This is a genomic window from Mesorhizobium sp. M1328 (assembly GCF_040318075.1).
Classification (GTDB): Bacteria; Pseudomonadota; Alphaproteobacteria; order Rhizobiales; family Rhizobiaceae; genus Mesorhizobium.
Genome location: NZ_JAMYLO010000020.1, coordinates 57003 through 113453, shown reverse-complemented (window position 1 = coordinate 113453; position 56451 = coordinate 57003). Strand labels below are relative to the sequence as shown.

General features: G+C 64.0%; 52 protein-coding genes and 1 pseudogene (2 of these 53 running past the window's edge). 29 read left to right on the top strand and 24 right to left on the bottom strand.

Annotated elements, in window-relative coordinates; all coding sequences use genetic code 11:
- Positions 1-378 carry the start of an Mrp/NBP35 family ATP-binding protein gene (locus NKH23_RS27470; RefSeq protein ID WP_352916980.1) on the bottom strand. It extends 807 nt beyond the left edge of the window, so 378 of the gene's 1185 nt are visible here — the first part of the coding sequence; its start codon is at positions 376-378; its stop codon lies beyond the left edge, outside the window.
- A gap of 195 nt (positions 379-573) precedes the next feature.
- Here NKH23_RS27470 and NKH23_RS27465 point away from each other — a divergent pair, with 195 nt between their 5' ends.
- On the top strand, positions 574-951 hold the full coding sequence (locus NKH23_RS27465; protein ID WP_352719323.1) for a VOC family protein: 378 nt from the start codon (positions 574-576) through the stop codon (positions 949-951).
- A gap of 38 nt (positions 952-989) precedes the next feature.
- Here the strand turns inward: NKH23_RS27465 and NKH23_RS27460 are convergent, their stop codons facing one another.
- Together NKH23_RS27460 and NKH23_RS27455 are read right to left on the bottom strand one after the other, a co-directional pair.
- On the bottom strand, positions 990-1994 hold the full coding sequence (locus tag NKH23_RS27460; RefSeq protein WP_352719322.1) for an inorganic phosphate transporter: 1005 nt from the start codon (positions 1992-1994) through the stop codon (positions 990-992).
- Positions 1994-2635, bottom strand: coding sequence for a DUF47 family protein (locus tag NKH23_RS27455; RefSeq protein WP_352719321.1), 642 nt, complete (start codon positions 2633-2635; stop codon positions 1994-1996). The genes NKH23_RS27460 and NKH23_RS27455 overlap by 1 nt, the downstream gene beginning before the upstream one ends.
- Before the next feature lie 189 nt (positions 2636-2824).
- Between NKH23_RS27455 and NKH23_RS27450 the strand changes: the two genes are divergently transcribed.
- The 6 genes from NKH23_RS27450 to NKH23_RS27425 all read left to right on the top strand — a co-directional run bounded on the left by NKH23_RS27450 (position 2825) and on the right by NKH23_RS27425 (position 10124).
- A complete protein-coding gene (locus NKH23_RS27450) occupies positions 2825-3724 on the top strand; it encodes a LysR family transcriptional regulator (RefSeq protein WP_023717897.1) in 900 nt (299 codons plus the stop codon).
- 133 nt (positions 3725-3857) lie between these two features.
- Positions 3858-4337, top strand: coding sequence for a formate dehydrogenase subunit gamma (locus tag NKH23_RS27445; protein ID WP_292656094.1), 480 nt, complete (start codon positions 3858-3860; stop codon positions 4335-4337).
- Complete coding sequence (locus tag NKH23_RS27440) at positions 4334-5890, top strand: formate dehydrogenase beta subunit (RefSeq protein ID WP_352719320.1); 1557 nt, start codon at positions 4334-4336, stop codon at positions 5888-5890. The genes NKH23_RS27445 and NKH23_RS27440 overlap by 4 nt, the downstream gene beginning before the upstream one ends.
- Before the next feature lie 12 nt (positions 5891-5902).
- On the top strand, positions 5903-8815 hold the full coding sequence (gene fdhF, locus NKH23_RS27435) for a formate dehydrogenase subunit alpha (protein ID WP_352719319.1): 2913 nt from the start codon (positions 5903-5905) through the stop codon (positions 8813-8815).
- Between the two features lie 183 nt (positions 8816-8998).
- On the top strand, positions 8999-9826 hold the full coding sequence (gene fdhD, locus NKH23_RS27430) for a formate dehydrogenase accessory sulfurtransferase FdhD (RefSeq protein ID WP_502908434.1): 828 nt from the start codon (positions 8999-9001) through the stop codon (positions 9824-9826).
- Positions 9816-10124, top strand: a complete 309-nt coding sequence (locus NKH23_RS27425; RefSeq protein WP_352467525.1) for a formate dehydrogenase subunit delta — start codon at positions 9816-9818, stop codon at positions 10122-10124. The genes fdhD and NKH23_RS27425 overlap by 11 nt, the downstream gene beginning before the upstream one ends.
- A gap of 357 nt (positions 10125-10481) precedes the next feature.
- Here the strand turns inward: NKH23_RS27425 and NKH23_RS27420 are convergent, their stop codons facing one another.
- Both NKH23_RS27420 and NKH23_RS27415 read right to left on the bottom strand, forming a co-directional pair.
- The gene (locus tag NKH23_RS27420) at positions 10482-10982 is read right to left on the bottom strand and encodes an MmcB family DNA repair protein (protein ID WP_352719334.1); all 501 of its coding nucleotides are present in this window, start codon (positions 10980-10982) and stop codon (positions 10482-10484) included.
- Between the two features lie 742 nt (positions 10983-11724).
- A complete protein-coding gene (locus NKH23_RS27415; protein ID WP_023717905.1) occupies positions 11725-12024 on the bottom strand; it encodes a DUF1330 domain-containing protein in 300 nt (99 codons plus the stop codon).
- A 153-nt stretch (positions 12025-12177) separates the two neighbouring features.
- Between NKH23_RS27415 and NKH23_RS27410 the strand changes: the two genes are divergently transcribed.
- From NKH23_RS27410 to NKH23_RS27400, 3 genes are all read left to right on the top strand, one after another.
- Entirely contained in the window at positions 12178-12504 is a 327-nt protein-coding gene (locus tag NKH23_RS27410) for a GYD domain-containing protein (RefSeq protein ID WP_023717906.1), read from the top strand.
- A 164-nt stretch (positions 12505-12668) separates the two neighbouring features.
- On the top strand, positions 12669-12797 hold the full coding sequence (locus NKH23_RS27405; protein WP_302893588.1) for a hypothetical protein: 129 nt from the start codon (positions 12669-12671) through the stop codon (positions 12795-12797).
- Complete coding sequence (locus tag NKH23_RS27400) at positions 12798-12923, top strand: hypothetical protein (protein WP_352467528.1); 126 nt, start codon at positions 12798-12800, stop codon at positions 12921-12923.
- Between the two features lie 40 nt (positions 12924-12963).
- Here NKH23_RS27400 and NKH23_RS27395 read toward each other — a convergent pair.
- A pseudogene (locus tag NKH23_RS27395) lies at positions 12964-13038 on the bottom strand (MerR family DNA-binding transcriptional regulator); the annotation flags it as partial.
- Positions 13039-13261: 223 nt separating this feature from the next.
- Between NKH23_RS27395 and NKH23_RS27390 the strand changes: the two are divergent.
- Positions 13262-13879, top strand: coding sequence for a L,D-transpeptidase (locus NKH23_RS27390; protein WP_352719316.1), 618 nt, complete (start codon positions 13262-13264; stop codon positions 13877-13879).
- Between the two features lie 110 nt (positions 13880-13989).
- Here NKH23_RS27390 and NKH23_RS27385 read toward each other — a convergent pair whose 3' ends face one another.
- The 3 genes from NKH23_RS27385 to trpS all read right to left on the bottom strand — a co-directional run bounded on the left by NKH23_RS27385 (position 13990) and on the right by trpS (position 16865).
- Complete coding sequence (locus tag NKH23_RS27385) at positions 13990-14559, bottom strand: NifU family protein (RefSeq protein ID WP_292664553.1); 570 nt, start codon at positions 14557-14559, stop codon at positions 13990-13992.
- 545 nt (positions 14560-15104) lie between these two features.
- Positions 15105-15596 carry a universal stress protein gene (locus NKH23_RS27380; RefSeq protein WP_107649287.1) on the bottom strand — a complete coding sequence of 164 codons (492 nt, stop codon included), beginning with the start codon at positions 15594-15596 and terminating at the stop codon, positions 15105-15107.
- A gap of 192 nt (positions 15597-15788) precedes the next feature.
- A complete protein-coding gene (gene trpS, locus NKH23_RS27375; RefSeq protein ID WP_352719315.1) occupies positions 15789-16865 on the bottom strand; it encodes a tryptophan--tRNA ligase in 1077 nt (358 codons plus the stop codon).
- A gap of 354 nt (positions 16866-17219) precedes the next feature.
- Between trpS and NKH23_RS27370 the strand changes: the two genes are divergently transcribed.
- Positions 17220-17465 carry a type II toxin-antitoxin system VapB family antitoxin gene (locus NKH23_RS27370; RefSeq protein WP_023676383.1) on the top strand — a complete coding sequence of 82 codons (246 nt, stop codon included), beginning with the start codon at positions 17220-17222 and terminating at the stop codon, positions 17463-17465.
- Positions 17465-17869 carry a type II toxin-antitoxin system VapC family toxin gene (locus NKH23_RS27365; RefSeq protein ID WP_352719314.1) on the top strand — a complete coding sequence of 135 codons (405 nt, stop codon included), beginning with the start codon at positions 17465-17467 and terminating at the stop codon, positions 17867-17869. Before NKH23_RS27370 ends, NKH23_RS27365 begins: the two co-directional genes overlap by 1 nt.
- Here NKH23_RS27365 and murJ read toward each other — a convergent pair.
- Together murJ and NKH23_RS27355 are read right to left on the bottom strand one after the other, a co-directional pair.
- Positions 17844-19442: a murein biosynthesis integral membrane protein MurJ gene (gene murJ / locus NKH23_RS27360; RefSeq protein ID WP_352719313.1), complete on the bottom strand. Its 1599-nt coding sequence runs from the start codon at positions 19440-19442 to the stop codon at positions 17844-17846. The two genes, NKH23_RS27365 and murJ, sit on opposite strands and share 26 nt — an antisense overlap.
- A gap of 46 nt (positions 19443-19488) precedes the next feature.
- On the bottom strand, positions 19489-22287 hold the full coding sequence (locus NKH23_RS27355; protein ID WP_352517229.1) for a [protein-PII] uridylyltransferase: 2799 nt from the start codon (positions 22285-22287) through the stop codon (positions 19489-19491).
- 227 nt (positions 22288-22514) lie between these two features.
- On the opposite strand from NKH23_RS27355, the gene NKH23_RS27350 reads away from it, so the two are divergent.
- From NKH23_RS27350 to NKH23_RS27340, 3 genes are all read left to right on the top strand, one after another.
- Complete coding sequence (locus tag NKH23_RS27350; protein ID WP_353035778.1) at positions 22515-25019, top strand: heavy metal translocating P-type ATPase; 2505 nt, start codon at positions 22515-22517, stop codon at positions 25017-25019.
- Positions 25020-25062: 43 nt separating this feature from the next.
- Positions 25063-25449 (top strand): CopM family metallochaperone, encoded by a 387-nt coding sequence (gene copM / locus NKH23_RS27345; RefSeq protein WP_352469262.1) that lies wholly within the window; start codon positions 25063-25065, stop codon positions 25447-25449.
- An 87-nt stretch (positions 25450-25536) separates the two neighbouring features.
- Positions 25537-26382: an aldo/keto reductase gene (locus NKH23_RS27340; RefSeq protein ID WP_352719311.1), complete on the top strand. Its 846-nt coding sequence runs from the start codon at positions 25537-25539 to the stop codon at positions 26380-26382.
- 220 nt (positions 26383-26602) lie between these two features.
- On the opposite strand, the gene mutS is transcribed toward NKH23_RS27340, so the two are convergent.
- On the bottom strand, positions 26603-29254 hold the full coding sequence (mutS, locus tag NKH23_RS27335; RefSeq protein ID WP_352719333.1) for a DNA mismatch repair protein MutS: 2652 nt from the start codon (positions 29252-29254) through the stop codon (positions 26603-26605).
- Between the two features lie 203 nt (positions 29255-29457).
- Between mutS and NKH23_RS27330 the strand changes: the two genes are divergently transcribed.
- Complete coding sequence (locus NKH23_RS27330; RefSeq protein WP_352719310.1) at positions 29458-31737, top strand: NADP-dependent malic enzyme; 2280 nt, start codon at positions 29458-29460, stop codon at positions 31735-31737.
- Positions 31738-32013: 276 nt separating this feature from the next.
- On the opposite strand, the gene NKH23_RS27325 is transcribed toward NKH23_RS27330, so the two are convergent.
- Positions 32014-33006, bottom strand: coding sequence for an adenosine kinase (locus NKH23_RS27325; protein ID WP_352719309.1), 993 nt, complete (start codon positions 33004-33006; stop codon positions 32014-32016).
- Between the two features lie 218 nt (positions 33007-33224).
- Here NKH23_RS27325 and NKH23_RS27320 point away from each other — a divergent pair, with 218 nt between their 5' ends.
- Together NKH23_RS27320 and NKH23_RS27315 are read left to right on the top strand one after the other, a co-directional pair.
- Entirely contained in the window at positions 33225-34115 is an 891-nt protein-coding gene (locus tag NKH23_RS27320; RefSeq protein ID WP_502908414.1) for a DMT family transporter, read from the top strand.
- 83 nt (positions 34116-34198) lie between these two features.
- Positions 34199-34894, top strand: a complete 696-nt coding sequence (locus NKH23_RS27315) for a sulfate transporter family protein (protein ID WP_352719307.1) — start codon at positions 34199-34201, stop codon at positions 34892-34894.
- Positions 34895-35290: 396 nt separating this feature from the next.
- Here NKH23_RS27315 and NKH23_RS27310 read toward each other — a convergent pair whose 3' ends face one another.
- The 6 genes from NKH23_RS27310 to NKH23_RS27285 all read right to left on the bottom strand — a co-directional run bounded on the left by NKH23_RS27310 (position 35291) and on the right by NKH23_RS27285 (position 39832).
- Positions 35291-36289 carry a proline racemase family protein gene (locus NKH23_RS27310; RefSeq protein WP_352719306.1) on the bottom strand — a complete coding sequence of 333 codons (999 nt, stop codon included), beginning with the start codon at positions 36287-36289 and terminating at the stop codon, positions 35291-35293.
- Positions 36290-36303: 14 nt separating this feature from the next.
- Positions 36304-37107 (bottom strand): isocitrate lyase/PEP mutase family protein, encoded by an 804-nt coding sequence (locus NKH23_RS27305; RefSeq protein WP_352719305.1) that lies wholly within the window; start codon positions 37105-37107, stop codon positions 36304-36306.
- Positions 37108-37184: 77 nt separating this feature from the next.
- A complete protein-coding gene (locus tag NKH23_RS27300; RefSeq protein WP_352979006.1) occupies positions 37185-38042 on the bottom strand; it encodes a hypothetical protein in 858 nt (285 codons plus the stop codon).
- A gap of 79 nt (positions 38043-38121) precedes the next feature.
- On the bottom strand, positions 38122-38778 hold the full coding sequence (locus NKH23_RS27295; RefSeq protein ID WP_352915860.1) for an HAD family hydrolase: 657 nt from the start codon (positions 38776-38778) through the stop codon (positions 38122-38124).
- A 13-nt stretch (positions 38779-38791) separates the two neighbouring features.
- Positions 38792-39277: a dUTP diphosphatase gene (gene dut / locus NKH23_RS27290; RefSeq protein WP_352719303.1), complete on the bottom strand. Its 486-nt coding sequence runs from the start codon at positions 39275-39277 to the stop codon at positions 38792-38794.
- Between the two features lie 84 nt (positions 39278-39361).
- Complete coding sequence (locus NKH23_RS27285) at positions 39362-39832, bottom strand: Lrp/AsnC family transcriptional regulator (protein ID WP_352719302.1); 471 nt, start codon at positions 39830-39832, stop codon at positions 39362-39364.
- Between the two features lie 115 nt (positions 39833-39947).
- On the opposite strand from NKH23_RS27285, the gene NKH23_RS27280 reads away from it, so the two are divergent.
- Complete coding sequence (locus NKH23_RS27280; RefSeq protein WP_352469961.1) at positions 39948-40163, top strand: DUF6356 family protein; 216 nt, start codon at positions 39948-39950, stop codon at positions 40161-40163.
- Positions 40164-40335: 172 nt separating this feature from the next.
- Positions 40336-41709 carry an amidase gene (locus NKH23_RS27275; RefSeq protein WP_352719301.1) on the top strand — a complete coding sequence of 458 codons (1374 nt, stop codon included), beginning with the start codon at positions 40336-40338 and terminating at the stop codon, positions 41707-41709.
- On the opposite strand, the gene NKH23_RS27270 is transcribed toward NKH23_RS27275, so the two are convergent.
- Positions 41703-42779 (bottom strand): NAD(P)/FAD-dependent oxidoreductase, encoded by a 1077-nt coding sequence (locus NKH23_RS27270; RefSeq protein WP_352719300.1) that lies wholly within the window; start codon positions 42777-42779, stop codon positions 41703-41705. The genes NKH23_RS27275 and NKH23_RS27270 overlap by 7 nt on opposite strands.
- A gap of 118 nt (positions 42780-42897) precedes the next feature.
- Between NKH23_RS27270 and NKH23_RS27265 the strand changes: the two genes are divergently transcribed.
- From NKH23_RS27265 to NKH23_RS27250, 4 genes are all read left to right on the top strand, one after another.
- On the top strand, positions 42898-43488 hold the full coding sequence (locus tag NKH23_RS27265) for a TetR/AcrR family transcriptional regulator (RefSeq protein WP_352719299.1): 591 nt from the start codon (positions 42898-42900) through the stop codon (positions 43486-43488).
- Between the two features lie 4 nt (positions 43489-43492).
- Complete coding sequence (locus NKH23_RS27260) at positions 43493-44419, top strand: haloalkane dehalogenase (RefSeq protein WP_352719298.1); 927 nt, start codon at positions 43493-43495, stop codon at positions 44417-44419.
- A gap of 153 nt (positions 44420-44572) precedes the next feature.
- A complete protein-coding gene (locus NKH23_RS27255; RefSeq protein WP_352719297.1) occupies positions 44573-45064 on the top strand; it encodes a hypothetical protein in 492 nt (163 codons plus the stop codon).
- A 111-nt stretch (positions 45065-45175) separates the two neighbouring features.
- Positions 45176-46774, top strand: coding sequence for a peptide chain release factor 3 (locus NKH23_RS27250; RefSeq protein ID WP_502908411.1), 1599 nt, complete (start codon positions 45176-45178; stop codon positions 46772-46774).
- Positions 46775-46944: 170 nt separating this feature from the next.
- Here NKH23_RS27250 and NKH23_RS27245 read toward each other — a convergent pair whose 3' ends face one another.
- Entirely contained in the window at positions 46945-47418 is a 474-nt protein-coding gene (locus tag NKH23_RS27245; protein ID WP_353035775.1) for a VOC family protein, read from the bottom strand.
- Between the two features lie 290 nt (positions 47419-47708).
- Between NKH23_RS27245 and ilvD the strand changes: the two genes are divergently transcribed.
- The 3 genes from ilvD (at position 47709) to NKH23_RS27230 (ending at position 51891) form a co-directional block, all read left to right on the top strand.
- A complete protein-coding gene (gene ilvD, locus NKH23_RS27240; protein WP_352719295.1) occupies positions 47709-49553 on the top strand; it encodes a dihydroxy-acid dehydratase in 1845 nt (614 codons plus the stop codon).
- Positions 49554-49581: 28 nt separating this feature from the next.
- The gene (locus tag NKH23_RS27235) at positions 49582-50856 is read left to right on the top strand and encodes an amidohydrolase family protein (protein WP_352719294.1); all 1275 of its coding nucleotides are present in this window, start codon (positions 49582-49584) and stop codon (positions 50854-50856) included.
- Between the two features lie 114 nt (positions 50857-50970).
- On the top strand, positions 50971-51891 hold the full coding sequence (locus NKH23_RS27230) for a DMT family transporter (RefSeq protein ID WP_352719293.1): 921 nt from the start codon (positions 50971-50973) through the stop codon (positions 51889-51891).
- Here NKH23_RS27230 and NKH23_RS27225 read toward each other — a convergent pair.
- Positions 51888-52790, bottom strand: coding sequence for a phosphotransferase (locus NKH23_RS27225; protein ID WP_352915852.1), 903 nt, complete (start codon positions 52788-52790; stop codon positions 51888-51890). The genes NKH23_RS27230 and NKH23_RS27225 overlap by 4 nt on opposite strands.
- Before the next feature lie 103 nt (positions 52791-52893).
- On the opposite strand from NKH23_RS27225, the gene NKH23_RS27220 reads away from it, so the two are divergent.
- Complete coding sequence (locus NKH23_RS27220; RefSeq protein ID WP_352915849.1) at positions 52894-53526, top strand: class I SAM-dependent DNA methyltransferase; 633 nt, start codon at positions 52894-52896, stop codon at positions 53524-53526.
- 18 nt (positions 53527-53544) lie between these two features.
- On the opposite strand, the gene NKH23_RS27215 is transcribed toward NKH23_RS27220, so the two are convergent.
- Positions 53545-55998, bottom strand: a complete 2454-nt coding sequence (locus NKH23_RS27215; RefSeq protein WP_353035773.1) for a GcvT family protein — start codon at positions 55996-55998, stop codon at positions 53545-53547.
- A protein-coding gene (locus NKH23_RS27210) for a phosphotransferase (protein WP_352719331.1) crosses the window boundary here: on the bottom strand, positions 55995-56451 show its 3' portion. It continues 428 nt past the right edge of the window; only the last 457 of its 885 coding nucleotides appear in the window; its start codon lies off the right edge, out of view — the gene reads right to left on this strand; the stop codon is at positions 55995-55997. The genes NKH23_RS27215 and NKH23_RS27210 overlap by 4 nt, the downstream gene beginning before the upstream one ends.

The window sequence follows — 56451 nt, the reverse complement described above, 5'->3', positions numbered from 1 at the left end:
GCGCTTGCCCTGGCTGTGTGAGGCCGGCGCCTGGGGCATGGGACGCGCAGGTGCGGCCGGTGGAGCGGGCCTCTGAGCCGGGCTTTGCGGAACCGGCGCCTCCATGCCGCCTCCCTTCTTTTCCGCCGTCAGCGCGACCACGGCGCCGGCGACACCGGGGATCGCCTTGACGACACGTTCGGCGGCCGCGCGCAGCGGCTCCATCTCCTGGGCACGGGCAGCGGGAACGGTGATTGAGAAGAACACCTTGGCATCGGCAATGAAAATCTCGGACACCAGGCCGAGGTCGACGATATTGCCGGTGAAATCCGGCCCATTGACCGTTTTCAGGCGCTCGATAACGATTTCCTTGGTCACGTTTTCATGGGCGGCGGGCATGAGTTTTTCCTCTACTTTTCCGCTCCAGATAATGCAGTTCCGGAACAGAACCAAGCGATGGACCAACAGTTGCAGCGGCGTACCGGGGAGGCAGCGAGCATATGACGGCATTTCCAGTGGGAGTAGCCGTCGCCAAATCGTCAACGCAGCCTATTTCAATGGACATGGAATGACCGTCAGGGAAGGAGACGAATCATGCTCGCAAACAGCAACGCAACGGCCAATCTCGCTGTGAAGGACCTGGCCAAGGCCAGGGCTTTCTACGAAGGGACGCTCGGCCTCAAAGAGGTGCACAATGAAGGTGGCGAACTGATCGTCTATGAAAGCGGCGATACCGCCATCAACGTGTACCGTTCGAACTTCGCTGGGACCAACAAGGCGACGGCTGTGACCTGGACGGTCGGCGATGAACTCGGCAAGATCGTCGAGGCATTGAAATCGAAGGGCGTGACCTTCGAGCATTACGACATGCCCGGCCTGACGCTGGAGGGCGACGTTCATGTCGGTCAGGGCATGAAGATCGCATGGTTCAAGGATCCGGACGGCAACATCCTGAACCTTGTGGATAGGTAGATACGGCGCATCGCCTGCCGCGCAGTGCTGCGGTGCTGTCACCATGCCAGGCCGACCGCGAGGTAGGTGAGAGCCGCGATCGCCGCGGTTGCCGGCAGGGTGACGATCCATGCCACCACGATGTTGCCGGCAATGCCCCAGCGAACGGCGGAGACGCGGCGGGCGGCGCCGACGCCAATGATGGCGCCGGTGATCGTGTGCGTGGTCGATACCGGAATACCGAGCCAGGTGGCGGCGAACAGGGTGATCGCACCGCCGGTCTCGGCGCAGAAACCCTGCATCGGGTTCAGCCGGGTGATCTTCGAGCCCATTGTGTGGACGATGCGCCAGCCACCGAGCAATGTGCCCAGCGCCAGCGCCGACTGACAGGTGATGACGACCCACAGCGGCACGTAAAAATTCGCGCCGAGCATGCCTTGCGAATAGAGCAGCACGGCTATGATGCCCATCGTCTTCTGCGCGTCGTTGCCGCCATGGCCGAGCGAATAGAGCGAGGCGGAAAAGAACTGCATGACGCGGAACGTGCTGTCGACTGCGAACGGCGTCTGCCGCACGAACAGCCAGGAAACCGCAAGGATCAAGATGAGCGCCAGCAGAAATCCCGCCGCCGGCGATAGCACGATGGCTGCCGTGGTCTTGCCCAATCCGGCCCAGACGATAGCGCCGGTGCCTGCCTTGGCAACGCCGGCGCCGACCAAACCGCCGATCAGTGCGTGTGAGCTGCTGGACGGGATGCCGACGAGCCAGGTGACGATGTTCCAGACGATGGCGCCGACAAGTGCTGCGAAGATCACTGCCGGCGTGACGATGCTGGCGTCGATGATGCCGGTTCCCAGCGTCTCCGCCACGTGGAGACCGAAGAACATGAAGGCGATGAAATTGAAGAAGGCCGCCCAGAACACCGCATAATGCGGCCGCAGCACCCGGGTGGAGACGATGGTGGCGATGGAGTTGGCGGCATCGTGCAGGCCGTTAAGGAAATCGAAGAACAGCGCGACGAAGACAAGGCCGACCAGCACGGGAAAGGCTATTGCGGCTTCCACTATACGTTCTCGATGACGATGCCGCTGATTTCGTTGGCGACGTCCTCGAAGCGATCGACCACCTTTTCCAGCTCGCCGTAGATCTCGCTGCCGATCAGATAGGCCATCGGATCGCTGCGGCCGTGCCGCTTGAACAGGTCCTTCAGGCCCTGCTCGTGCAGGTCGTCGGCCCGGCCTTCCGCGCGCATGACCTCCTCGGCGATGGCGTTGAGGCGCACCGTATGCGCCCCGACCTCGCCGAGCAGCGGGATCGCCTCGGCCACCAACTTGGCGGCCTCGACGACGACGCCCCCCATTTCCTGCATCAGCGGGTCGAATTCCTTCTTTTCGAACAGCCTTACCGTCTTGACGGTCTTGTGCATCATGTCGATGGCATCATCCATCGACTGGATCAGGTCCTTGATGTCGCCGCGGTCGAAGGGCGTGATAAAGGAGCGGCGCACGGCCAGCAGCACTTCCGCGGTGATCTGATCGGCTTCGTCCTCGAGATCGATGATCGTCTGACACCAGCGGTCGATGTCGTTGCCCTGCAAAAGCTGCTGCAGTGCCTCGGCGCCAGCGACCACGGTGCGGGAATGCCGCTCGAACAGGTCGAAGAAGCGATCTTCGCGCGGCAAAAGCTTGCGGAACCAGCCCAGCATGTTCGGTCTCCCGTCGTGTCGGTCCACGACCAGTTCCATCCACATAGCGCTGCATGCCATCGCGGGAAACAGTAAGCCGGCTGAAAGATGTGGATGCGGACGATTTACAGGCGGCTTGCGGCCGAAGGCGATTTCCACGACGTTGCGCGCTACGATCGGACACAGCGTCCGTGACAGGCTCCCGACGGCATGATCGACAAGCTGGAATTCTTCATAGCACTTGCCAGGGAAGAACATTTCGGCCGGGCGGCGGAGGTGTGCGGCGTCACCCAACCGACGCTTTCGGCCGGCATCAAGCAGCTGGAGGGCCAGCTCGGCGTGATGCTGGTGCTGCGCGGCTCGCGCTTCCAGGGGCTGACGCCGGAAGGCAAGCAGGTGCTGGTGTGGGCGCGCCGCATCGTCGGCGATAGCAGGACCATGCGCGAGGAGATGCGGGCGGCACGCCACGGCTTGTCAGGGCGCATCCGTATCGCCGCGATCCCGACGGCGCTGGCCATGGTGGCGCGATTGACGACGCCGTTTCGGGCAAAGCACCCCGGCGTTACCTTCTCGGTGCTGTCGCGGACATCGATCGAGGTGCTGTCGCTGCTCGGCAATTTCGACATTGACGCCGGCATCACCTATCTCGACAACGAGCCGCTCGGACGCGTCACCAGCGTGCCGCTCTACGACGAGCGCTACCAGCTGATCACCGCCGTCGGGAACCCCTATTTCGACCGCGACAAAGTGACATGGGCGGAACTCAGCCAGCTGCCGCTCTGCCTGCTGACGCCGGACATGCAGAACCGCCGCATCATCGACCAGCATCTGGCCGAAGCCGGCGTGCAGGTGCGGCCGACTTTGGAATCCAACTCGATGATCGTGCTGTTTTCGCATATCCGCACCGGCAAATGGTCGTCGATCATGCCGCTTAACCTTGCGGAAACGTTCGGCTTTTCCGAGCCGATCCGGGCTATCCCGATCGTCGAGCCGGATGCCAGCCACACCGTCGGGCTGGTGGCCGCGCCGCGCGAACCGCACACGCCGCTGGTCTCGGCGCTGTTGGACGAGGCAATGGCGCTGGCGGACGATTTCCGCGCCCGCCGCTAGGCTAGACAATGCTGGTGAACGCGATCGATAGAAGATTTCTATCGAGCAACGGATCGGCTTTATTGATTTAGCGGGTTTCCTCTGATTTCTTAAGCACTTAGCGGAAGACCGCCACGACCAGGGAGGGCGCTGCATGACGATGCAGCCTGCAAGTACCGAGATCGCATCGCGCACGGCGGCGATCATCCAGGAGCTGAAAGGCCTCGAAGGCCCGCTGTTGCCGATCCTTCACGGTATACAGGAAGAGTTCGGCTATGTGCCGCAGGACGCGCTGCCCGTGATCGCCGAGGCGCTGAACATCTCCAGGGCCGAGGTGCATGGCGTCGTCACTTTCTATCACGATTATCGCAGCCAGCCGGCCGGCAGGCATGTGCTGAAGCTCTGCCAGGCGGAAGCCTGCCAGTCGATGGGTTCGGATGCGATCGCCGCCAAGCTCAAATCATTGCTGGGCATAGGCTTCCACGAGACAACCCGCGACGGTTCGGTGACGCTGGAGCCGGTCTATTGCCTCGGCCTTTGCGCCTGCTCGCCGTCGGCGATGCTGGACGGTGAGGTGATCGGGCGGCTCGACGACGAAAAGCTCAATGAAATCGTTGCCGAGGTGCGCTCATGATCCCGCGTATCTATATTCCGGGCGATTCCGGCGCGCTGGCGCTCGGCGCGGAAAAGGTCGCCAAGGCGATTCGGGCGGAATTGGCCGAGCGCGGCATCGAGGCCAAGATCGTGCGCAACGGCTCGCGCGGCGCCTATTTCCTCGAGCCGATGGTCGAAGTGGCGACAGCCACTGGCCGCGTCGCCTATGGGCCGGTGAAGCCATCCGACGTCAAAAGCCTGTTCGACTGCGGCTTCCTCACCGGCGGCCACCACAAGCGCTGGCTGGGTACGCCGGACAAGATCCCGTTCCTGGCCAAACAGACGCGGCTGACCTTTGCGCGCTGCGGCGTCACCGATCCGCTGTCGCTCGATCACTACAAGGCGCATGGCGGGCTGAAAGGCCTGCAGAATGCAGTGGCGATGACGCCGTCCGACGTCGTCAAACAGGTGACCGAGTCCGGGCTGCGCGGTCGTGGCGGCGCCGGCTTCCCGACCGGCATCAAGTGGAAGACGGTGCTCGATACGTCGGCCGACCGCAAATACATCGTCTGCAATGCCGATGAAGGCGATTCCGGCACGTTCGCCGACCGCATGATCATGGAAGGCGACCCCTTCGTGCTGATCGAAGGCATGGCGATCGCCGGCATTGCCACCGGCGCGACCAAGGGCTTCATCTATATCCGCTCCGAATACCCGCATGCGGTGGCGGTGATGCAGAAGGCCGTCGAGATCGCCCGCAAGGCCGGCTTGCTCGGCGTCAATGTGCTCGGCTCGGCCAATTCATTCGACATGGAAGTCCGCGTCGGTGCCGGCGCCTATGTCTGCGGCGAGGAGACCGCCCTGCTCGACAGCCTCGAAGGCAAGCGCGGACAGGTGCGGGCCAAGCCGCCGCTGCCGGCGCACAAGGGCCTGTTCGGCAAGCCGACGGTAATCAACAACGTCATCTCGCTGGCCTCGGTGCCGGTGATCATGGACAAGGGCGCCGCCTTCTACAAGGATTTCGGCATGGGCCGTTCGCGCGGCACCATCCCGATCCAGATTGCCGGCAACGTGAAGTATCCCGGTCTCTACGAGGCCGCGTTCGGCATGACGCTGGGTGAAATCGTCGACGACATCGGCGGCGGCACGGCGACGGGGCGTCCGGTCAAGGCGGTACAAGTGGGTGGCCCGCTCGGCGCCTATTTCCCGCGCGCCCTGTTCGACACGCCGTTCGACTACGAGGCGTTTGCCGCCAAGGACGGGCTGATCGGCCATGCCGGCATCGTCGTTTTCGACGACAGCGCCGACATGCTGAAGCAGGCACGCTTTGCCATGGAATTCTGCGCTATCGAAAGCTGCGGCAAGTGCACGCCGTGCCGCGTCGGCTCGACGCGCGGCGTCGAGGTGCTGGACCGGCTCGCCCAGAACGTCGAACCGGAAAAGCAGATCGCGCTGGTCACCGACCTTTGCAACACGATGAAGTTCGGCTCGCTTTGCGCTCTCGGCGGCTTCACCCCATATCCAGTGATGAGTGCACTCAACCATTTCCCGGACGACTTTCGGCCGACGCCGGTCGCCGAAGCAGCGGAATAGGAGCGGACAGGCATGAACGCGGCATTCGACATCAAATCGCTGGTCCAGGAAATCGACTACGGCACACCCGCCTCGGAAGCCGAACAGCAGGTAACGCTGACCGTCGACGGCAAGTCGGTGACGGTGCCGGCGGGGACCTCTATCATGCGCGCTTCGATGGAAGCGGGCGTCGAAATCCCGAAACTCTGCGCCACCGACATGCTGGATTCGTTCGGCTCCTGCCGGGTCTGCCTCGTCGAGATCGATGGGCGCGGCGGCACGCCGGCCTCGTGCACGACGCCGGTCGGCGAAGGCATGGTCGTGCATACGCAGAGCGACCGGCTAGACGCCATCCGCCGCGGCGTGATGGAACTCTATGTCTCCGACCACCCGGCGGCGTGGGGCGAGAAGGCCGGCACCGGCGCCAGCGAGTTCGACAAGGTCGTCAGGACGGTCGGCCTGACCGAGAACCGCTATGGCGTGGACGGCCGCAACCACGTCAAGCAGGAAAACGGCGTGGCGCCCGGCCATGGCTCGCTGACCATCGACTATATCGCGCGTGATGAATCGAACCCCTATTTCACCTACGATCCGGCGCAGTGCATCGTGTGCTCGCGCTGCGTGCGCGCTTGTGAAGAGGTGCAGGGCACGTTTGCGCTGACCATCGAGGGCCGCGGCTTCGAATCCAGGGTCTCGGCCGGCATGCACGAGGCGTTCGTCGATTCCGAATGCGTGTCGTGCGGGGCCTGCGTGCAGGCCTGCCCGACCGATGCGCTGAGGGAAAAGACCGTGCTGGCGAAGGGCCTGCCCGAGCGCTCGACCGTCACCACCTGTGCCTATTGCGGCGTCGGCTGTTCGTTCAAGGCCGAGGTCAAGGGCGACGACGTCATCCGCATGATGCCCTACAAGGCAGGCAAGGCCAACCACGGCCACTCCTGCGTCAAGGGCCGCTTCGCCTATGGCTATGCGACGCACAAGGACCGGATCCTGAAGCCGATGATCCGCGAGAAGGTCAGCGATCCGTGGCGCGAAGTGTCGTGGGAAGAGGCGCTCACCCATACGGCGAACGAATTCCGCCGCATCCAATACCAGTACGGCCGCACCTCGATCGGCGGCATCACCTCGTCGCGCTGCACCAACGAGGAAACCTACCTCGTCCAGAAGTTGGTCCGGCAGGGCTTCCGCAACAACAATGTCGACACCTGCGCCCGCGTCTGCCATTCGCCGACCGGCTATGGCCTCGGCCAGACCTTCGGCACCTCCGCCGGCACGCAGGATTTCGATTCGATCGAGCAGACGGACGTCATCCTGCTGATCGGCGCCAATCCGACCGATGCGCATCCGGTGTTCGCATCGCGCATGAAAAAGCGCATGCGCCAGGGCGCCAAGCTGATCGTGCTCGATCCGCGCCGCACCGACATCGTGCGCTCGGCCCATGTCGAGGCGCAATTCCATCTGCCGCTGAAGCCGGGCACCAACGTCGCCATGCTGACAGCGCTCGCCCATGTCATCGTCACCGAAGGCCTGTTCGACGAGGCCTTCATCCGCGAGCGCTGCGACTGGGACGAGTTCCAGGATTGGGCATCGTTCGTGGCATTGCCGGAAAACAGCCCGGAGGTCGTCGGCCAGCTCGCCAACGTCGATCCCGACGACATACGCGGTGCAGCCCGGCTCTATGCCCGCGGCGGCAACGGCGCGATCTATTACGGCCTCGGCGTGACCGAGCACAGCCAGGGCTCGACCACCGTCATCGCCATTGCCAACCTCGCCATGGCGACCGGCAATATCGGCCGGCCGGGCGTCGGCGTGAACCCGCTGCGCGGCCAGAACAATGTGCAGGGCTCCTGCGACATGGGCTCGTTCCCCCACGAGCTTCCCGGCTATCGCCACATCTCAGGCGACGCCGTGCGCGCTATCTATGAGAGCCTGTGGGGCGTCAAGCTCGACGACGAGCCCGGCCTGCGCATCCCCAACATGTTGGACGCAGCCGTCGACGGCTCGTTCAAGGGCCTCTATGTGCAGGGCGAGGACATCCTGCAGTCGGACCCCGACACCAAGCATGTCGCCGCGGGTCTCGCCGCGATGGAATGTGTGGTCGTGCACGACCTCTTCCTCAACGAGACGGCCAACTACGCGCATGTCTTCCTGCCCGGCTCGACCTTCCTCGAGAAGGACGGCACCTTCACCAATGCCGAGCGCCGCATCAACATGGTGCGCAAGGTGATGGAGCCGAAATGCGGCTATGCCGACTGGGAGACGACGCAGGAGCTCGCCAAGGCGCTCGGCCTCGGCTGGAACTACACGCATCCGTCTGAGATCATGGACGAGATCGCCAAGACGACGCCGAGTTTCGCCGGCGTTTCCTTCGACCTTCTCGACCGGGTGGGCTCGGTGCAGTGGCCCTGCAACGAGAAGTCGCCGGAAGGCACGCCGATCATGCATATTGGCGGCTTCGTGCGCGGCAAGGGCAAGTTCATCCGCACCGAATACGTGGCGACCGACGAAAGGACCGGACCGCGCTTTCCCCTGCTGCTGACCACCGGCCGCATCCTGTCGCAATACAATGTCGGCGCGCAGACCCGGCGCACCGACAACGTCGTGTGGCATAGCGAGGACCGGCTGGAGATCCATCCGCACGATGCCGAAAATCGCGGCCTGCGCGACGGCGACTGGGTGCGGCTGACCAGCCGCTCCGGCGAGACGACGCTGCGCGCGCTGATCACCGAGCGGGTGTCGCCGGGCGTCGTCTATACGACCTTCCACCATCCCGACACCCAGGCCAACGTCATCACCACCGACTTCTCCGACTGGGCGACCAACTGCCCGGAATACAAGGTGACCGCGGTGCAGGTGGGTGCATCCAACGGCCCGTCGGAATGGCAGCGCGACTATGACGAGCAGGCGAAGCAAAGCCGCCGCATCGCGAAGTTGGAAGCGGCGGAGTAGCGTTTTGGCGTCGTGCCGGAGCACCCCCCTCTGGCCTACCGGCCATCTCCCCCTCAAGGGGGGAGATTGGATGTCATCTCGGCTTTCGCCAATCACCAGCGTCGAAGGGTGCCTTACGTCTGAACTGCCAATCTCCCCTCTTGAGGGGGAGATGGCCGGTAGGCCAGAGGGGGGTGCCGCGTGATGCCCAAACGTCGTGCTGTCACCCAGATCAGCCGCCTCGCGCGCCGCGCCGGCGGCACCGCGGCCGCCAACCGCATGGTGCCGGAAGAGACGCCGGTAGCATTCTCCTTTGCCGGCACCACGCATGCGGTGATGATGGCAAGCCCGGCCGATTTCGAGGATTTCGCGCTCGGCTTCTCGCTGACCGAAGGCATCATTGCCTCGCCAGACGAAATCGAAGCGATCGAGGTCGAGGATCACGGCGCCGGAATCGATATCCAGATCAGGCTGAAGGACAGCGCCAACACCCGCTTCGAGGCGCGTCGCAGACGGCTGGCCGGCCCGGTCGGCTGCGGGCTGTGCGGCATCGAATCGATCGAGGAAGCAATGCGCTCGGTCGATCCGGTCGGCGCGTCAACGCTTACGCTTCAGGCCGACGATATCGTTCGCTCGGTCAAGCTTTTGTCGAAGGTGCAGCCGCTGCACGCCGAGACCGGCGCGGTCCACGCGGCCGGTTTTTACCTCCCCGGCAAGGGCATCGTCATGGCGCGCGAGGATGTCGGCCGTCACAATGCGCTGGACAAGCTGGCCGGCGCCCTGGCCAAAGCCGGTATCGACGGCAGGTCGGGGGCCGTCGTCGTGACGTCGCGCGTTTCGGTCGAGATGGTGCAGAAGACCGCGGCGATCGGTGCTGCCTTCATCATCGCCGTCTCGGCGCCGACGGCACTTGCCATCCGCACCGCGGACGACGCCGGCATGACGCTGGTGGCGCTGGTGCGCGGCGACGATTTCGATATTTTCACCCATCCTGACCGCGTGGTTTCCGGAGTTGCCAAGCATGTCGCATGACGAAGGCCACCTCATGAGCACCAGCGAAAAGCTGGTTCGCATGGCCAACCAGATCGCCGCCTTTTTCCACTCCAAGCCGCGCGAGCAAGGCATTGCCGGCGTCGCCGAGCACATCAACAAGTTCTGGGAGCCGCGGATGCGCCGGCAATTGTTCGAGATGCTGGATAGCGGCGGCGAAGGGTTCAACGAGCTTGTCGTCGCGGCCGCGCCTCACATCAAGCGGCCGGGCGCGCCGGAGGGCGCAGGTTTTAGCGTCGGCGGTGCGAACACCGAGACTACCGCCGCGTCACAGAAGTAGGCGCCGCGGACCTACATTCACACTCTCTATAGTTTCATCTGCCGCAAGCTGCGCGCCTCTGCTATGATCCGGCGATAAGAAATCGTCGGGTCGGGCGGACAACCTCGTGAGGCCGATCGAAACTCGATACGCGCTCAGTGGCGACGTGCGGATCGCCTATCAGGTGGTCGGCCAGGGATCGCTCGATCTGGTCTTCGTGCCGGGTTTCATTTCCAATCTCGACCTGCACTGGGAAGACGAAGGCTACACCCGGCTGTTGGCGTTACTTGCGGAACACCGCAGTCATACATCATCTCTTATGCAAGGTGGCGGCAGCCGGGGCAGCGCAAGCCTCCATGACTACGGAGAGGGAAACCCCTACTCGCTCTCACCCTCCAGCGCCGGCACCGACACGCCAGCAAGCTCCGCCGCCAGCAACCGCGCAGCACCGGCGCGCGCGATCCTCAGCATCAGCGCCTTGCGTGTCGCCGCCGCCATGCGGTGCTCGGGCGCATCGCGCAAAATCTCAGCACCATAGCCGTCCGAGAGAATGAAGCCGCACTCTTCCGGAAAGATTTCCTGGGGCACGCCGGGATGCGTGGCGAAGAAGAAGCGGTCGGAATGCAGCCGGTAGTCCGGCCATTTGCGGTCGACCCTGAAATCCTCGATCGAGGATTTGATCTCGATGATCCAGATGTCGCCCTGGCGGGTCAGCGCCACGAGATCGGCGCGGCGCCCGGTCGCCAGCGACAGTTCGGGCAAGACATGCGCGCCCATCTGCTTGAGCAGCCGCTGCACGCCGCGACGAACCAGCATGGCACGCTCCGACTGGCGGCCGTCGATGAGCGGGTTGAGGGGAAGAGGTGAGATGATCGGCATGGCCGCACCATGCCAGATTTTGTTCACGGTTTGAACCCGGTTTTCAGTGCGATTATCTGGCTGACAAACCTAATCTGCAAAATACTGTGGAGCGGGCGCTACAAGGCCCGCCCTTCCACAAGGCGGGCCGCTCGCGTTATGAATGCGGTTCTTACTGGTGAGGGGAGCTATGTTTTCGCGAGGCGTCGCGGTTGATCTAATATTCACCGCTGCAGGCCCGAAAGTGGTCGCAGCATAATCAAAAAGGTGGCGAAGCATGGTTACTGAGATTGCAAGTTTGACGATCGACCAGACTAGGCTCAATAGGATGCTCACGCGGGGCGTCGTATTTTCCGTTATTTGGCTCGCCGGTTTCGGGTCTTCTTATGCACTCTACCAGGGGCTTCTGGCGCGACGGATGATAAAAATGAATCCCATGCTTCGGGGAAATGGCCGCGCCTGGTGGTGCATCATTGTGGGAGGGCTTGGGGCCGCAGCCTTATGTGCGATAGTTGGCGCCGGCATTTTCAACGCCATGACACAACCCTAGGTCACACGGTAACACCGCCTGCCGATCCGGTGTTGGGTCATATTGATATGTAGGTCCCATTCAATGAGCGCTTCCGGCGTCATCCTCCCATCGTTGGCCGTCATTCCCGGCCGCAAGTTTGAAGCTTGCTGATTCATATCAAAATGCTCCTGTCCTGTCGCCGGGCCGCACCAGATATGGCAACTCAGATTTGCCATTGTCATCGAACAGGCCTCAGCTAACCGGCATCATGCCCTCCAGAGCAATAATTCTCGTCTTTGCGCAGCGTTCGCGGATGGCCTTGAGCCGGCCGTATTCTGGAGAATCGTACCATGCCAGGAGGGAAGCCATGTCGGGGAATTCGACAATGACGAGGCGATGAGGCTCCCAATCGCCTTCCAGAACTTTGGTGGCTCCGCCGCGAGCGATGTACCTCCCCCCGTAGCGGGCTTCGGTTGCAGGCACGTCCCGGCGGTATTCCTCGAAGACGGCGGCGTCGGTTATGTCTACATCAGCAATGAGATATGCGGCCATTGACCTTACTCCCCTTGGGAAAGGCAATTGAAACAGGTCTATTAGCGGTCCCGCAACTAAGCCAGCGGTACTACGCCTCGGAAACGACTCGCGTTCTCCCGGATTGCGGCGCTTAACTGTCTTGGTGGGGGCAGCTCTGGGAGGAGACGAACCATGCCGATGTATCTCACGCGATTCAGCTACAGGCCCGAAACCTGGGCGCGCTTGATGGACAATCCCGAGGATAGACGCGAGGCTGCCCGTTCCTACATCGAGTCGGTGGGCGGAAAGCTGCACGGGTTCTGGTATGCCTTCGGAGAGTACGATGGCTGGAACCTGTGGGAGGCGCCGGACAATGTGTCGATGGCATCCGTCATGCTCGCAATCGGTGCGGGAGGCGCGCTCAGCTCGTACGAGACCACCGTGCTGTTAAGTGTCGAAGAGACGATGGACGCGCTTGGGAAAGCGAAGTCGATCCGCTATCGCCCACCGGGATCGTGACGGCCGCCCCTGCTTTGCGGAGTGTCGAAGGCTGGGGAACGCTTGCTCTCGAACGGCGCCCGTTCCTACACTTTTGCGCAAAAAATGTCCGCTGCACCCTCTTGGCAGCGCCGGCAGCTTGCGCTTTCAATGTCGGCCACGGGATTTTTTACGAGGAGCACACCATGACGGAAGATGACGACCGGAAATCGGCGACGCCGGAGGAAATCCGCTCGGCCATCAGAGGCTGGGCGGTGCTTGGGGCAATCATCGTTGCCGTGTTTGGTGCCGCCTACGTCATGATCGATAGTTGAATGGCCGACGATCCTGGTCGCCCCGATGGACTGCCTGAAAAGATCGGCACGGTCCTTGGTGCATTGGTGGTGATCGGCACGTTCGGGCTTCTGGCCTGGACCGTGCTTCGCGGCGTCCTTTATTGAACCCGGCCCGTCAGGATCATCTCCTGCAGCGGCCGCGTCTCAGGCCGATCTCCTCGTAGTAACGGATGGTCTTGGCCGGCAGGCCAGAGCGCCGGGCAGCGTCACCGACATCCATGGTGATTTCCTCGTCTCGTGGCTTTTGTTCCTGGCCTATTGATTTTGCAGCATAATCCTGCGGAGGCTGTTGCCGAAATGCCATAGTCGCAGGTTTACCAGCATGCAAGTCCAAGGATATAGGCATCGCCCGCTTGGCAAGCAAAGCAAATGCCAGCATGAATGAAGATGAAAAAGCGGCCGACTCGAGCCGCTGTTGTTTGGGCAGGGCATCGGACCTTTTCATGCGCATGAAGTCACTTGCAATCGTCGCGGCCCTGGCGCTGTCGACAGCTGTCGCCGGTTGCAGCACCATCGGGTCGCAGATCTTCACCAACAACTACGGCGCGGTGACCGATGCCGGCTATCACCTGCCGCGCATCCCGATCGAAAAGGTGCCGTTCAAATACCGCCGGCAGATCGTCGACTACGACACCAGGGAAAAGCCGGGCACCATCATCGTCGATACGCAGAACAAATTCCTCTATTTCGTCATGGGCGACGGCGAGGCGATGCGTTACGGCATCGGCGTCGGCCGTGAGGGTTTCGAATGGCACGGCACTGCACATATCGCGCTGAAGCGCGAATGGCCGACCTGGACGCCGCCGTCGCAGATGATTAGGCGCCAGCCGGAGCTGACCAAGTTTGCCGGCGGCATGGAGCCGGGATTGAAGAACCCGCTCGGCGCGCGCGCCATGTACCTGTTCAACAAGGGCGGCGATATGGGCTATCGCCTGCATGGCAGCCCGGAATGGAATTCGATCGGCAAGGCGATGTCGTCGGGCTGTATCCGGCTGATGAACCAGGACATTATCGACCTCTACGACCGCACCTCGGTCGGCGCCAAGGTCATTGTAATATAAAGCCCTCATACGCGGACCGTCTAGGCAACAACACAGACGTCGCAAACAGAAAACCGGGCACTTGAGCCCGGTTTTTTGTTGTCTGCGGAAGTTGAAGATGGAACGGCGTGTCAGGAAACCTGTTCGACATGCTGCACTTCCGGCACAAAGTGCCGGAGCAGGTTCTGGATGCCGTGCTTCAGCGTCGCCGTCGACGACGGGCAGCCGGCGCAGGCGCCTTTCATGTGCAGGAATACCGTGCCGTTCTCGAAGCCGCGGAAGGTGATGTCGCCGCCATCCTGGGCAACGGCCGGGCGCACCCGCGTGTCGAGCAGCTCCTTGATGGTGAGGACCAGCTCCTCGTCGGCCTTGTCGTAGAATTCGCCGGTCTGGCTGGTCTCGGCGGCGGGGCCGGCCTTGGCCATCACCGGGGCGCCGGACATGAAATGCTCCATGATGGCGCCGAGGATAGCCGGCTTCAGATGCTGCCAGTCGGGGCCGTCCTTGGTCACGGTGATGAAATCATAGCCGAAGAAGACGCCGGTGACGCCGGGGATCTCGAACAGCCGGCCGGCCAACGGCGAAGCCGTTGCGGCGCTATCGGCATCACGGAAATCGGCGGTGCCTTCTTGCAGCACTTCCTTGCCGGGCAGGAATTTCAGCGTCGCCGGGTTTGGCGTCGACTCGGTCTGGATGAACATGGCCGTCTCCGTGCCCGTTTCGGGGCAGCTAGTTTGGAATAATTCTAATTAGGCTTTATCCGCCCGACATTCAAGCGAAAGGCGTCGCGGGGAACGACTGGCTGGTGGAATGAATTTTCTTCTGTAGCGCCGTGCGTCTTCCTGAAGCGCCAACGATGCCGTTCATGCAATGATACTCACCGGCCGTAAGCAACCACTGCATCGCTGCGTTCTTGGACCACTGTAACGGCATGGATCCCAGGGTCTGCGCCGCGTCGCTTCGCTCCTTGCTCCGCCCTGGGATGACGAAAGGAGGGACGCTCCGGCTCATTTTGAACGCCTGCGACTTGCCATCGGCCCACCCGAGAGCCGTATCTCTCACGCCTGCGATTAGCCATAAGCCACCACGCCTTCGTCATCCCAGGGCGAAGCAGGAGCGAAGCGACGTAGCGGAGACCCTGGGATCCATGCCGTGACCTTCGAGCGTCGCGGCGCTGAACGACAGGGTCCTTTTTGGCCCCGCAACATTGGCCCGATCGGTTCGTCGCAGGCCCGCTGAACGTACCCTAGGCCAAGCTGTCGATCTCCTCGTCCGACAGGTTCTGCGGCACCACCGTGACCGGGATAGGAAAGGCGGCGCCCTTGCCGGCGACCGCACCGACCAGCGGCCCAGGCCCTTCCTTGCCGGCGCCTGCCGCCAGCACCAGGATGGCGATGTCCTGGTCTTCCTCGATCAGCTTGTGGATCTCTTCGGTCGGCTTGCCTTCGCGCACCACCAGCTCCGGCTCGATGCCGAGCTTCTGGCGCACCTTGTTGGCGTAGCTGTCGAGTGCCGCGCGCGCCGTGGCGGTCGCCTCCTCGCGCATGATCTTCTCGACGCCCAGCCAGTGCTGGAAATCATCCGGCTCGATGACATAGAGCAGCACCAGCACGCCGCTCGTGCTTTGCGCCCGCTTCGAGGCGTAGGCGACGGCGCGCTCGCATTCGGGCGTGTCGTCGATGATCGCCAGGAACTTGCGGCGATGACCGGCTTCGCGGCTGAGGCGTTTGGAGACCATATTCACCCTGTTCGATGGTTTCGGTCGCAATCTGCCACCGCCGCAGCCCGCCCGCAAGCGACCGGCGGCTGTGGCGATGCTGGTGCAGCTTAAAGCGCGTCGCGTTCGACCAGCCTCATGCGACGCGCTTCAGGTTCTTGTTTTATGCATGTCGTTATCGCAAAACCGCTGCACACTTTTGCGCGACATGCATTAGCTTTGCAGCAGGCCGATAATGTCGCGCACGGTCTTCATCGTCGCTTCGGCCAATGTGCCGGCACGCTCGCCGCCATCCCGCAACACCGCGTCGACATAGGCGCGGTCATCGGAGATGCGGCGCATCTCGCCGGCGATCGGCGCCAGCTTTTCCACGGCGAGATCGGCCAGCGCCGGCTTGAACACCGAAAACTGCTGGCCGCCAAATTCCTTCAGCACGGCCTCTTTCGAGATTTCGGCGAGGCCGGCATAGATGCCGACGAGGTTTTCCGCTTCCGGCCGGCCGGCAAGCCCGTCCAGTTCGCCGGGCAAGGCTTCCGGGTCGGTCTTGGCCTTGCGGATCTTCTTCGAGATGGCATCGGCATCGTCGGTCAGGTTGATGCGCGACAGGTCCGACGGGTCGGATTTCGACATCTTTTTCGAACCGTCGCGCAGCGACATGATGCGCGCCGCCGGGCCGCCGATGACCGGCTCGGTCAGCGGGAAATAGCCGTTCACCGTCTCTTCGCCGACCTGCATCTCGACGCCGACGCCAAGCGCTGCGATGCGGTCCGAAAAGTCGTTGTTGAATTTCTGCGCGATGTCTCGGGTCAGCTCCAGATGCTGCTTCTGGTCGTCGCCGACCGGCACGTGGGTGGCGCGGTAGACAAGGATGTCGGCGGCCATCAGGGAGGGATAGGCGAGCAGGCCGAGCGAGGCGTTCTCGCGGTCCTTGCCGGCCTTGTCCTTGAACTGCGTCATGCGGTTCATCCAGCCGATGCGCGCCACGCAGTTGAAGACCCAGGCAAGCTCGGCGTGCTGCATCACCCGCGACTGGTTGAAGACGATGTGCTTGTTCGGATCGATGCCGGAGGCGAGAAACGCCGCGGTGATCGAACGCGTCTGGTCCTGAAGATCCTCATAGACGAGCTGTGCGGTCAGCGAATGCAGATCGACGACGCAATAGATGCAGTCGGAGGTGTCCTGCAGGGCGACGAATTTCTTGATGGCGCCGAGATAATTGCCGAGATGCAGATTGCCGGTTGGCTGGACGCCGGAAAAGACGAGCGGTTTGAAGGGGGGCTGATCGGTCATGGTGTTTCCCTGGCTTGTGGAGGGCCGTTTCGCGCGCGGCGAAAGTCTTGCGACGGCGCGCTTATGGACGAGAGCGAGGAGACGATCAAGAGGGCGTTGGCCACGTCACGCGGGGCTTTGGCGTCGGCCGAGCAGAAGGCTGTTTGAGGGGGATGGCGCCGACCAGAAACAAAACCCGCCTTGCGGCGGGTCCTCGGCGCCAATCAGCACCATACCGAAATTAGTAGCATAGCTGCCGGCACAAAGCAAGAACAAAATAGCTCGCCTTGGCAATCGCTTCGATTTGGCCAGGCCTACATTGACGGACTGATGTAGATAGCTACATAATATATGCTACACCGCGGAAGCAAAACAATGACGATCAACATCAACAACAAGGAAGCTGACAGCCTGACGCGGGCTTTTGCCAGGCTTGAAGGTGTCGGCATCACCGAGGCAATCGTGATCGCCATGCGCGAAGCTCTGGAGCGCCGACGCAATCGCGAGACGCCGCTGGAGACGGCGGCACGGCTCCGGGCCGAGTTCGGTATTGAGCTGAGCGAGCAGGCGCGCAAGCCGCTGCCGCGCTCGGTCTACGACGAATTGTCCGGCGAAGACTGATGTTCATCGATGCAGCCGCTATCGTTGCAATACTGAGCAACGAGACCGAAGCCCAGCGCTGCGCGCAGGCGGTCATGAAAGCGTCGGCTCCGTTCACGTCGGCCATCGCGGTTTGGGAAGCCGCGATGGCGCTTTCGCGATCGGAAAAGCTAGCCATCCCGGTCGCCACAAGCCTGGAGATAGTCAGCCGTTTTCTCGAAGAGCGTGGAATCACCTTGCGGGAGCTTCCGCCTGCCTCTGACGCGGCATCCCTGTCTGTTGAGGCTGCGTCGCGGTTTCGCAACAACGCTGGCCGACTGAACATGGCCGACTGTTTCCACTACGCCTGTGCGCGCTACTACGCCGTTCCGATGCTTTCGACGGCGGACGAATTCCGCTTCACGGATCTGGAGACTGTTGCTTGACCGGCTGGGACCCCTTCCGCCCGATATTGCGGCGGATCATGCCGAAATCTGCGCCGCCGGTGGCGAAGGCGGTGACGAAGTAGAGCAGCGCCCCGCCGGCGACGAGCGCAAGCAGGGTTACCGCCTGGATCACCAGAGGCGAGCCGGAAGCCAGCTTTGCGGCGAACCAGTGCTCGGCAAAATAGAGCGCCGCGGCCATCACCGCCGCCGACAGCACCAGCCGCGGGATGCGTTTCATGAGCGGCACGTCGCGGCCCCAATGGCCGCGCCGGATCAGCACGGCGAGCAGCATGAACGCATTGACCCAGCCTGCGACGGCGGAGGCAACGGCAATGCCGGGCGCGCCCATGGTCGGAAACAGCGTCAGCGCCGTCGTAATGTTAACCGCCACCGAGATAGCGGCAAAAATCATCGGCGTGCGCGTGTCCTCGCGGGCGAAATAGCCTGGGGTGAACGCCTTGATCAGCACGAAGGCCGGCAGGCCGAGGCCGAAAATCGCCAGGATTGCCGCGACCGTCGGCGTCGAATTGTTGGCGGCAAAGGCGCCGCGCTCATAGACCAGCCGCACGATCGGCTCGGACATGACCAGCAGGGCGGCCGCCGCCGGCAAGGTCATGAAAAGGGTAAACTCGACCGAGCGGTTCTGCAGATTGGCGGCCTCGACCAGATTGCCTGATTTCAGCGCCCGCGACAGTTCCGGCAAAAGCACGATGGCGACGGCGACGCCGACGACGCCCAACGGCAGCTGGTAAACGCGGTCGGCATAGGCCAGCGACGACACCGCGCTGTCCTGCGCCGACGCGATCGCCGTGCCGATCAGCTGGTTGATCTGGGTGATGCCGCCGGTGATCGCCGCCGGCAGCGCCAGGATCAGCAGCCGCTTGACGTTCGGCGTCATCTTCGGCCGCCGGAAGCCGATCGAAATGCCGGCATGGCGCACCGCCGCCCAGACGATCGCCAGCTGCACCAAGCCGGCCGCCAGCACACCCCAGGCCAGACCGAAACCGACGGTGCAGGCGTCCGAACCCTTGTACCAAGCATAGGCAAGCACGGCGATGAGGATGACGTTGAGGAACACCGGCGCCACCGCGGCGGCGAAATAGCGGCGCAGCGAATTCAGCATGCCGGCCATCATGGCGCCGAGCGACATGCAGATCAGGTATGGGAACATGACGGTCGCCAGCGCCACCGTCGTCTCGAATTTTCCCGGCGTGTCGGCAAAGCCCGGCGCCACCAGGTAGCGCACGATCAGCGGCATCGCCAGTTCCATGGCGATGGTCAGCGCCAGAAGCGCCGTGAACAAGACGCCGAACACCTCTTCGGAAAAGCGCTTGGCGCCATCGGTGCCATGTGTCTCGATCTCCTTGGCAAACAGCGGCACGAAGGCGGCGTTGAAGGCGCCTTCGGCAAACAGCCGGCGAAAGGTGTTGGGGAACTGGAAGGCGGCGTTGAAGGCGTCGGCGATCGGCCCGGTGCCGAGTGCGGCAGCCATCAGCATCTCGCGGCCGAAGCCGAGGGCCCGGCTCATCAGCGTGCCGGAAGCGACGGTGGCGAATTTCTTGACAAGGCTCATGCGCTCGAAGTCTGCCTGCGGGATTGGGGCAAATGGAAGGTGACAGTCACTCGGCGGCCGTTTTGGTCTTGCCGCGCTCGGACGCGGTGCCCTCGAGCACCGCGATCAGCCTGTTGCGAATGGTCGCCGTACGCGACGGGCTGTCGATCTTCTGGCCGGTGAGATCGGTGACGTAGAACGTGTCGATGACTTTTTCGCCGAAGGTGGTGATGTGGGCTGAGGCGATGTCGAGCGACAGGTCCGACAACATGCCGGTGATCTCCGACAGAAGGCCCGGCCTGTCCAGCCCCTCGACCTCGATCACCGAGAACCGGTTCGACAGCGTATTGCGGATCTCGGCGCGTGGCGGAATACGGAAAACCTTGGCGCCGCGCCGAGGCTTGGTGCGCTTCTCGATCATTTCGGGCAGCCAGCTCTTGCCCGACAGAACATCCTCGATCAGCCGGCCGACGCGCTCGGCACGGCGGCGCTCGTCCTCGTCGCGGTCGAACTCCCTCGAGATCAGGATGGTGTCGAGCGCGCGGCCGTCCGAAGTGGTGAAGATCTGCGCGTCGACGATATTGCCGCCGGCCGCAGCACAGGCGCCGGCAATCACCGAGAGCAGGCGTGGATGGTCCTGCGCCAGCACCGTGATCTCGGTCACCGCCTCGAACTGGTGGGTCTTGACCATTGTGGCCAGCTTCTTGCCGGCATGGTCGGCCTCGCGGATGAATTCGGCATGGCGCACCTGGTCGGGAAGATCGACCGCCAGCAGATAGTTCTCGTAGTGCTGGCCGACATAACGCTTGCGGGCCTTTTCCGGCCAGTCGGCAAGCGCCTCGGCCAGTTGTTCGCGCGCCGCCGCCGTCCGTTTGGCGCGCGACACCTCCGAAAACCCCCCAGTCAACAAAAGCTCGGTCTCGTAGTAGAGCGTACGCAGCAACTGGCCCTTCCAGCCGTTCCAGACACCAGGCCCGACACCGCGGATATCGCAGACGGTAAGCACAAGCAGCATCTTCAGCCGTTCGACCGACTGCACAATCGCGGCAAAATCCTCGATCGTCTTGCGGTCGTTGAGATCGCGGGTCTGCGCGGTCATCGACATGACGAGGTGGTTCTCGACCAGCCAGGCGACCGTTTCGGTGTCGGCCGGCGAGAGCCCCATATGCGGGCAGATGCGCCGGGCGATCCTGGCGCCGGCTTGCGAATGGTCTTCCGGCCTGCCCTTGGCGATGTCGTGCAGCAGCACGGCGACATAGAGCGCCTCGCGGCTCTTCTTCAGCCCCGGCATCAGCGCGTGGGAAAGCGGATGGACCTTTTCGCCGTCGCCGCGTTCGATCTCGGCCAGCACGCCGATGCAGCGGATCAAATGCTCGTCCACGGTGTAGTGGTGGTACATCGAGAACTGCATCATGGCGACGATCTTGCCGAAGTCCGGGATTAGCTTAGCAAGCAGTCCGGCCTCGTTCATGCGCCGCAGATTGAGCTCGGCGTTACGGTCCGAGGTCAAGATGTCGAGGAACAGCCGGTTGGCCTCCTCGTCGCGCCTGAGCGCCTTGCCGACGAGGCCGAGCGAGCGGGTCAAAAGCTTCAGCGCATCGGGGTGGAATTCCAGGCCGTGCTTGTCGGCGAACCAGAACAGCCTGAGCAAGTTGACCGGGTCGCGCTCGAACACTTCGTCGTCGGCGATGTTGATGCGGTGGTTGTCGACGATGAAATCGGCCGTGCCGGCGAGCTTGCGCTTGCGGCGCGAGAAGGTGAGAAAGATGCGGTTGAAGCCCGGCACATGCTTGGCCTGCTCCTCTTCCAGCGCGGCACAGAAGATGCGGGTCAGGTCGCCGACGTCCTTGGCGACGAGGAAGTAGTGCTTCATGAAGCGCTCGACCGCCGACAGGCCGGGATGGGTGGTGTAGCCGAGCCGCTCGGCGATGTCGCGCTGGATGTCGAAATGCAGCCGCTCCTCGGCCTTGCCAGTGAGGAAATGCATGTGGCAGCGCACCGCCCACAGGAAGTCCTCGGCCTTCTGGAATTCCCGGTATTCGGCGTCGGTGAAGACGCCCTTGTCGACCAGTTCCTCGCCGGTGCGCACCCGGTAGAAATACTTGGCGATCCAGAACAGCGTCTGCAGGTCGCGCAGGCCGCCCTTGCCGTCCTTGACGTTGGGTTCGACCAGATAGCGGCTCTCGCCGGCCTTGGCGTGGCGCTCGTCGCGTTCGGCGAGCTTGGCCTGGACATATTCAGGGCCGGTGGTGCGCACCACCTCGTGATCGAAGCGCTGCAAAAGCTCGTCATAGAGCTTTTGCTCGCCCCACAGGAAGCGCGCTTCCAGGATCGAGGTGCGGATGGTGATGTCGGTGCGCGACAGCCTAAGGCATTCGTCGATGTTGCGCGTCGCGTGGCCGACCTTCAGGCCGAGGTCCCACAGCATGTAGAGCATATATTCGACGATCTGCTCGCCCCACGGCGTCTGCTTGTAGGGCAGCAGGAACAGCAGATCGATGTCGGACCCCGGCGCCAGCGTGCCGCGGCCATAGCCGCCGACGGCAACGACCGCCATGCGCTCGGCCGATGACGGGTTTTTGACGCGATAGACATGGGTGGCGGCGAAATCGTAGAGCGCACGGATGATCTCATCCATCAGATGCGACAGCCGGGCGGCGCAGGCGGTGCCGCTGCCATCGTCCATCAGCATGCGTTCGGCGACAGTGCGGCCGTCGGCGAGCCGGCTTTTGAGAAGCTTGAGGACGCCGCTGCGCGCGGCCTTGCCCGAACCGTCGCCTGCCGTGGCCGCGGTCAGTTCGGTCATCTCGCGGCGCAAGGCTTCGCCGTCGATCAGTTCCTCGAGCTTCAGGGATATTCTTGCCATAAATGCCGTTCGGCCTCGCCGTTTCGGCGGCGTCTATAGCGCGTTTTCGCGGCGCTGGGTATGGGGCGGACGGACGCGTTCTCCGCAGCGGTGGAACGGGACGATCGTCTCGCGCCCGCGGCCGGGCGGTTAGGGGCATGGGCGCGAAAAATCGAAAACAGCCCTTGACCTTCCCGTTACTGGAAGCACTACCTCCGCCGCAACATCGAAATACAGGGGCTTTCGGCATGACGCATTCCGATCACCATCATCACGCCCATGGCAGCCGTTGCTCGGCAAAGGGCGCCTCCTCTGCTGCGGACGCCGTCATCCGCGATCCGGTCTGCGGCATGACCGTCGATCCGGCCGCCGGCAAGCCTACCGCCGGGCATGGCGGCCATCGCTATCATTTCTGCAGCGAAAGCTGCCGTTCGAAATTCGTCGCCGAACCCCAGAAATATCTGACCGCCACCGATCCCGTCTGCGGCATGAGCGTCGACCGTGCCACGGCCAGGCACTTTTTGCGGCACGAGGGTCAGGGTTTCTATTTCTGCTCGGCCGCTTGCCAGGCGAAATTCGAGGCCGAGCCGGCAAAGTATCTCGGCGACAGGCCGGCACCGCAGGCAATGCCCAAGGGCACGCAATACACCTGCCCGATGCATCCCGAAATCATCCGCGACAAGCCCGGCTCGTGCCCGATCTGCGGCATGGCGCTGGAGCCGATGGGGGTGCCGACCGGCGACGAGGGTCCGAACCCCGAACTGGTCGACTTCACCAGGCGGTTGTGGGTGAGCGCGGTGCTGTCCGTGCCGTTGCTGGTCATCGCCATGGCACCGATGCTCGGCCTGACGTTCCAGGCCTTCATGGACGACCGTGCGAAGGTCTGGCTGGAACTGGCGCTGGCCAGCCCCGTGGTGCTGTGGGCGGCATTCCCGTTCTTCCACCGCGGCTGGGATTCGATCCTCAACCGCAGCCCCAATATGTGGACGCTGATTTCGCTCGGCGTCGGTGCTGCCTATCTCTACAGCGTCGTCGCCACGCTGTTTCCTGGCCTCTTTCCGCACCAGTTCCGCGGCCATGACGGCACCGTGCCGGTCTATTTCGAGGCGGCGGCGGTGATCGTCGCGCTGGTGTTCCTCGGCCAGGTGCTGGAATTGCGCGCCCGTGAGAAAACCGGTTCGGCGATCCGTGCGCTTCTCGACCTGGCGCCGAAGACGGCGCGGCTGATCGGCGCGGACGGTTCCGAAAACGACGTGCCGCTCGATATTGTCAAGGCCGGCGACCGCTTGCGCATCCGCCCCGGTGACGCAGTGCCGGTCGACGGCATTGTGCTCGAAGGACGCTCTTCCATCGACGAATCGATGATCACGGGCGAGCCGCTGCCGGTCGAAAAGACCGAAGGCGACAACCTCACCGGCGGCACGCTCAACAAGAACGGCTCGCTGGTCATGCGCGCCGAAAAGATCGGCGCCGAGACGACGCTGGCACGCATCGTCGAGCTGGTCGCCAAGGCGCAGCGCTCGCGCGCGCCGATCCAGGGGTTGGCCGACCGCGTCTCGTTCTACTTCGTCCCGGCCGTCGTGCTGGTCGCCATCATTGCGTTCGTCGCCTGGGCGATCGTCGGACCGGAACCCAGCCTGGTCTTTGCCATCGTCTCGGCGGTCTCGGTGCTGATTATCGCCTGTCCGTGTGCACTCGGCCTTGCGACGCCAATGTCGATCATGACCGCCACCGGGCGCGGCGCGCATGCCGGCGTGCTGATCAAGGAAGCGGCGGCGCTCGAGCGCTTTGCCTCGGTCGATACGCTGATCGTCGACAAGACGGGAACGCTGACCGAAGGCCGGCCGCGACTGACCGACGTCGTTGCCGTCGAAGGCATGGCACAGGACGATCTGCTGGCGCTCGCCGCCGGGCTGGAAAAAGGCTCGGAGCATCCGCTGGCCGAGGCCATCGTCGAAGGCGCCCGCGAACGCGGCGTGAAGGTCCCCGACGCGAGCGGTTTCGAGGCTATCACCGGTAAGGGTGTTTCCGGCACGGTCTCGGGACAGAAGGTGGCGCTCGGCAATGCCGCGATGATGGCCGATCTCGGCATCGATACGGCATCGGTCCTGGCCAGCGCCGAGACGCTGCAGGCCGATGGCAAGACCGCGATGTTCGTCGCTGTCGCAGGCAAGCTCGCCGGCCTCGTTGCCGTCGCCGATCCGATCAAGGCGACGACAGCCGAGGCGATCAAGGCCCTGCATGACAGCGGGCTGAAGATCGTCATGGCGACCGGCGACAATGAGCGCACGGCCAAGGCCATCGCAGCCAAGCTCGGCATCGACGCGGTGCGTGCCGGCCTGCTGCCGGAGCAGAAGAACGCGCTGGTCGAGGAGTTGCGCGCCGGCGGTGCCGGCGTTGCCATGGCCGGCGACGGCGTCAACGATGCGCCCGCACTTGCCGCCGCCGATGTCGGCATCGCCATGGGCACCGGCGCCGATGTTGCGGTCGAAAGTGCGGGAATTACGCTGGTCAAGGGCGACCTAAACGGCATCGTCAGGGCGAGGACGCTGGCCCGCGCGACGATCCGCAACATCCGCCAGAACCTGTTTTTCGCTTTCCTCTACAATGTGCTTGGCGTGCCGGTTGCTGCCGGCGTGCTTTATCCGCTCACCGGCACGCTGCTGTCGCCGATGATTGCGGCGGCGGCGATGAGCCTGTCTTCGGTTTCGGTCATCGCCAACGCATTGCGGCTCAGGACGTTGAAACTCTGAGTAAAACTTCCAGATAGACCCTGTTCAAAAAAGGAGACGATGAATGACCTTGGCCAAGAAGATCGTGCTGCTGATGATGGCGGCGGGAATGCTGCTTGCTGTTTTCCTCGAAAGCGTTCCAGCACAAGCCGAGGAGATGAAGCACGACATGGGCGCAATGGGCGCACAGAGCCCCTCGACCGAGGGCTACAAGGCGGCGATGGACAAGATGCATACCGACATGATGGCGATCGAATATTCCGGCGATGCCGATGTCGATTTCGCCCGCGGCATGATCCCGCATCACCAGGCGGCCATCGACATGGCCAAGATCGAGCTCGCCAATGGCAAGGATCCGGAAATGCGCAAGCTCGCCGAAGCAGTAATCGCCGCGCAGGAAGCCGAGATCAAGCAGATGCAGGATTGGCTCGCCGCCCATCCGGTGAAGTAGCGGTTCACGCTATCAGAGCGAATCCGGGGAAGAGGCTTCACCTGGATTCCCTTTGGCGGCTATGATGCCGCCTGACTGGAGCATGCCATGCCATCGACGATAAGAAGGACCACCCTGCCCTGCGGCGAAGCCGTGCCGGTGCTCGGCCAGGGCACCTGGAAGATGGGCGAAGACGGCCGCCGCCGTGGCGACGAGGCCAATGCCCTGAAGCTCGGGCTGGATCTCGGCATGACGCTGATCGACACCGCCGAAATGTATGCCAGCGGCGGTGCCGAGGAGGTGGTGGCGGAGGCCATCGCCGGTCGCCGCGACGAAGTGTTCCTCGTCTCCAAGGTGCTGCCGTCCAATGCCTCGCGCACCGGCGTGAAACGGGCCTGCGAGAACAGCCTGAGGCATCTCGCCACCGACCGCATCGATCTCTATCTCTTGCATTGGCCGGGCAGCGTTCCTTTGATGGAAACGGTAGAGGCGTTCGAAGCGTTGAAGGCGGCCGGCAAGATCCGCCATTGGGGCGTCAGCAATTTCGATACCGATGAGATGGAAGAGCTGGTTCGGTTGCCGGCCGGCGGCAACGTCCAGACCAACCAGGTGCTCTACAATCTGTCGCAGCGCGGCGTCGAGTTCGACCTCGCCCCGCGGAGCCGGCAACGCGGCATGCCGCTGATGGCCTATTCGCCGGTCGATCAGGGGATATTGGCGCGCAACGCCAGGTTAGATGCCATCGCCGCTCGCCACGGTGCGACGCCGGCGCAGATCGCGCTTGCCTGGGTGATGGCGCAGGACGGGGTGATCGCGATTCCCAAAGCTAGCCGCGCGGAGCATGTCCGGCAGAATGTCGCGGCGTTGGACATCGAGCTCACGAGCGAAGATTTCGCCGACCTCGACCGCGCCTTCCCGCCGCCGAGGCAGAAATCGGGCTTGGCGATGATTTGAGGGGTGGGGCGGAAGGCAAGCCAAAGCAGCGTTCCGTCACACCCCCCTCTGTCCTGCCGAACATCTCCCCCTCAAGGGGGGAGATTGGATTTCGCATCGGCTTTCGCCAACTTCGAACGTCGAAGGAAAAGCGCTGTCAGCGAAACTGCCAATCTCCCCCTCGAGGGGGAGATGTCCGGCAGGACAGAGGGGGGCGCCGTAGAGCGCTATCGGACGAGCACTACTTCCCAACCATCCCCTTCAGCCGGTACAGCGCCTCCAGCGCCTCGCGTGGCGTCATCTCGTCGGGATTGATCTTCACTAGCGCCGCGCCCAGCCCATCACTCTTCGCCGGCTTCGACGCTTCCCGCTTCGCCGCCACGGAAAACAGCGGCAGGTCGTCGACCAGGCGGTTGGCCTTGCCCGAAACCTCGCCGGCTTCAAGCTGGTGCAGCACTTCCTTGGCCCGGCCGACGACGGCTTCCGGCAGGCCGGCCAGCCGCGCCACCTGGACGCCGTAGGACCGGTCAGCCGCACCCTTGCCGACCTCGTGCAGGAAGACCACGTCGCCCTCCCATTCCTTGACCCGCATGGTGACGTTGGAGAGCCGCGGCAGTTTTCCGGCCAGCGCCGTCATCTCGTGGAAATGCGTGGCGAAGATCGCCCGGCAGCGGTTCTTCTCGTGCAAATATTCGACCGCCGCCCAGGCGATCGACAGGCCGTCGAAGGTGGCGGTGCCGCGGCCGATCTCGTCGAGAATGACCAGCGCGCGTTCGCCGGCCTGGTTGAGGATCGCCGCCGTTTCGACCATCTCGACCATGAAGGTGGAGCGGCCGCGCGCCAGATCGTCGGAGGCGCCGACCCGCGAAAACAGCCGGTCGACGACGCCGATATGGGCTGATGCCGCCGGCACGAATGAGCCGGTCTGGGCAAGGATGGCAATCAGCGCGTTCTGCCTGAGGAAGGTCGACTTGCCGCCCATATTGGGGCCGGTCAGCAGCCAGATCGCGCCGGCCTTGGCATCGCCTTGCGGCGACAGATCGCAATCATTGGCGACGAACGGGCCTTCGCCGGAACGCCGCAGCGCCTGTTCGACCACCGGATGGCGTCCACCCGAAATCTCGAAGACAAGGCTCGCATCGACTAGCGGCCGGCACCAAGCCTCGCTTTCGGAAAGCAAGGCAAGTGCAGCCGAAACATCGAGCACGGCGAGCGCTTCGGCGCCGGCACGGATCGTGTCGGCCTGGCCGACGACTTCCGCCGTCAGCGCCTCGAAAGCGGCAAGCTCGATCGCCAGCGCCCGGTCGGCGGCGTTGGCGATCTTCGATTCCAGTTCGGCGAGTTCCGTGGTGGTGAAGCGCATGGCGTTGGCCATGGTCTGGCGATGGATGAAGCGCGCCTTGGCGCCGTCGCTGCCGGTCATCAGCGCATGGTGGTTGGCGGTCACCTCGATGTAATATCCCAGCACATTGTTGTGCCTGATCTTCAGCGAGCGGATGCCGGTCTCGTCGATCAGCGAACGCTCCAGCCCGGCGATCACTTTTCGCGACTCGTCGCGCAGTGCCCGCATCTCGTCGAGTTCGGCGTGGTAGCCGGAACGGACGAAGCCGCCGTCGCGCCTGAGCAACGGCAGCTCGTCGCTGAGCGCCTGTACCAGATGCGTCGCCAGTTTACCGGGCAGTGCCTTGATAGCTCCCAACGCCGCGGTCAGTTCGCCCGGCAAGGTGGTTTGGCCGAACAGTTCGGCGATGGCGCTAGCCGCTTCGAAACCGGCGCGCAGCGCGCCGAGGTCGCGCGGGCCGCCGCGGTTGAGCGCCAGCCTGGACAGCGCGCGCGGCATGTCGGCAACGCTCTTCAGGCTTGCCCGCACCGCCTGGCAGAGGCGCGTCTCGGAGCGGAAGAACGACACTGAGTCCAGCCTGGCGCTGATAGCCGCCGGGTCGGTCAGCGGCGCCATCAGCCGGTCGGCGAGCAGCCTTGCCCCGCCGCCGGTCACCGTGCGGTCGATCGCCTTGAACAGCGAGCCGTCGCGGCTGCCGGACAATGTGCGCAGCAGTTCCAGATTGGCGCGCGTCGCCGGGTCGATGAACAGGGTCGAGCCCTGCTCCTCGCGCTGCGGCCGCGACAGCGGCGGCCGCTCGGCCTTCTGCGTCTTTTCGACATAGGCGATGACGCCTGAGATCGCCGACAGTTCGGCGCGCGAAAACGAGCCGAAACTGTCAGGCGTCGCCACCTCGAAGAAGCGGGCGATGCGGCCGGCGGCCGAAGCCGAATCGAACAGCGACGGCGGCTGCGGGCTGGCGACGCGGCCGAGCACGTCGAATACCGGTTTCAGCTCCGGGTCGTAAAACACCGGCTCGGCGACGATCAGCTCGCGCGGATCGACGCGGAAGACATCGGCGAGCAGCCGGTCGGCGGTGGTTTCGGCGACGCGGAAGACACCGGTCGAGATCTCGATCCAGGCCAGCGCGAAAGCGTGATCGCTGCTGCCGCCCTTGACCCGTCCCAGCGCCATCAGAAAACTCGATTCCGACGGCGCCAGCAACTTGTCCTCGGTGATGGTGCCGGGGGTCACCAGCCGCACCACGTCGCGGCGCACCACCGATTTGCCGCCGCGCTTCTTGGCCTCGGCCGGATCCTCGATCTGCTCGCAGACGGCGACGCGGAAGCCCTGGCCGATCAGCTTCTGCAGATAATCGTCGGCGGCATGCACCGGCACGCCGCACATCGGGATGTCGAGCCCCTGGTGCTTGCCGCGCTTGGTCAGCACGATGCCGAGTGCCCGGCTCGCCTTCTCGGCATCGTCGAAGAACAGCTCGTAGAAATCGCCCATGCGGTAGAACAGCAGCGAATCCGGGTTCGCCGCCTTGATCTCAATGTACTGCTCCATCATCGGCGTCGCCGGCGCGAAGGCCGGGGTGGCGTTGTCGCTTCGAATGGGCGTCTCGTCGTTCAAGAAGCTGCTTCCAAAATTTTGCAAGCCATGCTTGGCGGTTTACAGCGGCGAAGTGTAGCCTTAATCCCGAACCTTCCACAAAAGAAAGCATGCGCACCCATCGCAAGCGGTGCCGTACGGGCGAGGAAACCAAAGGTACCATGGCCAAGAAAACCGAAAGCAACGGGCCCTCCGTCAGCGCCCAGGAGGCATTGGAATTCCATGCCATGGGCCGCCCCGGCAAGCTGGAGATCGTCGCGACAAAACCAATGGCGACGCAACGCGATCTCAGCCTTGCCTATTCGCCGGGCGTCGCCGTGCCGGTTCTCGCCATCGCCGAGGATCCGAGCCGCGCCTTCGACTACACGGTTCGCGGCAACATGGTCGCCGTCATCTCCAACGGCACCGCCATCCTCGGTCTCGGCAACCTCGGCGCGCTGGCCTCGAAGCCGGTGATGGAAGGCAAGGCGGTGCTGTTCAAGCGCTTCGCCGATGTCGATTCCATCGACCTCGAGGTCGACACCGAGGATGCCGACGAATTCATCAATTGCGTGCGTTTCCTCGGACCCTCCTTCGGCGGCATCAACCTCGAGGACATCAAGGCACCGGAATGTTTCATCATCGAGCAGCGGCTGCGCGAGCTGATGGACATACCGGTCTTCCATGACGACCAGCACGGCACCGCCATCATCTCGGCCGCCGGCTTGATCAACGCGCTGGAAATCACCGGCCGCGACATGAAGACCACGAAAATGGTCTGCAATGGCGCGGGTGCCGCCGGCATCGCCTGCATCGAATTGATGAAGGCGATGGGCTTTGCGCCGGAAAATATCATCCTTTGCGACACCAAGGGCGTCGTCTTCCAGGGCCGCACCGAAGGCATGAACCAGTGGAAATCGGCGCACGCCGTGAAAACCGGCGCGCGCTCGCTGGCCGAGGCGCTGGACGGCGCCGACGTGTTCCTCGGCCTCTCGGCCAAGGGCACGCTGACCACCAGGATGGTGCAGTCGATGGCCAAGAACCCGATCATCTTCGCCATGGCCAATCCCGACCCCGAGATCACGCCGGAGGAGGTCGCCGAGATCCGAACCGACGCCATCATGGCGACGGGACGGTCCGACTACCCGAACCAGGTCAACAACGTGCTTGGCTTCCCCTACATCTTCCGCGGCGCGCTCGATGTGCGGGCGACCACCATCAATGACGACATGAAGATCGCCGCCGCCCGGGCGCTGGCGGAGCTCGCGCGCCAGGACGTGCCCGACGACGTCGCCGCCGCCTATCAGGGCAACCGGCCGAAATTCGGCCCCAACTACATCATCCCGGTGCCGTTCGACCCGCGGCTGATCTCGGCGATCCCGATCGCGGTCGCCAAGGCGGCGATGGAGTCCGGCGTCGCGCGCAAGCCGATCCTCGATCTCGACCGCTACGCGCAGGAGCTTTCCGCCCGCCGCGACCCGATCGCCTCGACGTTGCAGCGCATCTACGACCGCGTCCGCCGTCAGCCCAAGCGCATCGTCTTTGCCGAGGGCGAGGAGGAGCAGGTGATGCGCGCCGCCGTCTCCTATGTGAACCAGCGGCTCGGCACCGCCATCCTGCTCGGCCGCGACGACATCATCAAGGAAAACGCCAGGAACGCCGGCATCGACCTCGGTAAGCAAGGCATCGAGATCATCAATGCGCGGCTGTCGCGGCGCAACTCGGTCTACACCGACTATCTCTACGAGCGCATGCAGCGCAAAGGCTTCCTGTTCCGTGACTGCCAGCGGCTGATCAACAACGACCGCAACCATTTCGCCGCCTGCATGGTGGCGCTGGGCGACGCCGACGGCATCGTCACCGGCGTCACCCGCAACTATTCGACGGCGCTCGACGATATCCGCCGCGTCATCGACGCAAGGCCCGGCCACTGCGTCATCGGCGTATCGATCGTGCTCGCGCGGGGTCGCACCGTGCTTGTCGCCGACACCGCCGTGCACGACATGCCGAATGCCGAACAGATCGCCGACATCGCCGAGGAGGCCGCCGGCTTCGCCCGCCGCATGGGCTACGAGCCGAGGCTCGCCATGCTCGCCTATTCAACCTTCGGCCATCCGCAGGGCGAACGCTCCGAGCGCGTCCAGGAAGCGGTGCGCATCCTCGACAAGCGCCGCGTCGATTTCGAGTATGACGGCGAGATGGCCGCCGACGTGGCGCTCAACGCCCGCGCCATGGCGCAGTATCCGTTCATCAGGCTGACCGGCCCGGCCAATGTGCTGATCATGCCGGCTTTCCACTCGGCCTCAATCTCGACCAAGATGCTGCAGGAGCTCGGCGGCTCGACCGTCATCGGCCCGCTGCTGGTCGGCCTGAACAAGCCGGTTCAGATCGTCTCGCTGAATGCCAAGGACAGCGATATCGTGAATATGGCGGCGATCGCGGCGTATAGCGCTGGGGCTTGAGGAGCGAGCTTACCCTCCTCTCGCTGGGAAGGGTCGTGCGAAGGCGACGCCTATAGAGGGCAGTGCTATCGCATGGGGGGTTCCCCCTCATCCGGCCGCTTCGCGGCCACCTTCTCCCCGCTGGGGAGAAGAGCCTGGCATCAACCTGGCGACCTCCTCTCCCCTCGGGGAGAGGTCGGATTGCCCCGAATTGCCCTTGGCAATTCGGTTGGCAATCCGGGTGAGGGGGCACTTGCCGATGTGCGATTGCCCTGCCATCGAGCGAGACCGAGCTCCCTACAGCAGCCCCGCCTGTTCGGCCTCTCGGCGCAGGTTCTGCCTTGGCCTTGGGCCGATTTGCTGGATGACCAGCCCGGCGGCCAGCGAGCCGAGATCGCCGCACTGCTTCAGGCTGCGGCCCTGCGTGTAGCCGTAGAGGAAACCGGCGGCATAAAGGTCGCCGGCGCCTGTCGTGTCGACCAGCTCGCGGATCCTGGTCGCCTCGATGGTGACGGTCTCGTCGCCGCGGACGATGACCGAGCCCTTTTCCGAGCGGGTGACGGCTGCGATCTTGCAATCCTTGCGGATCTGCGCCAGCGCCTCGTCGAAGCACGCGGTCTGGTAGAGCGACTTGATCTCGTGGCTGTTGGCAAAGACGATGTCAACGGTGCCTGAGCGCATCAGGTCGAGGAACTCGTCGCGGTAGCGGTCGACGCAGAACGAGTCCGACAAGGTCATCGACACTTCGCGCCCGGCGGCGTGGGCGAGCTTCGCGGTCTGCCGGATCGCTTCCTTGGCGCGCGGCGGGTCCCACAGATAGCCCTCGAAATAGGTGACCGCCGCGCCCGACGCCTTGTCGGCCTCGACGTCCTCCGGGCCGAGCTCGATGCAAGCGCCGAGATAGGTGTTCATCGAGCGCTCGCCGTCCGGCGTGACGAAGATCATCGAGCGCGCCGTCGGCGGTTCGCCGTTGAGCGGCCTGGTGTCGAAGGCGACGCCCTGGGCATGGATGTCATGCGCGTAGATTTCGCCGAGCGCGTCGTTGGAGACCTTGCCGAAGAAAGCGGCGCGGCCGCCGAAGGAGGCGACGCCCGCCGCCGTGTTGCCGGCGCTGCCGCCCGAGGCTTCGATGGCCGGGCCCATGCGGCTGTAGAGCAGTTCGGCGCGCCGCGTGTCGATCAAATTCATCGCGCCCTTGATGATGCCGTTGGTCTCCAGGAACGCCTCGTCGCACTGGGCGATGATGTCGACGATGGCATTTCCGATACAAAGCACGTCATAGTCCGGCATCAATTCATGTCTCCGCCAAAAAACTACCGGCTTTCTGCCACGCCGGGCGCGGGCGGGTCTAGCGGTTTGATGCGGCTTTGCCTAGTCGACAATGCCGCGATCCGACGAATGTCAGCATAGCGACCATCGTTGGATGGCGGCCGAAGCATTTCCCGCGTGCCTGGCTTACAAGCATGGCTGAGATGAGCGATGCCCAGAGGTTCCAGCCGGCCATGTCCATGAAAACCGACACGAGGATCGAGCTGGTGCTGCTCGTCGTATTGGCGGTGCTGTGGGGCGCATCCTACAGCTTCATCAAGATCGGCGTCGCGACGATCCCGCCGGTGACGCTGATCGCCGCGCGAACCCTGATCGCGGGTGGCATCCTGCTCGCCCTGATCCGCTGGCGCGGGCTGGCCTTGCCGGGTGATGCCGCAAGCTGGCGCCGGTTTGCATTCCAGGCATGCCTCAACAGCGTCGTGCCGTTCACGCTGATCGCTTCGGCCGAGCGCTCGCTGGATGCCGGGCTGGCCACGATCCTGAATGCGACCTCGCCGATCTTCACCTTCTTGCTGACCGCCCTCATCACCCGCCATGAACCGGCGACCATGCGCAAGCTGTTCGGCGTCGGGGCGGGAATCGCCGGAATATGCCTCGTCATCGGCGTCCCGGCGCTAGGCGGCCTCAGACAGCAATTGTTGCCGCAACTTGCCGTGGTCGCGGCGACGATCTGCTATGCCGGCGCTGCCGTTTTCGGTCGCGGCTTCAGGGGGCTCGACCCGATGGTGCCGGCCGCCGGTTCGATGCTCTGCGGCGCCGCGATGCTGATCCCCTTGAGCCTTGCGTTCGATCAGCCATGGACGCTGGCGCCATCGACGACCTCGATCCTTGCGCTGCTCGGGCTTTCCGTGTTTTCAACCGCGCTGGCCTTCTCAATCTATTTCCGCCTCCTCCATACGCTGGGTTCCGTCGGCACCACCTCGCAAGCCTATCTGCGGGTGCCGATCGGCGTTGCTATCGGAGCCGTGTTCCTTGGCGAAAGCCTTGGTCCGAGCGCATGGTGGGGAATGGCCCTGGTCGTCGCCGGCGTGGCGGCGATGACCATTCCCCAGGCGAAGGTCGCGCGCTAGGAAGCCGCGCTTGCGACTTGGGCGATCTCCGCCTATTCGGAGATATCAGCCACGGGCACGTTTGACATGGGATTGGAAACGCCGTGATCCTCGACGCCGCCCGCGCCGCCTTGAGCCGGCTGTTCTCGCCCGAATTCCGTTCCGTGTTCGTGAAGACGCTGGGGCTGACCTTGCTGGCGCTGGCGGCGCTTTGGTTCGGGATCAAGGGGCTGTTCGAATGGCTGGCCTGGCCGTGGATCGATGCATGGCTGCCCGCCCTTCCCTCCTGGGCCGGATGGCTGGGCGCCGTCGTCGCCGGCATCGGCCTTGCGCTGGGGCTGGCGCTGCTCATCGCGCCGGTGACGGCGATCATCGCCGGCCTGTTCCTCGACGACGTCGCCGAAGTGGTCGAGCGCACCGATTATCCCAACGATCCGCCCGGCCGCGCCGTGCCGGCGCTGCGCTCGCTGGTGCTGGCGATCAGGTTCTTCGGCGTCGTCATCCTCGGCAATATCGTCGCCCTGCTGCTTCTCCTGGTGCCCGGCATCAACATTGCCGCCTTCTTCATCGTCAACGGCTATCTGCTCGGGCGCGAGTTCTTCGAGTTCGCCGCCATGCGCTTTCGCCCGGAGGCTGAGGCCAAGGCGCTGCGCAGAAAGCACGCTGTCACCGTGTTCCTCGCCGGTCTGGTGGTCGCGGCTTTCCTGGCCGTGCCGCTGCTCAATCTTCTGACGCCGCTGTTCGCCGCCGCCATGATGGTGCATCTTCACAAGGCGATCTCGGCACGGGAAGGGAGCTGACCGCCCTTGTTGGTGCAAGTCCGGCGCACAGAAGCGCTGCACTCTTCAGCCATAGTAACGGCATGGATCCTAGGGTCTCCGCGACATCGCTTCGCTCCTGCTCCGCCCTAGGATGACGAAGGCGCGGGGGTTCAAGACAAGTCGCGGACGTCGGAGATTGGCCGTTGCGTCGCAGTGTAGAGGGTGGTAGCGGACGGCAAATCACAACCCTTGGAAGTTAGCTGCGGCCTCCCTCATTTCGTCATCCTAGGGCGGAGCAAGAGCGAAGCGACGCGGCGAAGACCCTAGGATCCATGCCGTGACCCACGAGCATCGCGGCGTTGAACAGCTGCATCCGGCCCTTTTGTCCTGGGCTCGAGGCACCGCCGTTCGCCGGCAGTTGAACATCAACACGCCTTAGCGCAGCAGAAAGCCGCGCCCCAGTTCGTCGTCGTCCTCGACAATGAATTCGGCCCGCCCTGAGTAGTAGGCACGGCCGCCGACGCGGGCGATGATGGCGTCATGCGGCCCGGCTGTGGCCGTGCGCGCGACCGCACCGGAAAAGCGCGAGCCGGCGATGCTCTCGAACAGCCGCGTCCGGCCAATCTCGATTTGCCCCTTGGCGTGCATGGCCGCCAGCCGCGCGGTGACTCCCGAGCCGGTCGGCGAACGGTCGACCTCGGCTTCGGCGAAAACGCAGATGTTTTTGGTCGGCGTATCGGAGAACGCATCCTGTCCGTCGGTGAGGATGGTGCCGTAGAGAAAGGCGAGATCGGCATGGTCGGGATGCGACAGCGGCAATTCGGCCTTGAGCTTATTGGTCAGCGCGGTCGCTGCATCGACGAAATCGCGCACCCGGTTCCTGCCGAATTCCAGCCCGAACTGGCGGCAGTCGGCGAGCGCATAGAAGGCGCCGCCATAAGCGATGTCGAAGCCGACCGGACCATAGCCTGGCAGCTCGATCCGCCGGTCGCGGGCGAACAGAAACGCCGGCACGCTTTCGAAGGACACCGCACCGGCCTTGCCATCCCTTACCTCGACCGCAGCCGAAATCAGCCCGCATGGCGCCTCGATGTTGACGGTCGTCAGCGGCTCGCGTGGCGCCACCAGCCGCTCCTCGACGGCGTAGCGGCCGAGCGCGACGATGGCGTGGCCGCACATCGTCGAATAGCCCTCATTGTGCATGAACAGCACGGCGAGGTCGGCGCCCGGCAGGTCGGGCTCCACCAGCAGCGCGCCATACATGTCGTAATGGCCGCGCGGCTCGAACATCAGGATCTTTCTGAGATGATCGAGATGGTCGCGCACATAGGCACGCTTTTCGAGGATCGTGCCCTTGGGAATGTCGGGGTAGCCGCCGGTGACGATCCGCAGCGGCTCGCCGCCGGTGTGCATGTCGACGACGGTGAGCGTCATTCGCCGGGCCCGACCTAGGCTGACGATTTGGCAAACAGCGCCTGCAGCTTGCCGAACGGCATGGCGGCGCGGGTGAAGCCGAAGGTGCCGTCCTGCTGGATCTCGCGCGCCGCGGTCTCCAGCATGCCGAAGGCGAAATTGGTGAGCCATGGGCCGAGCGAGACGCGCTTTACTCCCGCCATGGCCAGGTCGGCGATGGTGAAGCCGGGCCTGGCCATGACGTTGACCGGCTTGGTCAGGGCCGAGCAGACGGTTCGCACCATCTCGATGTCGCCCAGCCCCGGTGCATAGAGTACGTCGGCGCCGGCCTTCTCGAAGGCCTGCAGCCGCTTGATCGTATCGTCGAGGTCGGGCTTGCCCCACAGAAAATTCTCGGCCCGCGCGGTGAAGACGAAATCGCGTTTCAGTGCCCGTGCCGCTTCCGCCGCCGCCGCGACGCGCTCGACGGCATGCGCAAAATCATAGATCGGCTTGTCGGGCTCGCCGGTATGGTCCTCGATCGAGCAGCCGGCGAGGCCTGCCGCCTCGGCGGCGAAGATGGTTTCGCCGGCACTTGTCGCGCTGTCGCCCTTGCCCTTTTCGAGGTCGGCCGAAACCGGCAACCCGGTCGCCGCCGACACTTCACGGCAATGATGGATCATCGCCTCGAACGTCACCGCGCCATCGGGCAGGCCGCGCGAAAAGGCAAAGCCGGCGCTGGTCGTCGCCAGCGCCTTGAAGCCGAACGAGGCCAAGAGCTTGGTCGTGCCGACGTCCCAGGAATTGGCCATGACGAAGATCGAGGCATGCAGGTCGCGAAAAATCTTGCCCTTGTCCATGGATGCTCCCCTCCAGTGCAGAATGTGAGGCAAATTCTAGCCCGGCGGAACGCGCCGGGCAAACAAATGCGGTTGGCTCAGAAGCGTTTGGCGTTCTCATCTGCCAATCGGTCCAGCGCATCGGAATCCTTGACGTAGTGCGAAGCGTTTTTGTCCCAATGATAGGTGACGGAAATGTCGCGCGAAGACGCCTCTGGCGGCGGCTGGCCGTCGCAGCTTTCTTCCCCCGGTAGCGCCGCGTCGGTCACCGTGACCTTGATGGCTGCATAGGGCTGGCCGTCGGCGACCGCCTGGAACGCCGCATTTTGCGTCCTCCTATGAGTGCAGAGGTTTTCGTCGAACGTATAGATCATGTCGATCAGCTCGAACCTGTCGTTACGGACCATGATCAGCGGCGTGATCCCATAGCCCTGGCTCGAATTGAAATGCATGCTCATGCTGATGATGGCGTCGTCACCAGGCCCGATCGGCAGCGTGCCCGGATCGCGAAGATAGGTGATGCGGTCGACGGCGACATTGACGGCGTCGAGCAGGGCCGGCTTGCCGGTGACGTCGTAGAGCGCCAGCACGGCATAGCCCTCGGCACTGTCAGGCGAGTCGCCAAGGTCGAACAGCATGGTCAGCCGCTCCTTGCCGCCGGCCTTGATGCCGAGCACGCCGGCATTGGAAAGACCCGACACCGCCGGCGGCGAGCCGCCGTAGTCCGGTCCAGCGATGTGACGCATCTCGATCGGCATCGAACCCCGGTAGAAGCCGTCCTTGTCCGCGGCCAGATCTGGAATGACCATCCTGGCGAGGTCGAGATAGGTGACATCGCCGTGGCCGGAGACGGCGCTGCCGAGCTCCGGGGAGCTGACGGCCTCAGCGCTGGCCGTCGTCCAGAGACAAGGCAGCAGCAGGCAGGCAAAGAGGAACCGAACCAGGGAGAAGGTCATGCGCGCGCTCGTTATGTCGGGCGCGCGCAAGCTAGCACAAGCAGCTGCAACATACAGCGCAGCTTGAACAAAGGCCCGATTAGTGGATCGGCACCAGCCCGGCCAGTTCGCGCATGTCGTCGAACAGGATGCCGCCGGCTTCGCTCAGTCCGTCACGGTCGGAAAGCGGGTCGCCGCGGTAGGAATAGACGCGCATGCCGGCGGCGATGCCGGCTGCCGTCCCAGCGACGCTGTCCTCGATGACGATACAGTCGGCGGGCGCGAAGCCCATCGTCGCTGCCGCATGCAGGAAGAGGTCGGGGAACGGCTTGCCGCGCGAGACCATGGTCGAGCTGAACAGCGCATGCTCGAACAGCGGCAGCAGCCCGGTCTGGCCGAGTGTGATGTGCATTTTCGATACCCGTGCCGATGAGGCGACACAGGTGGCGATGCCGGCGGCGTGCACGGTTTCGATGAACTCGCGAACGTAGGGGATGGCCTCGACGCCATGCGCGAACAGGTCCGGCAGGCCGGCGTTCCAGCGCTCGACAAAATCGGCGCCGAGGCTGACGCCGGTCGCCTCGACTTCCTTCTGCACAGAGACCATGCTGCGGCCGGAAAAATTCTTGCGGCAATATTCAAAGCTGGCCGGAAAGCCGGCCGCAGTCAGCCACTCGGCGAGGCGCCGGTTGGCCAGGTTCTCGGTGTCGACCAGAACCCCGTCGCAATCGAAGATGACGAGTTTGGGTATCTTCATTTCGCAGCGCTCATCAGGCCGTGCCGGTCGATCCGAAGCCGCCCGAGCCGCGCGTTGTACCGCCGGCCAATGTGCGCTCCTCGACCGTCGCCTGCGTCACCGGGGCGAAGACGATCTGGGCGATCCGCATGCCGCGCGTTACCGCGAAATCCTCGTCGCCGAGATTGATCAGCAGCACCTTGACCTCGCCGCGATAGTCGCTGTCGATGGTGCCGGGCGTGTTGAGGCAGGTGAGCCCGTGCTTGAAGGCAAGGCCGGAACGCGGCCGGACCTGGCCTTCGACGCCCTCGGGAATTTCCAGGACCAGCCCGGTCGGCACCAGCGCGCGCTTTCCCGGCAGGATCAAAAGCGGCCTGTCGTCCGGGACGGCGGCGCGCAGGTCCATGCCGGCGGCGCCCGAGCTCTCATAGGCGGGTAGCGGCAACCCCTCGCCATGCGGTAGCCTGACGAAGCCGACAGCCGGACCGATGACGGAGGAGGGATAAAGTGCTGCGCGCATGAGGCTGATCCTATCGTCGCGAACGCCGGTTCAGTCAACTCGGCGGCAATGCTATCAACGGCTTTCTTTCAGCACAGTTCCGCTTCAGCGCAGTTCCATCGGAACGACCGTGGTCTCCTTGATCTCCTCCATGACGAAGGAGGCCGAAACGTCCGACAGCGCCACCTTGGCGATCAGCCGCTGGTAGAGCCGGTCATAGGCCTTCACATCGGCGACGCGGGCGCGCAGGACATAGTCGAGATCGCCGGACATGCGGTAGGCGCCGGTGATCTCGGCAAAGCCGGTCACCGCCGCCCGGAATCTTTGCAGCCAGTCGGGATCGTGGTTCGAGGTGCGGATCATGATAAACACCGAAAGGCCGAGTCCAAGCTTGTCGGCGTCGACCAGCGCCACCCGACCGGTGATGACGCCGTCTTCCTCCAGCCGCTTGACCCGGCGCCAGCAGGCATTGCGCGACAGCGATATTCTTGCCGAGAGCTGGTCGACGGACAGAGTTCCGTCGCGTTGCAGCTCGGCCAGCAATCTCCGGTCTATTTCGTCGATTTCCGGCATCATGTGGGATGATTGTCCCAAAACTTGGCTTGATACAAGGACAATTTGAGACCGATCAACCGAACAGCCGTGGCAGGATATTCATGGCCGGCTCTTCATGCCGGCAGGAGGGATCGACATGACAGCACGGCTCGCAAGACTTTTCACCTCTCACCCGGCCGCGGTCGGCGAGAGCTATTTCGGCCATATGGCTTTCGCTGCATGGTTCTCGTCGCGATTGTTCATGGCGGCTTTTGCCGCGCTCGTTCACGCTTTCTTGCCGTTTCTGTTCGAGACCACGGCAAGCGGCATCATCCGTGAGCTCTACGAGCGGACGCACAACAGGGGACGGTAAGCCGTAGAGGTGCCGATCGCGGCGAGGCCGCTGGACAGCGCCGACCCTCAACGGATCCCGGCAGCGCAATCCCGATCAAGCGCCGCCGTCGTCGAAATGCCGAGCCAGGCTTGAAGCCGCGCCGCAATCCGCCATTTTGAGGAGCGCGGCGCGATAGCCCGGAGCATTCAGGATGGATATCGTCTTTTCGTCGACCACCAAACTGGCCGCGGCCATCCGCGACCGTACGGTTTCCGCAATAGAGGTGCTGGACGAGCACCTGGCGCAGATCGACAGGCACAATGAGGCGGTCAATGCCGTCGTAATCCTCGATCGGGACGGTGCGCGGCAACGCGCCGGCAAGGCCGACGAAGCGCAGGCGCGCGGCGAGGCACTTGGGCCGCTGCACGGTGTGCCATTCACACTAAAGGACACGCACGAAACCGCTGGCATGAGAACCACCGTCGGCTTCCCGGCCTTCGCCGACTATGCCCCGAGAGCAGACAGTCCGGTCGTTGCCCGGCTGAAGGCGGCAGGCGGCATATTGGTGGGCAAGACGAACGTGGCGACAATGCTCGGTGACTGGCAGTCGGGCAATCCGCTGTTCGGCCGCACCGGCAACCCCTGGAACCTCCAGCGCACCGCCGGCGGCTCCAGTGGCGGTGCGGCGGCGGCGCTCAGCGCCGGAATGACGCCGTTCGAGGTCGGCACCGACATGCAGGATTCGATCCGGCTGCCCGCTGCCTTTTGCGGCATCTACGGCGTCAAGCCAACCGAGCACCGCGTCTCGCTCGCCGGTGCTTTCCCCGATCCAGGCGGGGCGCCGCGCAGCGTGCGGCTTATCTCCTGCCTCGGACCGATGGCACGCAGCGTCGAGGACCTGGCGTTGATCTACGGCCTCATTGCCGGGCCGGATGGAAGCGATACCGACCTTGCGCCGGTACCGCTCGAAGGCCTGCAGGAACTGGATCTCAAAAATTTGCGCATTGCCGTCGCGCCGTCCTTTCCGGGCTTTCCGGTGGCCGGCGAGATCAGCGCGGCGGTCGAAAGTCTGGCAAAAGAGCTTCAGGTTGCGGGCGCCATCGTCGAGGAAGCCGAATTGCCGAAGCTCGACCTGCACGACGACCTGGAGCAAAGCGGTGCGCTGATCGGCATGATGCTGGAGGCGGCGCAGCCTGGACCACCGGAGAAGCCGACGCCGGTCGCGCGCTGGTTCGAGGCGCTCGCCCGCCGCGACCGCTCCATCCTGGCGTGGGAACGGTTCTTGGACGGCTGCGACGCCTTGTTGTGCCCCGTCGCCATGGTCACCGCCTTCCCGCATTGCGAGCCGGGAACGCCGATCGAGGTCGACGGCAGGGAGCAAAGCTACTGGATGCTGCCGGCCTATGGTGCGGTGTTCAACTACAGCGGCCACCCCGCACTGTCGCTGCCCTGCGGACAGGACAGCAATGGCCTGCCCATCGGACTACAGCTTGTTGGCAAACGCTGGTCGGAGTCGCGCCTGCTCGGGATCGCCAGGGCAATCGACCCGCTAACCAGCGGCTTTCGCCGCCCGCCCGGTTATTGAGTAAGCCGCGCCAGCCCGTAGGGATCAAGCAGCGGATCGCGCTCGCCGTCGAGGATTTCGCGGGCAGCGAACAGGCCGACGGCCGGTGCCAGCGTGATGCCGGAATGCATGACGGCGAGGTAGATGCCGCTCGTGCCTTCGGCGCGGCCAATGATCGGAAAGCCATCGATCGGCGTCGGCCGGTAGCCAACCGTGTGGAAATCGAGTTCCAGCCCGTCCGCGCCGCGCAGCATCGCCTTCATCGCCGCAAATAACTCGCGGGCAGTTGCCTCGGCATCCATGCCGGGATCGGCGCCGCCGAAATCCGAGCCGGCGATGACGCGGCCTTCCGCCGTCTGGCGCATATGCAGGCGGTCGCCGATGACCAGGCCGTTGAGCAGCTTTTCGGTGGGGCGCGAATGCACGATCAGGCCGGGTGGCGTCTCGATCGGCAGTTCTATCCCGGCTGTTGCCGCTAGTGCCGGAGAGCCGGCTCCGGCCGCGATCACCACCTCGTCGGCAGCAATCCGCCCGCCGGATGTATCGACGCCGGCAATCCTGCCGTTGGCCTGCACAAGCGCGGTCGCGGTAACTCCCGTCAGCAGCCGCGCGCCGCGCCGTTCGGCGTCGGCGAGCAGTGCTTGCGTGGCAGCGACCGGCTCGGCAACGCCTTCCCCAGGCACATAAAGGGCGAAATCGGGAAGCTCGGTCAGATTGGGCTCAATGCGCGCCGCTCCGGCACGGTCGACACGCTCGATGCCGTAGCCCCAGGCGGAATGCTCGGCCGCATAGGCTTCGAGCTCAGCACGTGGCAGGTCCCAGCACAGGCCACCGCACCATTGCAACGGGATGCCGGGCACCTCGTTCGCCAATCGCGTCCATTCGGCCATCGACCGAATGCGCAGCCGGAAATAGACCTCCGGATTGCCCCAACTGGCATTGATCCAGGCAAAGGAATTCGGTGTCGCGACGCCGCCGGCGCCGCTGCCGGCAATGACCGTCACCTTTGCTCCGGCCCTGGTCAGGTGCCAGGCGATGGAGGCGCCGATGATGCCGGCGCCGATGACAATCACTTCTTTCGCCGCTGTCATGCTTCACTCCTCGGTCCAACGCCACCACTGCGATGCCATTGCCCGTGGGTTCTGCCAAGAGCGCGCGGTATCAAAATATGCCTCTTGACTTTAATACGTACGTACGTATTGTATCGCGATGGCTAGACATTCACTTCGCGAAAAACTCCTCGACGCCGGTTTCAAAACCATCTGGAATTCCGGCTATTCGGCCGCCGGTGTGCGCGACATCGTCGCCGCGGCCGATGCCCGCCCGGGGTCCTTCACCAATCATTTTGCATCCAAGGAGGCGTTCACCGGCGAGGTGCTGGACCGCTATTTCGCCTATGTGAGCGGTTTGGTGGAGCAGGCCCTCGCCCGGGACGGCACGCCCCCGGTCGGGCGCTTGCGCCGCTACCTCGAAATCATCACGTCGAAGCTGGAGGCGCATAATTGGGCACGGGGCTGCATGATTGGCAATCTCAGCCTCGAGACGGCGGCTCACAGTGAGGCGCTGAGGCTGCAACTCGTCGCCATTTTCGAACGCTGGCGCAAGCCCTTCGCCGAGTGCATCGCCGAGGGCCAGGCGGCCGGCGATATCACCGACGCGTTCGATGCCGAGGATCTCGCCGATTTCCTTTTGAGTTCCTGGCAAGGCGCGATGCTGCGCATGAAGGTGGAGCGCAGTCCCGAACCGCTCGAGCGTTTCAAGAACATCGTTTTCAAAACAGTCTTCGCAAAAAGGAGCTGATCCGATGAACCCGAAACTCGAAAAGCAGCAATCCCGCACAATGTTGCCGCGCTCGCAAGTCGCGGTACTCGATTCCACCATCTCCTATGTCGAGGCAGGCACGGCCGGTCCGACTGTGCTCTTCCTGCACGGCAACCCGACGTCGTCCTACATCTGGCGCAACATCATCCCGCATGTGGCGCCGTGCGGCCGCTGCATCGCGCCCGACCTGATCGGCTATGGCCAGTCCGGCAAGCCGGACATCGACTATCGCTTCTTCGACCACGTCCGCTATCTCGACGCCTTCATCGAGACGCTTGGCATCACCGACATGGTGGTCGTCGCGCAGGACTGGGGCACCGCACTCGCCTTCCATCTCGCGGCCCGGCGGCCGCAGCGGATCCTCGGCCTCGCCTTCATGGAATTCATCCGCCCCTTCGAGAACTGGGACGATTTTCACCAGCGTCCGCAGGCGCGCGAATTGTTCAAGGCAATGCGCACGCCGGGCGTCGGTGAAAAGCTTGTCCTGGAAGACAACGTCTTCGTCGAAAAGGTGCTGCCGGCCGCTGTGCTGCGCACGATGAGCGATGAGGAAATGGCCGCCTACCGGGCGCCGTTCCCGACGCCGCAATCGCGCAAGCCGATCCTGCGGCTGCCGCGCGACCTGCCGATCGAAGGTCAGCCTGCCGATGTCGCCGCCATCAGCGAGCACGACCATCGGGCGCTCCGGCTTTCCGCCTACCCGAAGCTGCTTTTCTCAGGCGATCCGGGCGCCGTCGTCTCGCCGCAGGCGGCACGGGAATTCGCGGCGGGCCTGAAGAACTGCCGGTTGATCGATCTCGGACCCGGCGCGCATTATCTGCAGGAGGACCATGCCGACAGGATCGGCGCCGCAATTGCCGAGTGGATTCCCGAGGTGGCCTTCGAGAGCCATGCCGCCGAACCGGCCTGACGTTGGGACGTGAACCGGAGACCGCGGCAGCCGGAGAGGTCGACAGCTCTGCACTCAGGTTCCAGGCGATGGAAGCGCCGATGACGAGGATGTCTTTGCTCACGGCCTCCACCTTAAACGGCAGGACTTCATACCCTCCTGCCGTCGTGATACATGCTCACCCTTGGTGCGTCGTGGTGTTCCGTTCTCGAAACGGTCGATGACATTGTCTTTGCGAGAAAGCTTCCGCTGTTGAGTTCCCGACCAGAAATCATGCCCCAGCCACAAAGGGCTCGTTTGCGCCGCTGGACGCGAGGTCTGGCTCTTGGCACTGCCATGGTCATGATCGCTTATGCCGTTTTCTTCGGCCCACTGCCGTTCATTCGATCGTGGTGGCAAGTCGGTGACTACAGCTGGTATGATCCCTTGCATAAACGCCATCGCATCGCCGACAGCCTGGTGCTGACCGGGTGGTTGGTTGGGAAATCGCGCGCAGAAGTCCTTGCGGCGCTCGGCCCGCCGCCTGAGACCGACAAGTTTTCCGATTGGAGCCTGGTCTATGTCCTCGGCCCGGAAAGGGGATTGCTTTCGATCGACTATGAGTGGCTCGCCATCCGCACGGATGATGCCGGTTCGGTCACTGAAGCGGCTGTGATCCGTGACTGAACTCGCGGCCCGCAGTGACATTTGCATCATCTGGCATTGAGGGGCGAAGGGTGTTTCCGTTCGACAGGCCGGAAAAGCGCTGCTAGAAGCCCGCGCCACAGACAGGATTCCATGAAATTGGCTGAAGACATCGAACAAGCGGTATCGCGCCGCCGCACTTTCGCGATCATTGCCCACCCCGACGCCGGCAAGACCACGCTCACCGAAAAGCTGCTTTTGTTCGGCGGCGCCATCCAGCTTGCCGGCGAGGTCAAAGCCAAGAAGGACCGCATCCAGACCCGGTCGGACTGGATGAAGATCGAACGCGAGCGCGGCATTTCGGTGGTGACGTCGGTGATGACCTTCGAATACGAGGACACCGTCTTCAACCTGCTCGACACGCCCGGCCACGAGGATTTCGCCGACGACACCTATCGCACGCTGTCGGCGGTCGACAGCGCCGTCATGGTCATCGACGCCGCCAAGGGCATCGAGCCGCGCACGCTGAAACTATTCGAGGTCTGCCGGCTGCGCGATATCCCGATCATCACCTTCGTCAACAAGATGGACCGCGAAAGCCGCGACCCGTTCGACATCCTCGACGAGATCGAGCAGAAGCTGGCGCTGGATACAGCACCGATCACCTGGCCGATCGGCCGCGGCAAGACCTTTTCCGGCACTTACCATCTGGCGCTGAACGCGGTTCGCAAGGGCGACGCCGAAAAGGAGCGCACGCCGGTCAATGGACCCGATTCCAACCGGGTCGCCGGCCTGTTGCCGGAGAACGAGCGGGAGGCCTTCATCGAGGAGCTGGAGCTGGCACGCGAGGCCTGCCGCCCGCTCGATCTGGAAGCCTTCCGCGAAGGCCATTTGACGCCGGTCTATTTCGGCTCGGCGCTGCGCAATTACGGCGTGCGCGACCTGATCGAGGCGCTCGGCGCCTATGGGCCGCCGCCGCGCGCGCAGGAGGCCGACAGCCGCAAGGTCGAGGCGACCGAGGACAAGATGACCTCCTTCGTCTTCAAGATCCAGGCCAATATGGACCCCAACCACCGCGACCGCATCGCCTTCGTCCGTGTCTGCTCCGGCAAGCTCGAGCGCGGCATGAAGGCCAAGCTGGTGCGCACTGGAAAGCCGATGAGCCTGTCGGCGCCGCAATTCTTCTTCGCCCGCACCCGCGTCACCGCCGACGAGGCATTCGCCGGCGATGTCGTCGGCATCCCCAACCACGGCACGCTGCGCATCGGCGACACGCTGACCGAGGGCGAGGAGATCCTGTTTCGCGGCGTGCCGAATTTCGCACCTGAAATCCTGCGCCGCGTTCGCCTCGGCGATGCCATGAAGGCTAAGAAGCTCAAGGAAGCGCTGCACCAGATGGCCGAGGAAGGCGTCGTGCAATTGTTCTCGCCGGAGGACGGCTCGCCGGCCATCGTCGGCGTCGTCGGCGCCCTGCAGCTCGATGTCCTGAAAGAGCGGCTGAACTTCGAATACACACTGCCGGTCGATTTCGAGATGTCGCGCTTTTCCGTCTGCCGCTGGATATCAGCCGACGACAGGGCAGAGCTCCAGCGCTTCATCGAGGCGCATCGCGGCGACATCGCCCGCGATCTCGACAACGATCCGGTGTTCCTCGCCCAGCACGCCTTCTCGCTCAACTACGAGGCCGAGCGCTGGAAGGCGATCCGCTTCGCGGCAGTCAAGGATTATCAGGTCCGCGACAGAGCGGCCTGATGCGCCGCGTTCCTTCTCCCCCTGTGGGAGAAGGTGTCGCCGAAGGCGACGGATGAGGGGTGTTCCAGGAAACAGCAACGTCTCATTCCGTCCAGCACCCCTCAACCGTCTCGGCGCTTCGCGCCGATCCACCTTCTCCCACAGGGGGGAGAAGGCAAGAGCGCGTTCGTTCACCCCTTGGCTGCCTCTTCGATCTTGGCGATGTCGATCTTGGTCATCTGCATCATCGCCTGCATCACGCGGCCGGCCTTTTCCCCGTCGGGGTCCAGCAGCAGCCTGGGCAGCTGCTCGGGAACAACCTGCCAGGAGAGGCCGAATTTGTCCTTCAGCCAGCTGCACTGGCTGGGCTCGCCACCGCCCGCGATAAGCCTGTCCCAGAAATAGTCGACCTCCTCCTGCGTCTTGCAGTCGATGGAGAGCGAGACTGCCTGGGTGAACTTGAATTGCGGCCCGCCGTTGAGCGCCTGGAACTGAACGCCGTCGAGCTCGAATGAGACCATCAGCACCTTGCCCTCACGATCGCCGCTGCCCTTGGGCCGGCGCATCACGCTCAGCACCTTCGAGTTCTTGAAGATGGAGACATAATGGTTCATGGCCTCCTCGGCCTGGTCCTCGAACCACAGGCAGGTGGTGATCTTTTGCATTCTCTTGCTCCTCGGGCTGGTTTTGGCTTTGTTTTCACTCGCAAAACGGCCGGCTGGCGATTGATGCCCGGTGCCGCCGTCTGCCCAAGGACGCTCGAGCAAAACACGATCCGACAGCACTTCTGACTTTTTTACGGCCTGGACCGGCTGCGTCTTTGGCTGGCCGCTCGTTCCACACCCTGGCGCAGCGCAAAATTGTGGCCAGACCAGAGCGTGGCGTTTATAAGGCCTGCGGCTCAATTCCGGTTTTCCGCACCTTTGGGCGCGACGCAGACAGCAAGGACAGTTCAATGCCCGCCTACCGTTCCCGCACCACAACCCATGGCCGCAACATGGCCGGCGCCCGCGGCCTGTGGCGTGCCACCGGGATGAAGGATTCGGATTTCGGCAAGCCGATCATCGCCGTGGTCAATTCCTTCACCCAATTCGTGCCCGGCCATGTCCATCTGAAGGATCTCGGCCAGTTGGTTGCCCGCGAGATCGAAAAGGCCGGCGGCGTCGCCAAGGAGTTCAACACCATCGCCGTCGATGACGGCATCGCCATGGGCCATGACGGCATGCTCTATTCGCTGCCGTCGCGCGAATTGATCGCCGACTCCGTCGAATACATGGTCAACGCGCACTGCGCCGACGCGATGGTCTGCATCTCGAATTGCGACAAGATCACGCCCGGCATGCTGATGGCGTCGCTGCGCCTCAACATCCCGACCGTCTTCGTCTCCGGCGGTCCGATGGAGGCCGGCAAGGTGGTGCTCGCCGGCAAGAGCCAGGCGCTTGACCTGGTCGACGCCATGGTGGCGGCCGCCGACGACAAAATCTCCGACGAGGACGTCAAGACCATCGAGCGCTCGGCCTGTCCGACCTGCGGCTCCTGCTCCGGCATGTTTACCGCCAATTCGATGAACTGCCTGACCGAGGCGCTCGGCCTCTCGCTGCCCGGCAACGGCTCGACGCTGGCCACGCATGCCGACCGCAAGCGCCTGTTCGTCGAGGCCGGCCATCTGATCGTCGATCTAGCCCAGCGCTATTACGAGCAGGACGATGACACCGCGCTGCCGCGCAGCATCGCCTCGAAGGGCGCCTTCGAGAACGCCATGACGCTCGACATCGCCATGGGCGGCTCGACCAACACCGTGCTGCACATCCTCGCCGCAGCACATGAGGGCGAGGTCGACTTCACCATGGAAGACATCGACCGGCTCTCGCGGCGGGTGCCGGTGCTGTGCAAGGTCGCTCCGGCCAAGGCAGACGTTCATATGGAGGACGTCCACCGCGCCGGCGGCATCATGGCGATCCTCGGCCAGTTGGATAGCGCCGGGCTGATCAACCGCGACCTGCCGACGGTGCATACCGCGAGCCTCGGCGAAGCGCTCGACCATTGGGATATTTCGCGCACCACCAGCCAAAATGTCCGCGATTTCTTCCTCGCGGCACCCGGCGGCGTGCCGACGCAGGTCGCCTTCAGCCAGGATCGCCGCTGGGACGAGCTCGACACGAACCGCGAAACCGGCGTCATCCGCTCGGCCGAACATCCTTTCTCCAGGGATGGCGGCCTTGCCGTGCTGAAAGGCAATCTGGCGCTCGACGGCTGCATCGTGAAGACTGCCGGCGTCGATGAATCGATCCTGAAATTCACCGGCCCGGCAAGGGTGTTCGAAAGCCAGGACGCCAGCGTCAAGGCGATCCTGTCGAACGGGATCAAGGCCGGCGATGTCGTCGTCATCCGCTATGAAGGGCCGCGTGGCGGCCCCGGCATGCAGGAAATGCTCTATCCGACCAGCTATCTCAAATCGAAGGGTCTCGGCAAGGCCTGCGCGCTGATCACCGACGGTCGTTTTTCCGGCGGCACCTCCGGCCTGTCGATCGGCCACGTCTCGCCGGAAGCGGCGGAAGGCGGGCTGATCGGACTGGTCATGGAAGGCGACACGATCGAGATCGATATCCCCAACCGCACCATCCGGCTGGCCGTCGACGACGCGGAGCTCGCCGCCCGCCGCGCGGCGATGGAGGCCAAGGGAATGGCTGCCTGGAAGCCCGAGGAAAAGCGCAAGCGCAAGGTGACGACGGCTTTGCGCGCCTATGCGGCGATGGCGACAAGTGCCGCCAAGGGGGCGGTGCGGTATGTGCCGGAATAGGCATCATTCTTCAACGAGGTGGCGATAGATGGATTTCGACCTTGTGGTGCGCGGCGGGACGCTGCCCGACGGCAGGATCGCAGATATCGGCATCGTCGGCGAAACGATCGCAGCGATAGAACCCGAGCTGAACGTCAGCGCCGGCACGGCGATCGATGCTCATGGCAATCTGGTCTCGCCGCCCTTTGTCGATCCGCATTTCCATATGGACGCCACGCTTTCGCTCGGCATTCCGCGCATCAATGTCTCGGGCACGCTGCTCGAAGGCATTTCGCTGTGGGGCGAGCTGAAGCCGCTTCTGACCCACGAGGCGGTGCGCGACCGTGCGCTCGCCTATTGCGACTGGGCGGCGTCGATGGGCCTGCTCGCCATCCGCACCCATGTCGATGTCTGTGATGACCGCCTGCTGGCGGTCGAAGCGCTGCTCGACGTGAAGAAGACGGTTGCCCCCTATATCGACCTGCAACTGGTCGCCTTCCCGCAGGACGGGCTCTATCGCTCGCCGACAGCGCACCAGAACACCGTCCGCGCGCTCGACCTGGGCGTCGATGTCGTCGGCGGCATCCCGCATTTCGAGCGCACCATGGCCGACGGCACGCGCTCCGTCACCGAGCTCTGCGAGATCGCGGCCGAGCGCGGCCTGATGGTCGACCTGCATTGCGACGAGACTGACGATCCGCTGTCCCGCCACATCGAGCAACTAGCCTATGAGACGCAGCGCCTGGGATTGCAGGGCAGAGTGGCCGGCTCGCACCTCACCTCGATGCATTCGATGGATAATTACTACGTCTCGAAGCTGTTGCCGCTGATTGCCGAGGCCGGCGTTTCGGCGATCCCCAATCCGCTGATCAACATCATGCTGCAGGGCCGCCACGACACCTTTCCCAAGCGCCGCGGCCTGACGCGGGTCAAGGAAATGCTGGCGCATGGGATCCGCGTCGGCTGGGGCCAGGATTGCGTGCTCGACCCCTGGTATTCGCTGGGCACGGCAGACATGCTCGACGTCGCATTCATGGGCCTGCATGTCGCGCAGATGTCGAGCCCGGCCGAGATGGCGCGCTGTTTCGACATGGTCACCAACGTCAATGCCGCCATCATGGGCCTCGACCACCTTGGCCTTGCCGTCGGCAAGCGCGCCAGCCTGGTCGTTCTCGATGCCGGCAATCCGGTCGAGGCGCTGCGCCTGCGCCCCGAGCGTCTCTGCGTCATTGCCAGGGGCAAGGTGGTGGCCGAGCGCAGCCGGCAGGACACGCGGCTTTCGATCGCCGGAAGGCCGGGCACGGTGAACCGGCGCCACGCTTAGTCCAGCCGATTTCCGGCGCTGGTCTTACCGAATTCTTGATTTCCGCCTCGTCACGGCCACCGCTTGCGACTACGACGCGGGTCACCGTATCCACGGCAAGGAACCGGTAACGGAATGGCGCAGCCCGCAGCCCAGAACTCAACGATCAGGAACGTGCTGCTGGCCGGTATCCTGCTGATGCTCGCCGGCGATTTCCTGTTTGCGCTGAACGACGCGATGGGCAAGTGGCTGGTCGCCAGTTTTTCCGTAGGCCAGGTCGTGCTGATCCGCTCGATCGGCGCTTTTTTCATACTCGGGCCGATGATTGCACATCAGGGTGCGGCCAAGCTGTTTCGTATGGAGCGGCCGGAGCTGCAGCTGCTGCGCGTGGTGATGACGACGCTCGACACGGCGCTGTTCTACGCGGCGGTCGTCTATCTGCCGCTCGCCGATGTGATGAGCTTCTACATGGCCGGGCCGATCTATGTGGCGGCGCTGTCGCACTTTTTGCTCGGCGAAAGGGTCGGCTGGCGCCGCTGGGCGGCGATCCTGGTCGGTTTCTGCGGCGTGCTGATCATGCTGAAGCCGTCTTCGGCCGCGTTCTCGCTGTCCTCGATGTTCGCGCTCGCCGGCAGCATTTCCTTTGCCTTCGCCATCATCCTCAATCGGCGCCTGCGCGGCACCAGCGACACGGCGCTTGTGACCTGGCAGACCATCGGCACGCTGCTGGTCGGCGCTGCGTTGACCATCGGCACCTGGAAGACGCCGTCCTCGCTCGATTTCGGCGCCATGCTGCTTCTCGGTATCGTCTCCTGCGGCGCGCATCTGATGATCACCAGGGCGTTGAAGCTGGCGCCGGCCTCGACCTTGGCGCCGCTGCATTACAGCCTGCTATTGTGGGCAGTGGTCTTCGGCCTCGCCTTCTTCGGCGATGTGCCTGGGCCGCGCATCCTGATCGGCTCGGCCATCGTCGTGCTGGCCGGCCTGTTCATCTTCCACCGCCAGAAGGTGGTCGACACCGTGCCGCCAGAAAACGTGCCGAAGGGTGTGAATTAACCCCGGCGCACCGCTGCGAGATGCCGCGAAAATTCCGGCGTCTCCATCAGCGTCTTGCAGCGCGCAAACCGGCCGTCGGCATAGGCGCGAAAGTCGTCGGCCGGATTTTTGTTGGCAAGCTGGATCAAGCCCCACAGCGTCCACAACAGGTCGCACATCGCCTTGTAGATGACGATGCGGCCGCGCTCTGCCGGTCTCGGCTCGCCGCCGAAATAGGTCAGCATCATTTCCTCCTCCTGCGCGGCGTCGAATTGCCCTTCGACCGAGAGGTCCCCGAGATCCCAGAGCGGATCGTTCATCCCGGAATATTCCCAGTCGACGATCCACATCCTGTCGCCCGTGTCGAGAAAGTTTTCGCATAGCGGGTCGCAGTGGCAGGCGACGAGCGGCAAAGGATGAGCGGCAAGTGCCGAGCGCACTGCCTCCGCCTCGCGGACCACATCGTGATAGCCGGAAGGCAGAGCGACATCCTTGGTCGACAGCACCTGCAGATAGTCGTCGATCATCGCAAACAGCTCGAAGCGGAAGGGGAACACCGCGCGGGATGTGTGCAGCTTGCGAAAGGCCTTGCCGGCGCGTGCCGGGCTGCCCGGTCGGGTCTTGAACTTTTCCGGCGACATCGTCTCGGCGCCGGCAACGAAGCGGGTCACCAGCACGCCGGTCTCGGCATCGACATGCAGCACTTCCGGGCTGACGCCGGCCTTCGCCGCCTCCCGCGCCGCCACTGCCTCGTTGGCGCGGTTGATGTATTCCTCGGTACCCTTGCCGGGAATGCGCAGGCAGAAATCTTTCCCCCTGAAGACGAGGTTGGTGAGGCCACCGAGCCGTTCCAGCGGACCGTCATAGCCGGCCAGCATCGGAATGGCCGCAAGTGCGGCGCGTGCCTGGTCATCCGCCATGGCTTTCGCTCCTTTCCCCGTGTTATTGCGACGACGACGGTTCCACAGTTTTCGCCGTTTGGCTATGATCGCGTTGCGGATCGATACCAGGCGACGGAAAGCGATGACGGATAGCAAACAGCAGAGCGCGCTCGCCGCAGCCTATGCGGCGAAGCGACCGGAAGACGTCGCGGCGCTCTACGACAGCTGGGCAGGCACTTATGACGCCGACATGTCGGCGGCCGGCTATCGCCATCCGACCATCTGCCTTGCCTTGCTGGCCCGCCATCTGCCGCGCGGCGCGGCACCTCTGCTCGATGCCGGCGCCGGCACCGGGCTCATCGGCGAATGGCTTGCCATCACCGGTTATCCGCAGGTCGAGGCCCTCGACATCTCGGAAGGCATGCTGGCGCAAGCTGCGCGCAAAGGCGTCTATTCGGCGCTGCACTGCCTGGCGCTTGGCGGACCGCTGCCTTTCGTGGACGATGCCTACGTCGGGATCATCTCAGCCGGCGTCTTCACGTCCGGCCATGTCGGGGCCGAGGGTCTGGACGAGCTGATCCGCATCTGCCGGCCGGGCGGGGTGATCGTGCTGACGGTAAAGAACACACTGTGGGATGCCGGGTTTGCCGCCCGGATCGCCGAGCTCGAGGCGCAAGGCACCGTCACCCGCGCCGAGGAGACGCCGCCCTATGTCTCGATGCCGGGCGAGGCCGATACGGTGCCGAGCCGGGGGCTGGTGCTCATCGTGAACTGAGGCTGAAACCGGAAGGCTCTAGGCCTTCACCTTTGCCCCCGTCGGATCGTAAAGTGGCTCGAGGTGGATCTTAGCCGGCGTCCGTTCCATTGCCACCACCAGCTCGTAATCGCCGGAGGTGAGGAAATCATCGCTGACGCCATCGGCATTGCGCACATAGCCGTAACCGATGTTCGTGCCGATGGTGTAGCCATAGCCGCCGCTGGTGAGATAACCGACCGCCTCGCCGTTGCGCAGGATGGTCTCGCGCCCGAGCAGGACGACATCCGGATCCTCGACAGTGAAGCCGGCAAAACGTTTCCTGAGCGTGGAGCCATCGAGCTTTTCAAGCGCCCGCCGGCCGAGGAAATCGGTGTTCTTCCTGAGCTTCACCGCCCAGCCGAGGCCGGCCTCCTGCGGCGTGTCGTTGGGTGTGATGTCGGCGCCCCAGGCGCGGTAGCCTTTTTCCAGCCGCAGCGCTTCCAGCGCCCGGTAGCCGACCGGGCGGATGTCGTGGACAGCGCCCGCCGCCATCAGCGCGTCGAAAACCTCGCCCGTCGCCGCGATCGGCGCATGCAGTTCCCAGCCGAGCTCGCCGACATAGGTGACGCGCAGCGCCCGGACGGCGTGGCCGGCAATGGCGATCTCGCGAACATGGCCGAACGGAAAGGCGGCGTTCGAGACGTCGGCATCGGTCACCGCTGACAGCACGTCGCGGGCACGCGGCCCCATCAGCGACAATGTGCCGAAATCCTCGGTGACGTCGGTCAGCGTCACGTCGAACTCTCTGCCGATATGATCGGCAATCCAGGAGAAATCATGCGTGCGGAAACCGGTGCCGGTGACGATGTAGAATTTCTCCTCACCGAGCCTCGCCACGGTCAAATCGGCCTCGATGCCGCCGCGCGTGTTGAGGAGCTGCGTGTAGGTCAGCCGGCCGACCGGCTTGGCGACGTCGTTGGCGCAGATCCAGTCCAGCGCCTTCAGCGCGTCCACTCCGGTCATTTCGTATTTGGCAAACGACGATTGGTCGAAAATGCCGATCTTTTCGCGTACATGGCGATGCTCGTCGCCGACGGATGAAAACCAGTTCTGCCGGCCCATCGAATAGACGTCCTTCGGCTCGACGCCCTCCGGCGCGAACCAGTTCGGTCGCTCCCAGCCGAGCTTCGAGCCGAACACGGCGCGATGTTTTTGCAGCCGCTCGTATAGAGGCGAGACGATGCGCGGCCGGCCGGTGAGATATTCCTCATGCGGGAAGCCGATCATGTAGTGCTTGCCGTAGGCTTCCAGCGTGCGGTCGCCGACCCATTGCCTGTCGCGGTGCAGATCGGAGAAGCGGCGGATGTCGACCACCCACAAATCAAGCGGCGCCTCGCCGTCGACGACCCATTGCGCTAGCACCCAGCCGGCGCCGCCGCCGGACGCGATGCCGAAGGCATTGAAGCCGGCGCCGACGAACATATTGGGGCATTCCGGCGCCACGCCGAGGATGAAATTGCCGTCCGGCGTAAAGCTCTCCGGCCCGTTGATCATCTGCTTGACGCCGACGTTGGCGAGCGCCGGGACACGCTCTATCGCCTGGCTCATATGCTGCTCGAAATGATCGTAATCATCGTCGAACAGCCGGAACTCCCAATCCTCCGGCACATCGCCGCCCGGCAGACCGGTCGTCCAGGCCTGCGGGTTCGGCTCGTAGCCGCCCATCGCCAGCCCGCCGACTTCCTCCTTGAAATAGGTGCGGCGATCGGGGTCGCGAATTGTCGGCGAGTCGGTCGCTAAGCCGTCGATCCTCTCGGTGATGATGTACTGGTGCTTCACCGGCTGCAGCGGCACGTTGATGCCAGCCAGCGCACCCACCTGCCGCGCCCATTGCCCGGCGCAGTTCACCACCTTGTCGCAGGCGATATCGCCCTTGCTGGTCTTCACCGCGGTGATGCGGCCGTCTCTCATCTCGAAGCCGGTGACCCGCACCTCCTCGAACAATTTTGCGCCGTGCATGCGCGCGCCCTTGGCCAGCGACTGGGTGATGTCGGAAGGGCTTGCCTGACCGTCGGTCGGCAGCCAGGACGCGCCAACGAGGTCGCCGGTTTCCAGCAGCGGCCACATTTCCTTGATCTCGCCCGGCGACAGCAAATGCATATCCATGCCGAAGCTCTTTGCCGTCGTTGCCAGCCGCTTATACTCGGTCCAGCGGTCGGCATTGGTGGCTAGCCGCAGGCAGCCGGTCATCTTCCAGCCGGTGGCGAGGCCGGTTTCGGCTTCCAGCCCCTTGTAGAGATCGACCGAATATTTGAGCACGCGCGTAATCGACGCCGACGAGCGCAGCTGGCCGACCAGCCCGGCAGCATGCCAGGTCGAGCCCGAGGTCAGTTTGCCCTGTTCGAGCAGCACGATTTCGGCCTTGTGGTCGCGCGCCAGATGATAGGCCGTCGAACAGCCGATGATGCCACCGCCGATGACGACGATCTCGGCCTGGGCGGGCAGGGTCATGTCCGCGTCCCGTATTTTGTCCTGTAGTTCTCCAGGGCGGTTTCGAGCCGCGCCAGGTTTTCGTCGGCGTAGGCGGCGTAGTCGATGCCGGGCGCGTCGAGGTAGAGCTCGGAAACCATGCCCCACATCGCCTCGCGCAGCAGCGACGCGCATTGCATGGCGGCGTGCGAGCGCCGTATTGCCGGGTCCGGCTCCTTCATGAAATAGGCGGTCATGAAGGCGAAGGATTCCTCGTCGCTCATGCCGGCATTCGAAGCCGCGCCGGCAAGGTCGAACATCGCCGTGTTGAACCCGGCATATTCGAAATCGATGAGCCAAAGCCTGTGACCGTCGTCGATTATATTAGCCGGCAAAAGGTCGTTGTGGCCGAAGACGATCGGCAGCAGTTTTTGCGCGCGCTCGAGCTCGTCCGCCAGCGTCAAAAGGCGTGGCAATTCGCTCAGCTTGCGGCTG

What these genes read in the sequence shown, in the direction of transcription:
- NKH23_RS27410 (WP_023717906.1), top strand. Translation starts at nt 12,178, where the DNA reads ATGCCGATGTATCTCACGCGATTCAGCTACAGGCCCGAAACCTGGGCG.
- NKH23_RS27225 (WP_352915852.1), bottom strand. Translation starts at nt 52,790, where the DNA reads ATGGCGGATGACCAGGCACGCGCCGCACTTGCGGCCATTCCGATGCTG.
- NKH23_RS27295 (WP_352915860.1), bottom strand. Translation starts at nt 38,778, where the DNA reads ATGAAGATACCCAAACTCGTCATCTTCGATTGCGACGGGGTTCTGGTC.
- NKH23_RS27455 (WP_352719321.1), bottom strand. Translation starts at nt 2,635, where the DNA reads ATGCTGGGCTGGTTCCGCAAGCTTTTGCCGCGCGAAGATCGCTTCTTC.
- NKH23_RS27300 (WP_352979006.1), bottom strand. Translation starts at nt 38,042, where the DNA reads ATGACCTTCTCCCTGGTTCGGTTCCTCTTTGCCTGCCTGCTGCTGCCT.
- NKH23_RS27235 (WP_352719294.1), top strand. Translation starts at nt 49,582, where the DNA reads ATGGATTTCGACCTTGTGGTGCGCGGCGGGACGCTGCCCGACGGCAGG.
- NKH23_RS27250 (WP_502908411.1), top strand. Translation starts at nt 45,176, where the DNA reads ATGAAATTGGCTGAAGACATCGAACAAGCGGTATCGCGCCGCCGCACT.
- NKH23_RS27320 (WP_502908414.1), top strand. Translation starts at nt 33,225, where the DNA reads ATGAAAACCGACACGAGGATCGAGCTGGTGCTGCTCGTCGTATTGGCG.
- NKH23_RS27340 (WP_352719311.1), top strand. Translation starts at nt 25,537, where the DNA reads ATGCCATCGACGATAAGAAGGACCACCCTGCCCTGCGGCGAAGCCGTG.
- NKH23_RS27255 (WP_352719297.1), top strand. Translation starts at nt 44,573, where the DNA reads ATGCTCACCCTTGGTGCGTCGTGGTGTTCCGTTCTCGAAACGGTCGAT.
- NKH23_RS27275 (WP_352719301.1), top strand. Translation starts at nt 40,336, where the DNA reads ATGGATATCGTCTTTTCGTCGACCACCAAACTGGCCGCGGCCATCCGC.
- NKH23_RS27380 (WP_107649287.1), bottom strand. Translation starts at nt 15,596, where the DNA reads ATGGTCTCCAAACGCCTCAGCCGCGAAGCCGGTCATCGCCGCAAGTTC.
- NKH23_RS27420 (WP_352719334.1), bottom strand. Translation starts at nt 10,982, where the DNA reads ATGCCGATCATCTCACCTCTTCCCCTCAACCCGCTCATCGACGGCCGC.
- mutS (WP_352719333.1), bottom strand. Translation starts at nt 29,254, where the DNA reads ATGATGGAGCAGTACATTGAGATCAAGGCGGCGAACCCGGATTCGCTG.
- murJ (WP_352719313.1), bottom strand. Translation starts at nt 19,442, where the DNA reads ATGAGCCTTGTCAAGAAATTCGCCACCGTCGCTTCCGGCACGCTGATG.
- NKH23_RS27270 (WP_352719300.1), bottom strand. Translation starts at nt 42,779, where the DNA reads ATGACAGCGGCGAAAGAAGTGATTGTCATCGGCGCCGGCATCATCGGC.
- NKH23_RS27285 (WP_352719302.1), bottom strand. Translation starts at nt 39,832, where the DNA reads ATGATGCCGGAAATCGACGAAATAGACCGGAGATTGCTGGCCGAGCTG.
- NKH23_RS27390 (WP_352719316.1), top strand. Translation starts at nt 13,262, where the DNA reads ATGCGCATGAAGTCACTTGCAATCGTCGCGGCCCTGGCGCTGTCGACA.
- fdhF (WP_352719319.1), top strand. Translation starts at nt 5,903, where the DNA reads ATGAACGCGGCATTCGACATCAAATCGCTGGTCCAGGAAATCGACTAC.
- NKH23_RS27310 (WP_352719306.1), bottom strand. Translation starts at nt 36,289, where the DNA reads ATGACGCTCACCGTCGTCGACATGCACACCGGCGGCGAGCCGCTGCGG.
- NKH23_RS27220 (WP_352915849.1), top strand. Translation starts at nt 52,894, where the DNA reads ATGACGGATAGCAAACAGCAGAGCGCGCTCGCCGCAGCCTATGCGGCG.
- NKH23_RS27465 (WP_352719323.1), top strand. Translation starts at nt 574, where the DNA reads ATGCTCGCAAACAGCAACGCAACGGCCAATCTCGCTGTGAAGGACCTG.
- NKH23_RS27425 (WP_352467525.1), top strand. Translation starts at nt 9,816, where the DNA reads ATGTCGCATGACGAAGGCCACCTCATGAGCACCAGCGAAAAGCTGGTT.
- NKH23_RS27445 (WP_292656094.1), top strand. Translation starts at nt 3,858, where the DNA reads ATGACGATGCAGCCTGCAAGTACCGAGATCGCATCGCGCACGGCGGCG.
- NKH23_RS27260 (WP_352719298.1), top strand. Translation starts at nt 43,493, where the DNA reads ATGAACCCGAAACTCGAAAAGCAGCAATCCCGCACAATGTTGCCGCGC.
- NKH23_RS27450 (WP_023717897.1), top strand. Translation starts at nt 2,825, where the DNA reads ATGATCGACAAGCTGGAATTCTTCATAGCACTTGCCAGGGAAGAACAT.
- dut (WP_352719303.1), bottom strand. Translation starts at nt 39,277, where the DNA reads ATGCGCGCAGCACTTTATCCCTCCTCCGTCATCGGTCCGGCTGTCGGC.
- trpS (WP_352719315.1), bottom strand. Translation starts at nt 16,865, where the DNA reads ATGACCGATCAGCCCCCCTTCAAACCGCTCGTCTTTTCCGGCGTCCAG.
- NKH23_RS27245 (WP_353035775.1), bottom strand. Translation starts at nt 47,418, where the DNA reads ATGCAAAAGATCACCACCTGCCTGTGGTTCGAGGACCAGGCCGAGGAG.
- NKH23_RS27350 (WP_353035778.1), top strand. Translation starts at nt 22,515, where the DNA reads ATGACGCATTCCGATCACCATCATCACGCCCATGGCAGCCGTTGCTCG.
- NKH23_RS27370 (WP_023676383.1), top strand. Translation starts at nt 17,220, where the DNA reads ATGACGATCAACATCAACAACAAGGAAGCTGACAGCCTGACGCGGGCT.
- NKH23_RS27440 (WP_352719320.1), top strand. Translation starts at nt 4,334, where the DNA reads ATGATCCCGCGTATCTATATTCCGGGCGATTCCGGCGCGCTGGCGCTC.
- NKH23_RS27325 (WP_352719309.1), bottom strand. Translation starts at nt 33,006, where the DNA reads ATGCCGGACTATGACGTGCTTTGTATCGGAAATGCCATCGTCGACATC.
- copM (WP_352469262.1), top strand. Translation starts at nt 25,063, where the DNA reads ATGACCTTGGCCAAGAAGATCGTGCTGCTGATGATGGCGGCGGGAATG.
- NKH23_RS27400 (WP_352467528.1), top strand. Translation starts at nt 12,798, where the DNA reads ATGGCCGACGATCCTGGTCGCCCCGATGGACTGCCTGAAAAGATCGGC.
- NKH23_RS27280 (WP_352469961.1), top strand. Translation starts at nt 39,948, where the DNA reads ATGACAGCACGGCTCGCAAGACTTTTCACCTCTCACCCGGCCGCGGTC.
- ilvD (WP_352719295.1), top strand. Translation starts at nt 47,709, where the DNA reads ATGCCCGCCTACCGTTCCCGCACCACAACCCATGGCCGCAACATGGCC.
- NKH23_RS27415 (WP_023717905.1), bottom strand. Translation starts at nt 12,024, where the DNA reads ATGGCCGCATATCTCATTGCTGATGTAGACATAACCGACGCCGCCGTC.
- NKH23_RS27385 (WP_292664553.1), bottom strand. Translation starts at nt 14,559, where the DNA reads ATGTTCATCCAGACCGAGTCGACGCCAAACCCGGCGACGCTGAAATTC.
- NKH23_RS27355 (WP_352517229.1), bottom strand. Translation starts at nt 22,287, where the DNA reads ATGGCAAGAATATCCCTGAAGCTCGAGGAACTGATCGACGGCGAAGCC.
- fdhD (WP_502908434.1), top strand. Translation starts at nt 8,999, where the DNA reads ATGCCCAAACGTCGTGCTGTCACCCAGATCAGCCGCCTCGCGCGCCGC.
- NKH23_RS27230 (WP_352719293.1), top strand. Translation starts at nt 50,971, where the DNA reads ATGGCGCAGCCCGCAGCCCAGAACTCAACGATCAGGAACGTGCTGCTG.
- NKH23_RS27405 (WP_302893588.1), top strand. Translation starts at nt 12,669, where the DNA reads ATGACGGAAGATGACGACCGGAAATCGGCGACGCCGGAGGAAATCCGC.
- NKH23_RS27265 (WP_352719299.1), top strand. Translation starts at nt 42,898, where the DNA reads ATGGCTAGACATTCACTTCGCGAAAAACTCCTCGACGCCGGTTTCAAA.
- NKH23_RS27215 (WP_353035773.1), bottom strand. Translation starts at nt 55,998, where the DNA reads ATGACCCTGCCCGCCCAGGCCGAGATCGTCGTCATCGGCGGTGGCATC.
- NKH23_RS27305 (WP_352719305.1), bottom strand. Translation starts at nt 37,107, where the DNA reads ATGGACAAGGGCAAGATTTTTCGCGACCTGCATGCCTCGATCTTCGTC.
- NKH23_RS27330 (WP_352719310.1), top strand. Translation starts at nt 29,458, where the DNA reads ATGGCCAAGAAAACCGAAAGCAACGGGCCCTCCGTCAGCGCCCAGGAG.
- NKH23_RS27365 (WP_352719314.1), top strand. Translation starts at nt 17,465, where the DNA reads ATGTTCATCGATGCAGCCGCTATCGTTGCAATACTGAGCAACGAGACC.